Raw genomic sequence first — 40,719 nt, 5'->3', positions numbered from 1 at the left:
GGCTGGATGTGTAAGCATAGCGATATGTTGAGCTGACCAGTACTAATAAATCAATAGGTTTAAAAGTAATGTGTATTTTATACATTTCAATGAGTTTTAAATTACTATTCAGTTTTCAGAGAATAATGCTCCGGATGGAGTTTTTTTATTTATTTTTAGAACAAAAATAAATAAAAAGGTAATAAAAATAACCTGTTGAATTTAATTATTTAAATTCAACTAAAATTAACTAATTATGTGATAATGTGGAAAATTTGGAAACAATTTCATAACCTCTAATTTGATATTTCTAAAACAATATATATGATGAATCATACTCAACTAAAAACATAAATATACCAAAAACCACTAAAAATGCTGTTTTTTGCGTAAAATATAGTCTTTTTATAAAAATATACGTGTAGTCTACACTATATATTTTTAAATGTTTGTTCCCAAAATACCTATATATATTGGTTTTTGGTGTTCTATCTACAAGTACTAAAATTAAAAAAAATAAAAAAATATTTAATAGAGAATATAAATTTGATATATTAATATTAATATTGTGTGAAAACGCAATATTATAAAAAATCACTTTATAGGAGAACAAAATATATGAAAATGAAAGCATTAGTTTATCATGGAGATCACAAGATTTCTTTAGATCTAGTTGATAAACCAGTTATTCAAAAACCTACAGATGCAATTGTTAAAGTCACGAAAACAACAATCTGTGGTACTGACTTAGGTATTTACAAAGGCAAAAACCCTGAAGTAGCTTCAGGAAGAATTCTAGGACACGAAGGAATTGGTGTTGTAGAACAAGTTGGTGAAGGTGTTACAAACGTTAAAGTAGGAGATAAAGTTCTTATTTCTTGTGTTACACCTTGTGGCAAATGCGACAACTGTAGAAAACAACTTTACTCACACTGTCGTGAAGACGAAGGTGGATGAAAATTTGGATACATGATTAATGGTACCCAAGCAGAATATGTACGTGTTCCATTCGCGGATAACAGTTTATATAAATATCCAGAAACAATTTCTGATAATATAGCAGTTATGTTGTCTGACGCGCTTCCTACAGGACACGAAATTGGTGTTAAATATGGTAATGTTAAACCTGGAGATTCTATTGCCATTGTAGGTGCTGGTCCGGTTGGTATGGGTGTATTATTAACTTCACAACTATACTCACCTGCCAACATCATCGTTATTGACCTTGACCCAAACAGATTGGAAATGGCTAAAAAATTAGGTGCAACTCACACAATTGTTCCATCAGCAAATCTTTTAGCAGATGTTCAAAAAATTGTTGGTGCAGATGGTGTTGATGTTGCTATCGAAGCTGTTGGTGTTCCACAAACATGACAAACATGTCAAGAAATCGTTAAAGCCGGAGGACACATTGCTGTTGTTGGTGTTCACGGTAAAAAAGTTGATTTTGATGTTCAAAATCTATGAATTAAAAACTTGACAATTACAACCGGTTTAGTTAATACAAATACGACTCCATTATTAATTAATGGTGTGTCAACAGGTAAATTGCCAGTCGAAAAACTAATTACTCACGAATTCAATTTAAGTGATATGATGAAAGCATATGAAACTTTCCTAAATGCTGCTGATACTAAAGCAATGAAATTGTTAATTGACGCAACAAAATAAAAATCTTAAACAAGGGCATTATCCTTGTTTTTTTATTTTAAGCTACTGCTAAATAAGATTATTTAAAGGATAATCAAAAAGTTTTGGCAAAAGACCTTTTCTAACGTTGACTTAAGGCGTTTAGACGTCTAAAATTCTTTTGTGAAGGTTAATGATTTATTTTTTGTAGATAAGATGTGAAAAAATAAAATCACCAACGCATAATTTGGTGATTTTATTTATTGATTCAATGTATTACTTTAAGTTTATTGCACGTTGCTGCACCGACATCTTTGACTATAACCAATTTTGCCAAATTAATATTAGTATGTGTAGCAATTGTAAAAATATGATGTGACATGCGTCCTAATTCAACAATTGATAATTCATCACACTAGCATTATTTTCTTCGGTAGCTTTTTTGTCGTTGATTTTTGATATTAATAACTTCGCCAACTTAGGTGATTTATTCAGTTAATTTGACAAAAATTATAAAAGAAAAATTAGAATTTTTAAATCAATCTTATTAATGTTGTTTTAATAGCTTTATAGTTCTTTAAAATCTAAGTTTTCCTTCTTACCCTGCTTTTATTTATTATATTTGTTTAATATTTGATCATCTAATGAAAAAAATATTTTTTTGTTTTTTTCATTTTGTTTTTTTATTATAATAATTAAGAAATTATGCGGATGTAGTTCAATGGTAGAACTCCAGCCTTCCAAGCTGATTATGCGGGTTCGATTCCCGTCATCCGCTCCATTTGTTTAAATAACACCGAAAGCAGTTATCTGCTTTTTTTAATATAAATTAATAATAAGGTAAAATAGATAATATGATAAATGACACAATAGCAGCAATTTCTTCAGGTGGAAAAATAAATCAAGCCATCTCAATAATTAGAGTTAGTGGTAGTGAAAGTACTCAAATAGTCTCGAAAATTTTCTCTGGAAAAATAGGAAAAAATCACACGATAACTTACGGTAATATTATTGATAACTTAAATGGAAACAAAATAATTGATGAAGTATTAGTTATGTGGTTTATAGGTGAAAAAACATTCACCGGTGAGGATACAGTTGAAATAAATTGTCACGGTGGTGTTGTAATAACTAACCGTATTTTAGAATTGCTTTTAGCTAACGGGGCTCGATTAGCCACACCGGGTGAATTTACTCGCAGAAGCTTCTTGAATGGCAAAATGGATTTAATCAAAGCGGAAGCAATAAATGATTTAATACATGCTCAATCAATGATTCAAACTGAATTAGCTGTTCAAAAATTTGATGGACGTACGAGTAAATTAATTGAAGATTTGAAATCAAAATTAATGTATTTAATTGGAAAAATAGAAGTTAATATCGACTATCCTGAATATGATGATGTAGAGAAAATTCTTGACAACGGATTACTTAAAGAGTTATCCGATTTAAATACTAAAATAAGTAATTTAGTTATACAAAGTGAGAATTCCAGACTGCTTTTCGAAGGAATTAAAGTCGCAATAATTGGAAAGCCCAATGTTGGAAAAAGTTCATTATTAAATTGTTTGCTTGGTGAGGAAAAAGCTATCGTTACCGATGAAGCTGGTACTACTAGAGATTTAGTCGAAGCTTCTTGACAGTATAAAGGTATTCTATTTAAACTTATTGATACCGCCGGAATCAGACATGCAAATGCTAAGGCTGAACAAATAGGAATCGAAAAGTCTTTTGAGCAAATAAAAAATGCCGATGTTGTTATTCATGTCTGTGATACACAACAACAAAATGACGAATTCGACACGAGAGTAATTGAGTTAGGTAAAAAATATAACAAAGAATTAATTACAGTTTGAAATAAAAAAGACCTAGCTAAGGCACCTAAAGGATTCATTTCTATAAGTGCTCAAAACAATGATATTGATAGCTTATTAGAAACATTAGTTAGTAAATTTAAAACAATGAGTATTAATGATGCTGATTTTGTAACGAATGCTCGTCAACTAGCTTTAATTAAAAAAGCTAAGAATAATATTGAATCTGCTATCAATTCATTAAATATGGGTCTATATTCTGACTTGGTAATTATTGATATTACAGAGGCTTGAAAAAATTTAACCGATATAACAGGTAGAGCAGACAATGAAGAATTATTGGATGATATGTTTAAGAACTTTTGTCTAGGGAAGTAGAGGAAAATATGGCAATAAAATTTGTTGATGCGCATACGCATCCACTGAAAGAATATTATAAAAATCCTGATGAAACAATAATGAATGCTTTTAATGAGGGTGTTGAAATTATGATGGTTACCGGTTGCAGTCTTGAAGAAAATAATGAGGTAATCGACACCTGTAAAAAATACGATTTTACATATCCTGTAATTGGTATTCATCCAAATCATGCCACAGGCGAGATAGATGGGTTAAACCTTGAAAAACAAATAACCGGTGATGTTAAAGCTATTGGTGAAATTGGTTTAGATTTCTTTTGAGATTCGGTCCCTAGAGAAATCCAAATTTCATCTTTGCACTCACAAATAAAAGTTGCTCAAAAATACAACTTACCCGTTGTTATTCATATGCGTGATTCATATGAAGAATTGTATGAAATATTGAAACAGTATCAAGATGTTAAATTTATGATACACACATTTAGCGGAGACCTTTACTGAGCCAAAAAATTTTCTGAATTCAATACATATTTCAGTATAAGCGGTGTTTCTACTTATAAAAATGCACAAAAAACTATTGGAGTTGTTGATTGGCTTCCAATTGACAGAATATTAACCGAAACAGATGCTCCTTATCTTTCGCCCGCTAATAAGAGAGGAACTGAAAATGTTTCTGAAAATGTAATCTATACAACTATGTTTTTAGCCGGAATTAAAAAAATGGCTCCTGAAAAATTTGCCAAACAAGTTGTTAAAAATGCGAAGGAGTTTTTTAATTTAAATGTCAAAAGGTAAAAGTATAGTAGCGAAAAAGAAATTTGGGCAGAATTTTTTGAATGATAAAAACATAATTAAAAAAACTATTGAAGTAATAAGTCCACTAGGTAAGAAAATTATTGAAATTGGTCCGGGTTTAGGAGCATTAACCGAAGAACTAAACAAGAAGGCAAATAAATTAATTGCCTTCGAAATTGATGAAGATATGATTAATCACTTGCTTAAAAATAATATTTTGTCCGAAAATCAAATTATTAAGGGTGATTTTCTTGATGCGGACTTAAGTGATTTTAATGGTTTTGAAATTGTAGGCAATATTCCATATTACATCACTAGTGAAATAATTTTTAAAATAATTGAAAACCGTAATAACTTCAAAAGAGCTACATTAATGGTTCAAAATGAAGTTGCAGACAGATTAGTAGCAAAAATAAATACACCAGATTATTCAAAATTATCAATAACTGTCCAGTACGTTGCTGATGTAAAAAAAGAATTATTTGTTAAAAAAACATTATTTTCACCAAGTCCTAAGGTTGATTCAGCAATTGTTACATTAGAATTTAAGGACGAAAATAATTCAAAATTCAATAAGCTTAAGGATTTCTTTAAATTATGTTTTCTTTCTAGACGAAAAAAATTGTCATGAAGTTTAAAAACAAAATATAGTGACGAAAAAATAAAACAGGCGTACAAAAATCTTAATTTAGGTGAATTTACTAGAATTCAAGAATTAGACCTATTTAAAATTGAAAAATTATACGACCAATTGGAGAGTGAATAAATGAATATTTGTGAATTTGATTATAAAAATGATTTAGAAACCTTTCAAACTAATCCTGAAATTATCGAGTCCAGACTTAAAAGCTACTCTAAAATGACTGAATTCTTATTTTTAATATCTATAGTAATACACATTGGCACTGCTGTACTATTCTTCTTCTTAGGTTGAATTGAAACATGGCATAAAGTCTTATTAAGCTTCTCGGTTATTATCACTGTAGTCCTATACATTTTCAGTTTTATTAAACTTATAGGACTATTCAGTTTCAAAAAAACATTCAGGTTAGCAGCGCAAGATTCAGAAAGCAAAAAAGCTTACAAAAACTATAAGATATATAAATTTTGTAAATTTGATTGAACTTGCTATAAGAAAATAAATTAAATTTGATAAAATTTATAGTTAAAGAAAGACATGGTGATATTATGCAAAAAATAACATTTATAGGTTCTGGGGCCTGAGCTTCTGGTTTAGCTACAGTTCTATCGAAAAACAATAAAAAAGTAACATTATGAGGTATTGATCAACAAGAAATTAGTGATATAAATAATGGACTAAATACAAAATATTTTGGAGAAACTAAATTTAATAATCCACAAAATGTTCAAGCTACAGCGGATTTAACTAAAGCCCTTGAAGATTTTGATTTATTAGTACTTGCTGTTCCTACAACAGTTATCGTTTCGGTTTTAAATAATATTAAAAAAATAATCGGCGATAAAAAAATTAATGTCATAAATGTTGCTAAAGGTATTGACGGTGTGTCTAAAAAATTTTTTTCTGAGGTAATTTCTGATGTATTAGATCAAAATTTATTAAACATTTGTTCATTAATCGGGCCTTCATTTGCAACTGAGGTATTTCAGAATAATTTGACTATTATCAATGCCGTGGGAAAGAACGAAACGTTTTTATCAGAAATAGCAAATTTATTTAATAACGAGACTTTTAAAATAGTAATAAATTTAGACGAAAAAGGAAGCGAAGTATATTCAGCTTTAAAAAATGTATTAGCTATCGGTATCGGTATTTCATCTGGTTTGTATTCTGCTAAAAATTTAGCTCCTGCATTGATATCTATAGGTTTAAAAGAGGTATCGGTTATTGCAAAAAAATTATATCCCGATTCTAACCCATTATCGGGCTATGAATTAGCAGCAATTGGGGATATAGTTCTAACTTGTTTGAACATGACAAGTCGTAATTTTAGTTTTGGAATTGAGATTGCTAAAAATGGTTTACTTTCAGCCTTGAATAGTAACACAAAAACAGTTGAAGGGTATAACACAGCTAAAATTTTAAATAAGATTTTAGATGAAAATAATGATATATATGTTCCTTTTATTCAAAGTATTGTTGATGTTTTAACCGGTAAAGAAGATCACCACGACTTACTAAAATTTATTGATAAATTATAATTTTTTATTAAAAATAAGTGCATTTCAATCTTTATCATTTTATAAATATGAAAACGATTCCATATTTATAAAATAATTTCGAATTTACTCATTTTATAATCGCTTACGTAAAAAAATGTTTTTAAAATACTATTTAAAAAACGTAATTTTATGTTCATTTTTTTTATTTGACTTTTTTGGTCATTTTTTTAAACCTTTTCCAGTATATAATAAGTGAATAATTAAAGAAAGGAGATTTATGACCCCGAAACAACTTTTATCAACTAACTGAAGTTCCACAGGATTCTTATACGAATTTCTAGCTACATTTACTCTAGTGTTCTTCACTATGATTTGAATGTTTATTGCAAAATTAACTAAAAAAGATAAAAATAAAATATATATGACTTTTGGCCTGACTTTTGTCACGTTTTTAATGTTTGTTATTCCTTGATCATGAAGTCATTTCTTGTCTTCAAAAGCATCAATGCCGTTAGCAAACCCATTAATAGTTATATTGCAAGCAATGCTACAAGGAATTGATATTAAAAATCATAGCATTTCTCCGATATTTTCGGGGGTATCCTATTTGATAGGTGCTCAAATTTTGGGAGGTGTTTGTGCGTTTATTTTATTTACTCCACTACACTTCTTGATGAGAAATTATTTTATAAAGCATCATAGTGAATATGATGCAAAGAATATTTCATTGCTAAGAATATTTCAAAACAACGAAGATTGTAATTCTAATGTTTTTAAATTCACAATCAAAGAATTTATTTTCATTTCGTTGTTTGTTACTACTGTTCCATTATTAAGTTATATAAGCCAAGTAAATTTTGGGACAAATGGTTATGATAAAATGATTATAACTATATTGGTAATTTGATTTACACTGTATTTATCGGCATTTTTTGGATTTTATGGATTTCATTTATATTTTTCGTTTATGAATTTAGTTACTTCCGTAATTTTAATTATTATAGTAGCACTAAAAAAACTTAATGACCAAAAAAGAGAATCAATGTTTTTATTGAAACGAAGTTCAATCAATTTCTCTATTATATTAATATTTACATTCGCTATACCGATTATTTTTGCCCTAATTATTTTTGGTATAACAAATATATCTAGTTCAACATTAAATTTTTAAAGGAAAGAAAGTATGAAAAAAAATAAAATACTAAAATTATTGCCAGTGTTTTCAGCGCCGGTTTTAATGGCTGCATCTTGCACATTGCAAAATTCAAATAACAAAAATAAAAACAGTATTACAGCAGATAATGAGCTTAATACTATAAAAATTAATAATTATCTGAAGTATAATGATATTTCACATAGAGTTTTAAAGTTTAAAAACCAGAATACAAAGTTATCTGATATAGAATTCATTGATATTTCTAGAAACAACTATATTCCAAATAAATTGTATTTTGATTTCGACGAATTCAAACAAATTCTTATTGACGAAGTAAAATTGGATAAGTATTTTACTGACAGTCTTAAATGAAAATATGATTTTCATAACATTCAACCCGATCCGGCAAATATTAATGATTTATTAATGCCAATAAAACTTATTACACCGATTGATAAATCAGTAGCATTTCAAGGATTATTTGTTGAAAACACATTAAATTTAAAACTTAAAGGATTGAAGTTAAGATCTAGCGATAAAAAATCAGTAGAACCAATTAATTCCATTATTGAAAAACTGCAGGCCGAAACCGCTCTTTTCACAGTTGAAATTAATAGTTCGAATTTAACTAAAAAAATGCAATTATTAAATAAGTGGGAAATATCAAATTTATCTACTAAACAACTAAATGATATATTTAATGTTAAGCTTTCCAAAGAGATTGATTTTGTAGATAACACTCATAAATTAGATTATTTTGTTAAAAATATAGATTTTACCCGCTTTGATGATTTGCATAAAATTAATGTAACCATTAGAGTTGTTGTAAGTGAATTAAACAAATCTAAACCAAACAATATAGGCTTTGACATAGAAAAGTTTATAGACCTAAATCAAAGTGTTAATGACAAAAAAATACAAGATGTGTTGATTAACCAATCGCTTTTAGCAAATTTACATTATTCAATTTTTGATTCAAATATTTACAATTCAGATTTTAATAAACTTACCAAAAATGATTTTGTCATCTCTTCGTTGAATAGTAATATCAAATATGAAATCATTGATTATATGCCTGTTAACTTCAGAAACGGTTTGTTGCATTTAAAAGCAAAAATTTTCGAACATGAATACGAACTAACTAAAAAGGTTGGTGTTGGTGAATTTACTAATCCATTCAAAAATGAGTTTGTTAAGGAAAATTTGAACGCGTTTAACTTTATTATAGATAATTTAACCAAAGAAGACTTACCTAAGGTTAATTCTTCAATTTATAATATATATTCGACAAAATTATTGTCGGGGGGATATGATTCAACAAGATCAGTGTATGGTTCAAGAATAGATACCCCAATATTCTTACATGTTGGTGAAGATTATTTAGCACCAGAATATACACCAATTGTTGCCCCTTTTGACGCAGAAATTGTAGGGGTTTTTGCTAGATCATTAAAAGATGGTCAAAAAGAAATTGCAAATGCCTCGGGGACATCATTGATGCTAAGAGTTGAAAAGAATAAATTACGTAATTACTCTCCTAGAGAACTAGAAATTAATTTTGGTATCCAAGACGAATCTGAATTAGAAAGCGGTTATATTTACATTGGTTTTATACATTTGGATGCGGGCTTGACTATGAATAATTCAGATTTAGGTTGAACAAGTTCTAAAGTTTCTTTAACAAAAGATGGCAAAAATGATTTTGATATTGTTGAAGGGGTATACCCTGACACACCAAAAAAAGTTTCTAAAGGTGAAATTATAGGTTTTTTAGGAACACCCGATACTAACGGAGGTTGAATGCCTCACGTACACATTACTGTTTACAATGATCAAGACAAATATTACAATGAAAACCGAATTGTATCAAAAATGACGCAAAGAAGTGATCGCGTGAAGAAATATAAAGTTAATTCAAATCCATTTTCATCGATAAGAGTAGACGGAGTCACTGCTAAACCAGCCGGAGCTGTTTACGAAACAGACGACCTAACAGCGAAGCAGGATAAAACAAAAAAACTTGATGAACCCCCAATTTGAATTTCAAATCCTATGCAACAACAAGAGCAACGAAACGGATTTGTAAATCCAAATGTGTTATTTAAAATAAGAGGTAATGAAAGTTTTTCGTTTGATTTAGAGGATTATTTTAAATTGAATAAATAGCAACTTAATTGTTGCTTTTTTTATTATTTTACACAACAGTTCAAAATACTATATAAAAAGGTTAATGATATTTATTTTTATTTTTTTTCTAAATATGTATAATATTTTCAGCACTAATTAATAAGTTTGTTGTATAATGTTTTCACATATGGCACCATAGCCAAATGGCCAAGGCATGAGTCTGCAAAACTTTGATTACCGGTTCGAATCCGGTTGGTGCCTCCATATTATGCGCCCGTAGCTCAACTGGACAGAGTGCTTGGTTACGGCCCAAGAGGTTGTGGGTTCAACTCCTGCCGGGCGCGCCATTTGTCGTTAGACACCTTATCCGCGATGCGGATTTTTTTATAAAATTGCAGTTTTAGTCAGATATATAACATGTAAAGGGATCGAAAATAATTTTTTTAATTTTTTATTTTGTTTTTTGTATAAATATATTATTATTTTATTGCAATTGCAAACGTAATTTAATGGCAAAATTCTAGCTTGCCATGCTAGTAATGGGGGTTCGATTCCCCTCGTTTGCTCCATTTGCGAAAGCACCTAAGAAATAAAATTAATAATTTATTTTGATAAAGTCGAAAATATGTGAAAAAAATTAAAAAAATATTTTGTAAAAATTATTTTTAGTTATAATAATTAAGCATATTTTCAGTGCCGATTTAGCTCAGCGGTAGAGCAGCTGGCTGTTAACCAGTTGGTCGCAGGTTCGATCCCCGCAATCGGCGCCATTATGGTCTGTTGGTGAAGCGGTTAACACACATGGTTTTCATCCATGCATACACGGGTTCGATCCCCGTACAGACTGCCATTTGGAGAATTAGCTCAGTTGGGAGAGCGGCGCCCTTACAAGGCGTAGGTCATGGGTTCGAGCCCCTTATTCTCTACCATTTGTTTAAATACACCAAACTAGATTAGCTAGTTTTTTTATTTACAATTTATAGTTCTTGTGTAAAAATAAGTTTAGGAGAAAAAAGAAATATGACAAAAAGAGTAATTATTACAAAAAATGATCCGAAATTATTAGAAGGTTTAAATGATGTTTCTGAATATTTGAAAACTAAAGGATTAGACTTGATTTTAGTTGAATTAATTAAAATTAGAACATCACAAATCAATAAATGTGCTTACTGTATTGAAATTCACACCAAAATAGCCTTAGACGCAGGTGAAACACCAAGAAGATTATATGCACTACCAGCATGACAAGAATCACCACTATTTAGCGATAAAGAAAAAGCAGTTTTATTAATGACTGAAGAAATAGCCCATATTTCAAATCAAGGTGTTACAGATGAAACATACTCAAAACTATGAGAATATTTTACTGAAGACGAAATCGCTAGATTAATTATGGTGGCAATTTCTATGAATGCTTGAAATAGAGTTGCATTAAGCGCAAAATTAGAACACAAAAAATAATTTTTTAGTCAACAAATAATGTTGACTTTTTTTATTTAAACACTAAAAATGATATATATTTAACACAATTAAAATAAATACTTTTTTTATTTGCAAAAACAAAAAAATGTATATAATGTATTTACAAATATACGCCGGCTTAGCTCAGTTGGTAGAGCAACTGACTTGTAATCAGTAGGTCGTAGGTTCGAGTCCTATAGCCGGCACCATTTTTGCGCGAGTGGTGAAATTGGCAGACACGCTAGATTTAGGCTCTAGTGCTTCACGGCGTGAGGGTTCAAGTCCCTCCTCGCGCACCATATGTATTAGCACCAAATATCGCATTCGCGATATTTTTTATTATCTATTTTAAATTTATCCACGCAATTTGATTGTAATATCATTATTCCCTAAATTGCTAATTTTAAGTTAAATATGGCGATTGTGCAGCAATTTATCCACATTATATAAATGGAAAAAGTTGATAAAAATTAGTTATTAAAGCATTGTAATATGTAATTGTAAGAAAAAAGAAAGGAAAAAATGGATAAAAAAATGGAATCTTTTTTGTTACAGTTAAGAATTTATGTCTTAACAAAATGATTTACTTATTATAAAAAAGATAAGTGAATCAACACTTAATTAAATAAGGAGAAAAATGATTTTATATAGAATTGGGGAAGTAATCTATAAAAATAACTCAAATATTATTTTTGAATCTGGGGGAGTTGGTTACAGTTTAATATTGCCTCAACACGAAAGAATTGAACCAAAACAAAAAATTAAATTATATTTGTTTGAAATTAAAAATGATTACTATAATGCAACATACGCTTTTAAAGAATTTAAAGAAAGGTTATTATTTATTGACTTAATTTCACTCAGTGGAGTAGGGCCCCGAGTAGCTTTTAATATGTTGAATGTTGGGTGAGAAAAGATCGCAAGTATGCTTTCGCTCGGTGATCTTGATGGATTAGTAAAAACACCTTACCTAAATCCTAAGGTTGCTAGATTAGCCGTTGCAGAATTGAGTGATAAGTGATCTAAAATGATTAATAATAAAAAAGCTCGAGAAATTTCTAAAACTTCTAACGTGCTAGATGAAGCAAAAACAACACTAAAAACCCTCGGGTTTCAGCAAAAACAAATTGATCAAGCGCTTAATAATGTGCCTTTATCTAATGATGTTGAAGTTATTATTCAACAAGCAATGTATGAATTAACAGGAAAACAACTTGAAAATGAAACCCCAACATTTACGACCCAGTAATTTTGTCGAATTCATAGGACAAACAAAATTAATTACTACCTTGAAAACTATGATTCAAGGTTCAAAACACAGAAATGAGCCTCTGGACCATATTCTTTTTTATGGTCCTCCAGGAACTGGTAAAACTACCTTGGCAACGATTATAGGTAATGAATTAAATTCGAAAGTTCATTATCTTCAAGGCTCATTATTGGAAAAAAAATCAGATATATTAAGTATTTTTGCCCATGTTAATTCTGGAGATATAGTTTTTATTGATGAAATTCACAGTATCAATAAAAACGTTGAAGAATTATTGTATTCTGCTATGGAAGATTTTAAAATAGACATCATTATTGGACCAGAAGGCGATTCAAAAGTAATGCGAATGAACCTAAAACCATTCACTTTGATTGGAGCAACGACGAAAATTAATTTACTAAGTCAGCCACTAAAAGATAGATTTGGATTTAAGGGCAGTCTCAATCCTTATAAAGACGAAGATATTTTACGAATACTACTGAATATCAGCAATAATTTTGACATTCAAAGCGATGAAAAATTATTATTGGTTATAGCTCAACATTCAAAAGCAACGCCAAGAGTTGCACTGAATTTATTAAAAAGAATTTATGATTTTGCAATAAAAAATAAGGAGAAAATTTTAACAGCCAAAACTGTACGACAAACTTTCAAATATTTAGAATTATTTGAATTTGGTTTGGGGAGAGAACATTTGGAATACCTGAGAGTTTTAAATGACGTATTTCCAGATTCATCAGCTTCGCTTGATTCGTTGGTTGGAATACTTAATTTTCAAAAAGAAAATATACTTTACGAAATTGAACCTTTATTACTGTATTTCAAATTAATTGAAAAAAGTCCCAGGGGTAGAAAATTAACACGAAAGGGTACACAATACGTTTTAAAAAATTATAGACAAGAATAATAGAGTGTTAGTTACTCTATTTTTCTTCTTTATTTATCGTGAAAGTTAAAAATCATTATCAATATAGGTAATCATAAATCTATAAAAAGACTTAAATATTAATATATAAATTAATACTTATTATATAATATAAAATTATGAAAAAAATAGTTGAATTCTTTAAAGGTATATTTAAATCCTCTGCGTGAAAGAAATTTTTTACCCTATCAGGTTGAAAAAGGTGATTTCTTTCGTTTTTCATTGTTACCGCTGCTGTTACAACAGTAGTAACCGGGTCAGTTTTATATACATCTAAAAATGTAAATAAATCAATCGAATATGGAGGCGGTCAAGAATTTTTGGTTCAAATTGAAAATAACGATTCAAACACGCCTGCAAAATCAATTGCAAAATCTTTGCAAAATAGAATTGGAGGTGGAGTTGAATTTGGGGCTACCGTAACAGAAGAGGGAAGGGACAAAATCAAATTATCAAAAAATGGTGATTTGAGTGCTAATGATCGCAAGACGTTAGAAAATGTAATTACAACTAAATCAACTATGATTTTTACTGATATTGATGGTCAACCTTTATTCAGAAATAATGTTTTTGTGGAACCAAACGTAAATAATAAAATCGATTGAAATAAAGAATTTGATAATGATGATTTATTAAAAACTTTTGTGCCCCCTATTAAATCTGCAAAATCAACCTTTACAGGACAAAATAATTATTTCGGCGTTGAAGTACAACTAGCTTCTAAAGCTGCTGAAATAGAATGGACTAAAGCCACCGAGTATTTAGCTAAAAAAGGTCAAGGTAAAAACTACCTATTAACATGATTAAACATTGGCGACCTAATAAGAAAAGCAAAAAAAGATTATTCAGCTGAATGAGATAAAGCTATGAGCAATCCTTACAATTTTGTTTATGTTGGGGAAAATCCTGAAGGTAGCATACTCAAATTAAATTCAATCAATGCTGAAAGCTATCTAATAAATAAAATCGGAGTTAATAGATCGCTTAACGGAGATAGTTTTGTAATCCCTTCTAATGCATCGGGACAACCACTACAACAATCATCAGCCCAAAAATTAGCTGAAGAAATAAACTTCGGTACAGCTAAATATGAATTAAAAGTAATTTCAAGCAACTATATTAATTTAAACAACGGTTCTGACCATAATATTTTTAACTCGGGTTATGAAATATCTTTAATTGCAATTGGTGTATGTTTCACTCTAATTGCAATTATGCTAATGATTAATTATGGACTTTTAGGAGCTTTAAGTACTATTTCAATGGCATTGTATATTTTTATCACAATGACTCTATTTTCGGTACTTCGTGGAGAATACTCTCCTATAGCGCTTGGTTCTATAATTGTCGGAATGGGAATATGTTTTGACATGAGTGTCATAACTTATTCGAGATTAAAACAGGAAGTTTATAAAGGTGAAAAAATGAGGAAAGCTGTAGGCACCACTCGACGAGCAACTCTTCAACCTATTTCCGATTCATTGATATTAACTTTATTAATTTCATTTATGGCGTTTTATTTTGGTTCTCAAACCGTAAGAACCTTTGGAATTTCATTGGTGTTTTCAATAATTGGAGTATTAATTGCGACATTATTAATCACCAGACTAGCTGCTTTATTATTGGTAAATTCAAAAGTGTTTATTAATAAACCTCAACTTTTAGGCATTAGACCTAATAAGATGTCAATTAAAAAAGAAAATAAGTTAGCTAATTTCGATTACTTAAAAAATGCCAAGTGATTTATTATTGCCGCTTTCGCTTTTATCCTTATTTCGATGGTTGTGTATGCAACTTTTGCGGGAATAAACAAAGATGTTGCCGCGGGATTTTCTAGATCATTTGATTTCCATGGTGGTACTAACATCACTATTCAAGCTGCCCCTGATTCTTCAATTAATAAAGCAATCGCCGACCAAATTTCATCTCATTTACAAACGAATGCTACTCAGTTTGGTATCGAAAATATTAATGATGTATTGAAAATTAATTCACTAAATTCTGACAATGCATCATTTAAATTGGTTATTCAAACAACTCAGTTTTTTGATAATATTCAATTAAAAAACATCTCAGATAGTTTACATAAAACTTTTACTGGTATTGATGTAATGAGTTACGGCGTCAACGCAAATCAGTCTCTATCATTAATAGCGACAACTTCATATGCATTACTTGCGGCTTGAATTATAATTTCAGTTTACGTTTTAATTAGATATAAATGAACATATGCAATTGCTATTTCGGTTTCGATTATATTTGAGATTCTGCTGACTCTATCTTTTGTTGCATTAGCACGAATTCAATTAAATGTATTGACAATTACAGCTTTTATTGCGATTATAGTCATTAGTGTTAAAGACAAATTGCTATTAGCTGCTAAAGCAAAAGAATTACACGAGTTAAATTATCACACCGATTTTATTGAAAAAGAGGATGTTGAAAACATTGCTAAGGTAGCAATAAACGCAAATATGAAACGTAGTATGTATAGCACGTTTACGATAATGACTATATGTATTATTATGTTAATTTTCTTTAATTCAATTAATCCATCATTTACCTTGATTTTATTGTTTGGTTCTGTCACATCAATATATGCTTCGATATTTATTTCAATGAAAATATGAAGCAAATTGGAAATCAAACGTCAAACAGGAATCAAAAAACGCTACAAAAATAAATATTGAGTTTTACCTGGGCATGATGAACAAATTTTCCCCGGTATTAATGATTTTATAGCATAGTAATATCGCCGGAGGCGATATTTCTTTTAAGGAGTCAAATATGTTTTATTTAATTTATAAGCCTAAAGGTATTTCATCGTTTAGTTGCATAAGAGATTTTGCCCGTCAACACAAGATAAAAAAAATAGGACATACCGGTACATTAGACCCGCTAGCTAGTGGTTTATTGTTAGTTGCTACAGATGAAGAAACAAAACTAATTTCATATGTAGCCAACAAAAACAAAACATATATAACCACAATTCAATTCGGGAAAGCTACTTCAACCTATGATTCAGAAGGCGATATTACTGATACTTCAACAGTAAAAATTAAATCGAATCAAGTTCATGATTTATTAAATTGATTAAGTAATCAAACGACGCAAATCCCACCAATCTTTAGTGCTAAAAAAGTAGATGGTGTCAGAAGCTATGATTTGGCCCGCAAAAACAAAGCATTTCAATTAAAGTCTCAAAAAATATCAGTAAATAACGTCAAACTGATTGATTTTGATGAGAAAAAACAACAATTGACAGTTGAATTATCAGTCAGCAACGGCACATATATTCGTTCACTTGCAAATGATCTAGGTCTAGCGTTTGGCACGGTGTCTTTTATGCTAGAACTGGAACGAATTGAAATTTCAGGATTACATAAAAATCTACTTTCGAAAAAAAATTATATTGCTATAATAAATGTCCTACCCCTTGTGGAGTTGGGAAATATTATAGTAAATAATACCCAATTAGAACTTCTGTCAAAAGGACAAATAATAGATATCAATGCAGATGACGGAACTTATTTACTCACTTCTCAAAACACACAAGATATGGTTTTAGGGATTATAGTAATCAACCAAAATAAAGCTAAAGTGAAAAAATTATTTGGCAACCGGTTGTTTAAAAAGGAGTAAATATGACAAAATCAGCACTTAGAGAAAATATTAAATTAGCAGCATTTGACATTGACGGTACTTTATTGCCGTATGAACAGCCAGAATTTAGTGACACTGTTTCCTTAATGTTTACTAAATTAAAAGAAAGCAACATTTATTCTACGTTGGCCACAGCGAGAGAATTTGTTACTATTGGAAGCTTAATGGATAAAACTGAAGATTTAGACTTTTTTATTGGTGCTAATGGTATGTTTGTTTATCACCTTAAGTCTAATAAAATAATTTACGAAAAAACAATAGCTTTTGAAGATTTAAAAACTTTATATGAAGAATTATCTTCAATTCCTGAATACAAAGGTTTAACAGTTACAGATTTAGACTATTGTTACCACACTCCAGGAATGAATTTAGACACATGATTTTTAAGACCTCATAACAAAAAAATGAAACCAATGAACTGAGACATCATGGATAAAAATCACCTTCATATCATTACTATTCAAACTGAAAATCAAGAGGGAACTGATGCGGTTATTGAAGCAATTAATGAAATTATCGAAAAACACGATATGCCGCTTGAAATTAATTCATCATGACATAAAGGTGTGTTTGTGTGTCCAAAAGGCGTTACTAAATCTCATACCATTCAGTGATTAGCTAATTATCTGGATCTAAATAACCACAATAATGTTATAGCTTTTGGTGATAGCTCAAACGATTATGAAATGCTAAAAGATGCAGCTTATGGTGTAGCAATGGAAGATGCCGATGAATATCTAAAACTTGTTGCGAGAGATGTTGCTAAAAGTGTTAATGTTGATGGCGCATATTGAAAATTAAAAGAATTAAATTTAATAAAATAACATATAATAAAATCATGTCATTACATGTATATAATTTAAATAATTTACCTACTTTGAATAAGCCAATCTTTATGATTGGCTCTTTTGAATCATTTCACGCTGGGCACAATATGCTTTTTGAAAAAGCAAAAGAATTGAGTAAGGGGATAAGAGATATTGTAATCGTTTATTTCGTCGATGTTGAAAACTTACCTAAAAATAATACAGGTGTTTTTACTGACCATTTATTTAGACTGCAAGCTTTTGCCGGAATTGGCTTCAATATCGCACTTCAATTAAAATACAGTGAAATTCGTCAATTATCACCCGAAGAATTTATTGACAAAATTGTAAAAAACCAAACTGATTACGACATTGTAACTGGTGCTGATTTTAGATTTGGACTTAATGCTAGCGGTAATATTAAAACTCTAGATCGTCTATTGAATAATAACTTTCATGCGGTTGAATTAATGAAGTTGAATGGCGAGCATAAAATTTCTACATCTTTTATAAAAGAATGTGTTTTATCCGGAGATTTAGACTTAGTTAATTTTCTTAATCTTTTTAAATTTGGATTCAATTCGAAGATTACTAAAATTAATAATGAGTTATTGCTAGACTTTGATTCTAAACTTATTAAAATGAGACCTGGTGTTTATTGCGCGAATATCGAAGTGGATAATATGTATTATTATTGTTTATTGTTGGTCAAGAATAATGGTTCAAGAACCATCGAGATGATTGATTTTGATTGAAAATCATTATCTACATTTAATTGTAAAATAACTGTCAATATGCTACTGAGACCTTTTTTACCTAATTCTCTTGAAGAATCAATTGCCGAAGATTTTGAGCACAGTAAAGAATATTTTATATTCCAATCGCAAAATTATAAATAATTTCAAAATTTAAATATTGTGGTAAGATATTACAGTAAAAATTAAATAAATTTTGTTCTAGGTAAAATCATGGAATTTTCACTTGGACAAAACATAATAAAGGAGATTATTATGATTACAAAAAACCAAAAGGCAGAATTAGTTGCTAAATACGGAAAAAATGCTAAAGATACTGGTAGTTCATTTGTGCAAATTGCTATCTTGACAGCTGAAATTGAAGATTTAAAACAACACTTTGCAAACAACCCTAAAGATAACCATTCACGTCGTGGTTTCTTGGCTAAAATTTCAAAACGTCGTGTTTTATTAGCAAAACTTAAAAAAGACGACTTCGATTTATACAGCAAAGCATTAACAGAACTAAACTTAAGAAAATAGTTCAAAAAAAGACTCGCTTCTGCGAGTTTTTTATTAAAATTTATAAATATAGAAAGTATAATGAAAACTATGACTAAAACACAAATTAAAGATTTATTATTAACAGAATTGAGCAAAGTTGCAAAAGAATTAAAAATTAGCCGTGAAGTAGTTCTAATTGAACCTAAAGACCATGGCGATTTGACAACTAATATGGCGATGGGTAACAAAGGAATTAAACCTTTAGATTTAGCGCAAAAAATAGTTGAAAAAATAAATGACCACAAAAACGAACTGGGTATATCAAATATTGAAATAGCAGGTCCAGGATTTATTAATTTTTTCATTAAAAAATCTAGTTTTGTTGATGGGGTAAATCAAATTCTCGAACTTGGTCAGGATTATGGAAGAGGAAATAGAGACGGCAATATCAATATTGAGTGAGTTTCTGCAAACCCAACTGGTTTTATGCATGTTGGACATGCGAGAAATGCTGCAATAGGTTCTACTATTGCCAATATTTGTGAATTCAGCGGTCTAAATGTAACTAGAGAATATTATATTAATGATGCTGGTAATCAAATTAATTTATTAGCACAAAGTGTTTTCGCACGTTACCAACAAATATTTAATCCTGATTTTCAGATGCCTGAAGATGCATATTTTGGGGAAGATATTATATGAGCCGCAAATGAATTCAAGAACCAGTTTGGTAATAAATATAAGAACACTAAATTGGAAAATGAAGTTTTAGATATTTTTAAACAAGAGAGTGTTACGTTATTTTTAAGTCAAATTAGACATGATTTAGCTAGATTTAATGTATATTTTGACAAATACTTCAGTGAAAAATCACTTTATACAAATAATAGTCAATTAATTAAACACACATTAAATAAATTGAAAAACACCTATACCAAGGATGGCGCCTTGTGGTTAAAAACAACCTTAGATGGTGATGATAAAGATAGAGTATTAATTAAAAGTGATGGGTCATACACTTACTTTTTACCAGATATTGCTTACCATAATATTAAATTTAATTCTAACGGAAAAGATCCTGTCATATTAAATGTTTGGGGAGCTGATCACTCAGGTTATGTCAAAAGAATGGAATCAGCTATGAAAAATTTAGGTCACGATTCAGACAAATTGATTGTTTTATGTATGCAACTCGTCCGTTTAATCAAAAATGGTGAAGAATTTAAGATGTCAAAACGTAAAGGAACCAGTTTTTGATTGCGTGAATTTATAGATTTGGTTGGCAGTGACTCAGCAAGATTTATCTTGTTAGATCGTACAACAAATACCAAACTTGATTTCGATATTGACTTGGCGACAACCAAAACAAATGATAACCCTTCATTTTTAGTACAATATTCAAATGCTCGAGCATTTGCGTTGCTTGAAAAAGCTAATGCCAGTGAGCTAAATTTAGTTGCTCAAGGATATGATGAGGAAGCAGACATTAAATTGATTTCAACATTGTTAGAATTTCCCGAAATTATCGAAAAATCTGCTGATAAATTAGTTACGAACCTGCTAACTCAGTATGCAATCAAATTAGCAAAAGAATTTAACTCATGATATTCAAATACCGAAAAAATAATTGATAAAAAAGACCAAACAAGTGCTCTAGCACTAGTGAAGTCAGTTAACATTGTATTGGAAAATTCAATGAAATTATTGGGAATTTCAATTCCACACAAAATATAATAATTTTCAAAATAAAAATCAACATCTTGTTGCTAGAGATGTTGATTTTTATTCAATTTAAAAACAACCTTATTTATCTTATCATACATAAATCTAAGTGTGGCAGTAAAAAATCATAGCATGATAGCACCAATTGAAATTCCCATTCAAATCCAAAATGGATTTAGAAATCAAGGGTTGGAATTTCATTTTAATAATTGGTTCATTATTTCTATTCCAAATAATGGTGATTCATATGGAGATGAAACAAACATATTTCAGGTATGTCTAATTAAGTTTTTTTGTTCAAGCATATGTTGAAATATATTTAAGTAGGTAGCTAATATTATTCACCCCATTCATATACCACAACTAATTAAAATATTTATGACATTTAATTTTACTGCTTTGCGCAAAATTAATCAAAAACCAATAATTCCCATTAACGAATGGTACACTATACTGTGTCAAAAGGTAAAAATGTTGTTTGTCACAATTGAATCGATACCGATTATCATTGACCACCCAAAAAGAGAATAAAACGGTGCAATAAATTTGATAATAAAATTGTGAAATTCCTTTGTTCAAATAACAGTGTAAATAACACCTAAGAATAGTAAGATTGAACATATGTAAAATGGAAAATAATTTAGATGGGAGTATCATTTTAAAGACCCATTTTCAACATATGCTTGTTTGCAAACTCATTTTAAAATTTCTGTAATAATAAAAAGCCAAGACACTGTTGTAATTACTATTCTTTGGTTTTTGAGATTTGCATCAATAAATAAAGCAAAGGCTATTGCAATAGTAAAACCAGTAATTATGATTATTATGTGAGTTAGGGACCACTGAGTTATTGTTCTTTCAAAATTTGCATTTAAAAGATAAATTATTATGTAATTCACATTAATATTATAGTTTAATGTGGATTAGTAGTAATATAACTTTTTGAATTTTTGTTGCTCGAGTTTTGTTGCTTAGATAAACATCAAAAGAGGGGATAAAATAACGAAATATCCAGAAGTGTAATTTGCATCTCTTTTAAAAAATAACTAGGCCTTGAGTTTATCAAAAGGTTATACTTAAAAAATATATAGACTTATAAAGTTTCTCTTAAATTCGGTCGGTATTTCAAAATTTGCTTGAACACAGTCGTATAGATTAATATGAGGATAAGTGCATTGATAACTTTGGATGAATGACGTAATTTAATAAAAAATATTGATATATAAAAAAAGATAATATATGATCTTAGACAAGATTGTAATGCACCTTTTTACTAATCATTATTAAAAAAATATTATTTTTATATATAGATGAAATGTTAATTTTTTTATTTTTAAAAATCAAAATTAATTTAAGTAAATTCTAATGAGAATAAAGCACTTCATCAATAATGGAATGATACGGTTTTCATATTTTTCCACAGTTATAAATAAGAATATATTTTCTATACCATTTTTTTGCTTTTTTATGTTTTCAATTTCTAACGTTTTATATAATTTAAGTATAAATATTTATATTTATGAAAGGAAAATTATGAAAATTATTATTGTTGGAGCTAACCATGCCGGAACATCTTTTATTAGAACATTAAAAACAGTTAATAAAGATGCAGAAATTACTGCTTATGACAGAAACACAAACACATCATTTTTAGGATGTGGGATTGCAGTATGAGTGGCAGGCGAATTTAATGAACCTGGTGGTTTATTCTATTCATCGCCTGAAATTTTGAAAAACGACTATGGGGTTAATTTAAAGACTAACCATGAAGTTATCGGAATTGATAAGGCAAATAAAACTGTTACCGTTGTTAATTTAGCTGATGGAAAGACATTTACAGATAAATACGACAAATTAGTATTTGCTGGTGGTACTTGACCTGTCGAACCAAAAATTAAAGGTATTGATTACAATAACATTGTTTTATCAAAACTTTATCAACACGCACAAAAGCTTATTGAATATGCAAATGATTCAAAAGTTAAGGATGTAATTATTGTTGGGGCTGGCTACATCGGTGTTGAACTAGTTGAAGCATTCCATATTAAAGGAAAAAAAGTTACATTAATTGACATTAATTCAAGAGTCGCATGTAATTACTTCGGTCAAGAATTTACATCGGTAATGGAACAAAATATGGCTAAAGATGGCGTTAAACTAGCTTTAGGCGAAAAGGTAGTAGAATTTAAGTCTAAAAATGGTAAAGACGTTTCATCTGTAGTTACTGATAAAGGCGAATATAAAGCAGATCTAGTAGTAATGTGCATTGGTTTCAAACCTAGAACAGAAGTGTTAGATGTTGAAAAGATTGCTAATGGAGCGATTGTTGTTGATGAATTCCAAAGATCAGTTTCAGATGAAAACATTTATGCATTAGGTGATTCATGTGCCCTAAAACACGTTGTAACAGGGGACAATAGACACGTTGCCTTGGCTACAAACGCTGTTAAATCAGGTATAGTTGCAGCTTTACACATGGCGGGTGTTAATGTTCCATTCCCGGGTGTTGCTGGTACTAACGCTATTAATGTATTTGGTTGCCACTATGCCGGAACCGGTTTCACTGAAGAAATGGCTAAAGCTAACGGCTTTGAAAACGCTGCTTCAGTTCACTGATCAGACATGGACAAACCTGAATTTATGCACGATGCTGAAAAAGTTGCATGTACTATTGTTTATGACAAAGAAACAATGAAATTATTAGGTGTTCAATTAGGTTCATGAGGAAACACAGTACACGCAGAAACTGTTTATATGTTTGCGCTAGCAATTCAAAAAGGTTTAACATTACCTGAAATTGCTTTAACAGACGTGTTCTTCTTACCACACTTTAACAAACCATTTAACTTTTTCTTAATGCCTATGCTACAAGCATTAGGATTAAACTACAAAAAATAAAAATAAATAAAATAAAATTCAGGCAGTGTCTGAATTTTATTTTTTTAACAATTGTTTATTTTTAAAATAAGCAACAAGTAATTTTTGCTTGATATCTTCAATATTGAAGACTGAATCTGTGGCTTCATAAGTTTCTTTCAATGCATTTTTCGCTGTTTTTCAACCAACTCCATCAGTAATTCAAACGAATCTGAATTTTTCTTCATTCGCTGTTTCAATAGCAATATTTTTATAACTTCTTGCGGTTTCATTTAATTTTGAGCCACCTGAGCTGTAAAAATTACACTCTATGCCATAGTAAATTCCATTGTCGAAAACAATGAAATCAAATTTTTTCTTATTTTGTATATTTTTGTTATTAATTTCTACACCAAGATTTGACAAAGTTGTTTGTTTAAATAAATTTTCATTAATAGCATAGCCAAAATTTATTAATGAATTTTCAACAAGCTCTTCCATTAATTTTCCAACTCGATTTTTTCGAGCGTTACTGTCCAAACCCACTTCAAGACCAAAAACATAATCTTTAATATTTGTAATTTCTTTACGTTCTAAAATTTTAAAAAATCCTGTTTTATTCATCAAATCTACGTAATTTTGAAGATTTTCACTTTCAAATTTATTAAAATATATTTTTCTTCCATTTGACACTTCTATGCATTCATTATGTTTTATTCTTTTTGCTAATAATATCGGTAAAATTTCAACTAATCTTGGATTATTTAGAATTATTTTCCTAAAATCTTCCTCGATGTTTTTGGAACCTATTAAGGAATTCATTTTACTTAATTCATTATTTATCTTATTTACATTGCTGCGAACTTTAGGAAAATCAACAAAATAGTCATATGAGAACAATACAGATTTAAATGTTTTTAGTCAATCTTCAAATTTAAGTTTCATTTTACTCCTTATTTGTTCAAAAATTATTAAGCGTATTTAAAATATAAGCGCGGAAAAAACTTTTTTATCATAAATTAATAGTTAGTTATTAAAACTTCTTCTACATCTTTGCGAGTATTAACGTTTGAACCTATTAATCTCTTCACGTAAATGGTTTCTATAATGTAATCCTTGAATAATTCCTTAATAAAATCTGAACCATGGTTGCTAATCATGACTTTTACATCTTTTTTTGTCAATGAATCAACAATGTTTTTCAGTCTAATTTGGTCCTTGATATAAAAGTTGTCTTTAGTATATGAAGTAAAAGATTTACGTTCATTTAAATTTGCATATGGTGGGTCTAAATAGACAAAATCTCCAGTTTGAGCTAGTTTCAGCACTTTTTCAAAATCGGTGTTATAAATATATTTATTTTTTCCGTTTAGCAATCTATATATTGAATCGAAATTTTCGTTGTCAAAAAGCTTAACAATATTCTTTTTGCCTGAAGGCACATTGAAAAAACCATTTTTATTTACACGATATAAACCATTAAAACAAGATTTATTAAGGTAGATGAGTCTGGCCGCTCTTTCTGGTCTTGTGAGTAATGAAAAATTAGAATCTCTATCAAGATTTCTTATTTCATAGAAATATTCATCATTATGGTTTTGCGCGTGATTTTCTAAAATTTTAATAAGTCCATTGTAATCTCTTTTATTTGTGAAGCATTTGTATGTATCAATTAATTCACTATTTATGTCATTTATAATAAAGTCTTTCGGTTGAATATGAAAAAAAAGAGCTCCGCCCCCGACGAATGGTTCTATATATTTATTATATTTAGTTGGCATTTTGGACTTTATTTTAGGTATTAATTTAGCCTTGCCCCCAGCTCATTTAACAAATGGTTTCATATTCACCTCTTTTTAATAATTACATTATATAAAAAAAACAAAATATTTCTATTTATACATATAGTGAGTTGAAAATTTTATTTTTAAATAAATTTGACGAAATTAACTGTTAATAAACTAATACTAGTAAATTTTGTTGTTATAACTAACAATGCCTTCTGGCTATATATTTGTTCGATTTAAAAATAAAACAGCATCATAAAGACGATGCTATTTCTAGAAATTATTTTTTATTTGGGTCAAAAACCCCAACAAAAGGTGCTCCTCTGAATTTCTCTTCGTAATCAAGTCCATATCCTACCAAAAACTTATCAGGAACAACAAATGCTGCCTTATCTGGTTTTAAATTAACTTTACGATTGTGGGGTTTGTCTAATAAAGTGATTATACGGTAACTCTTAGGGTGTCTATTTTTTAACATTGTACTTATTTTTTGTAGTGTAATACCAGAATCTATAATATCTTCAACGATTAATACATCTCTACCTTCAATGTCAGTTTCTAAATCCATTACGATTTTAACATTACCAGTTGAAGCGCTTCCCCCTTCATAACTAGATGCTATCATAAAAGCAACTTCGTTCTCCACGGTTATATCTTTAATTAATTGTGCTAAAAAAGGTACCGCCCCTTTCAATAAACCGACTAGAATTAAATTGGTCGAATCTTTATAAGTTTCATTGACTCAATTGGCCATTTCTTTGATTTTAGATTCAATTTCATCTCTAGTTAGTAGTATTTTAGTAAATCTTTGATCCATTTTTGCTCGCTATCTTATTAGTAATTATAACGTTTAGATTTACTAAAATTGAATTTTTCAATGATTTCAATTGCTTCGCCCAAAATTTGTATGTCGTTTTTGCCGTTGGAATCTATTACAGCAAAGGGAATATTAAATGACTTCATCAAGTTTACGAATAAATCCTTGTATAAGGCATGTAATTCTTTAAAATATTCTTCGTTCTGTTCATAGTTATCAATTTCTGATTTACGGCCTCTTTTTGTTATTCTTTCTTTAAAAGTGTCAAAATTTATATCAATATAAATCGCTAAATCAGGATTTTCATTTGGATCGATTAAGTTTCTAAACATTGCGTCGAAACCTTTTAAATATTTAGGTTTTTTTGTCTTTAGAGTCATAACTGCAAAAATATAATGCTCTAAATTAAATCTATCTAAAAATATATGATCAGTTTTTCAGTTTAATTTATTTTCATTGAATTTATTGACGCATTTTTGAAATGAATCAGACAAACTTTCAATAATGAAAGATTGAAAACCTATATCTATATTTTGTTTTTGTTCATAAAATCATCTCAGAAATGTGTTGAAAACAGGATCGTTTTCCTCAAATTCCTCCAATAATATTGAATTTTTGTAGTGGTTGTTTAATCCTTTTGCTAAAGTACTTTTGCCGCTACCTATCATTCCACTAATACCTATAACCATTATTTATTAAAACGTTCCTTCTTGCTGAAATCAAATTCTTCTATGATTTTAATAGTTGCTTCAAAAACTTCTTGTTCTGACATATTATTCGTATCAAGAATTATGTAATCCATATTAAATTTTTTAGCTTGACGTTCAAAGGTTTCGCGATATACGCTATGTAATTCTCTAAAATATGCTTCGTTTGCTGCGTAATTATCTGTTTCGACGTTTCTGCCACGCGAGAATAAGCGTTTTTTGAATGTTTCAAAGGTCATATCTAAATAAATAGCTAAATCAGGTGTTTCATCTTTGGTAATTAAATGTGTAAATAATGAATCATAACCCTTCATGTATTTAGGTCCTTTCGATGAAAGATTAACACTAGCAAATATATAGTGTTCAATACTGAAACGATCTAAAAATATATGATCTTTGTTATGTTTTTTGCCCAATTTATTGAATTCATCAAACAAATCGGCTAATTTTGATGTGTGGTTTTCAACAACATAAGATTGAAAACCTATTGTTAGGTTTGGTGTTTTATTGTACAATCATTCTAAAAATTGATTGAATACTTCATCATCCTCTTCAAATTCTTTTAATAACATTGATGATTTGTAGTGATTCATCAATTTTTTTGTTAGGACACTTTTACCGCTCCCAATCATTCCGCTTATTCCTATTAACATATTTTCTCCCTATTTTTTTTCTAAAATTTAATGAAAAAAAGTAACCTAAATTACTTATATTCCACATCTATTATTTTTATATTGTATTTAGTTATTGCGTCAACTTCAACTATTTGACCAACTTTACCATCGGCCAACGCCAATGCTAGTGCTGATTCATTTGAAATTTTTCCATTTAAAGGGTCACTATCGTGAATACCCATAATTGTTACTGTTTTTATTTCTTTGGTGTCTACTTTTTCGTATGTAACAGTTGCACCAACTCCAATTTTTGAAGAACTTCTGCTTTCGTCATTAGTAATAACAACAGCTCTTTCAATAATTGCTTCTAATTCACGGATTCTTGCCTCAACAATACCCTGCATTTCTCTAGCTGCATCGTATTCGGCATTTTCTGAAAGGTCACCTTGCGCACGAGCTTCTTTAAGAGCCGCCTGCACTTCTGGTCTTTTAACATTTACAAGTTCGTGATACTCCGATTTATATTTATCAAGCGTTTCCTGAGCTAAATAAATCTCTTCTTCTTTTTTATTTGTCATATTTTTGCTCCTTTAAATTAGTTATTTTATTTTATCAAGTTGTTCAACTATTTATTCAATTTAATTATTTTTTTTAACTATATAGATGAATTTCGAATTTACAGTCGTTAGTTCAAAAGGTATTAACGATTGTTTTAAATTCTTCAAAAGACTTTTAAAACTTTTATCTTTTTTATTGTCAAGTCTAATAATTAACATTCCGTTTTTATCTAACATATTGAAATATGTATTGAATAGGTCAAATGACTCTATTAAACTATTATTTGCTAAAACTAAATTCATCGAAAGGCTGCGAAGTTCAGCTTCTGTTTTAATTTCGCATTTCCGGTTAAAATATTGTGGAAAATTTAAGACTGCTTTGTTCCATAAATTAATATTAATATTGTTTTGAATTTCAAATATATTAGCCTTCGTTTTCAACATTAATACAGCTAATTCGTATTCTGTGTTTTTATTTACTATCAGTACATTTTTGTAATCATTTAAAAAAATGGTGTTAATTCAGCTTTCTAAATCTCAATCTTGAGCACGTGAACCAAAAAAATCTTTTAAATCGTATGGTAAGGTTCCAAGATCGTCGCCACGTTTTTGCAAAATCTCTAATTTACGTTGTTTTTCTTCCTCGTTAGATTGTTGGGCTTGAATTTTTTTGACTTTTCATCTAGACCAAAATCATGTTCCCACACCGGCTATAGCAACAATAATCATAGAAGAAAATAGTAATCATGTTGCTCAATCAGGCAACATTATTTTCTTTCCTGTCATTACAACCTCTTTCCTCCGTAATCCAAAAAATCCTGCAAAATAATTACTGCTGATAATGTATCTTTGATTTCTTTTCGTTTTTTAATGCTTATTTTTGCAGATTTCAATGTTTTTTCGGCTTTGATTGTTGTTCCATATTCATTTACTAAAAAGATATTTTGGTCAAAAATGGATTTTAGTGATAGGGCGAATTCTTCAACCATAATTGTTCGCTCACTTTTAGCGCCATTACTTCTTAATGGATAACCAACAATTATAGAATCAGTATCTTCGTATTTTAAGAGAAATTCCTTTATTTTCTCAATGACAATATTGAAATTATTTTCGTCAAACCTAATAGTCTCTAAACTGGTTGCGATAATTGCTGAAGAGTCGGTTATGGCAAATCCACAAGTTTTAGTACCTAGGTCTAAAGCGATTTTACGCATTAAATTCCTCTAAAATTATGTCTTTTAATTTATTTGAATTATTAATTTTACCCATGGCTAAAATTGCCGATCCACCACCGCGACCATTAAGTCTATTTGCTACATTTTTAAATATTTTATTTGAATCTTTTGTTTTTGACGCGATAGCTAACAGTGTTTGTTCGGTTCCAATAGAGGCAAGAATTATGTGGTTTTGCGGATATTTTTCACGCAATGTTGACGCAATTATTTTAATTTGGCTAGAATCTATATTTTCATTGAAGTAAATATTTGAACCATTAACGTTTTCAAATTCAATTGAGTCAAAATCGAATTCGATATTAGATTTCGATTTTGAAATTTGCTTATAGTCTTCTCTTGCTTGTTCGATACATATTTTCAGTTGTTTTAGATTATCCTCAAGATTGTTTGAGTTTGGTATCGATAATTCATATGTTTGGTCAAGATTTTTAATTTTAGCAATAATATTGTTTAATTCTTCAGTTGTTGCTGAGATTTGCTCATTTAATCATTCGTTAACCAATTTATTAGAAGTAACTACTCTAAAACGATAAACTCCGGCTTGTTTTTTGTCACAATTTGTAATCTTGAAGTTTTCTAATATAGAAGAATGCGACAAGTGCGTTCCACCACATAAATCGCTTGTAACGTCGCCTCATTTAACAATTCTGACACACTTAGGATCCATGTATTGATCCTCTTCGATGGTCATAACTGCATGTAAATTTTTAGCTTGTTCAATTGTTGAAATAATATATTCTCTTTTAATATCTTTGTCAATGATTGCCTTCATTTGATTTTCAATTTCCGAGATTTGTTCATCGGTTGGTTTATTATCGCCCGGGAAGTCAAATGTAAATCTTTGTTCAGTAATATCAGAACCTAATTGTTTAATTTGAGGACCCAATACTTTTCTAAGTACTGAAAACATTAGGTGCGTTGCCGAGTGATTGCGGGCACAGTTTAATCTTACATATTCATCTACGAAACACTCTAGCGGTTGATTAATATTTATTTTCCCTTTAACAACGTGGATGTGGTTGCCAAATTTATCCTTGAATACATCGATAATTTTAATTTTATTACCGTCTTGTAGCATGTATCCTTCATCGTGCTTTTGTCCACCGCTAGTGGCATAAAATGGTGTTTTATCTAAAACAACATATGAAACACCATCGGCTGATGATATGCGATTTTCAGTATCTAATAATTCGACAATAGCAGACTTGTATTGAGTAAAATCGTAACCTACGAATTCAGATATTTTTTGTTTGATTAGAGAAAGGGAATTTATAGCTTTTTCCATACCGTTTAATTTATTTCCACGACTCGCCTCAGCGTGTTTTTCTTTTGCTTTAGCAAAAGCATCCATATCAACGGTTATCCCTTTATTCGCCAGTATTTCTACGGTTAATTCAATTGGAAAACCGTATGTTTCTAATAAATTAAAAGCGATACCACCATCAAAAGTTTTTATACCTTTTTCTATGTAATTTTCCAACAATGACTTCCCATTTTCAATAGTTTTAGCAAAAATTTCTTCTTCATCTTTAATTGCTTTCATTACTGGATTTACATCATAAACAAAAGGCAGTGATTCTCGTACAACGGGTACTAATTTATTTAAAAATATTCCTTTAATGCCTAATTGCATTCCTTTATATATAGATCTTCTAATCAATCTTCTGATAATATAACCTCTTCCAACGTTAGAAACACCTTCTCCATCAGCTAATGCGTTTGCAACTGTTCTAATGTGGTCTGCAATTATTTTGAAACAAGTATTAATTTCGCGTTGTTCTTGTTCTTTTGTGAAATAGTTGTTTATATCATAACGGTATTTTGTATATTTTTCTATTTCGTGAATAATATTTAAAAATAAATCAGAATCATAGTTTGTAGGGGCATCTTGCATAATTGAAACTATACGCTCAAAACCGGCACCAGTATCAATATTTTTCTGTGCTAATTCAGTATATTTATTATCGCCCTCGTTATTGAATTGACTAAAAACAACATTTCAAATTTCTATATATCTGTCATTTTCAATGTCTTGTTGAAGCAATTCAATGCCTCTTTGATCATATTTTGGTCCGCGGTCATAAAAAATTTCGGTACAAGGCCCACAAGGCCCAGATCCAACATCTCAAAAGTTAGTATCTCTTGTCCCTTTGATTAGGTGTGACGGTTTAATACCAAGAGAAAGCCATTTATCTCTAGTTTCTAAATCTTCTTCAAAATATGTAAAATATAGATTTTCTAAAGATAATTTAAGTTCTTTTGTTAAAAATTCATAAGCATATTCAATTGCTTCTTTTTTGAAATAATCTCCAATACTGAAGTTACCTAACATTTCAAAAAATGTATGATGTCTAGATGTTACGCCAACATTCTCGATGTCATTTGTTCTGATTGCTTTTTGAGAGTTTGTTAAACGTTTTTTTGGTGGTATTTTTTTACCACTGAAATAATCTTTAAGCGTAGCTACTCCTGAGTTAATTCATAAAAGAGACGGGTCGTTGACAGGAATTAAACTTTTACTTTCAACAATTAAATGATCCTTTGATTCAAAGAATTTTAGTCATTTTTGTCTTATTTCTTTTGAGTTCATGATTTCTCCTATACGTAGTTTTTTTCAATATTATTTAAATAAATTTTTTCAATTGTTGCTCCACCCAAACATTTATCGCCATCATAAATAACAACTTGTTGACCAGGGGTGACTGCTTGAGATTTGGAAGGGTAAAAAACTTTTATTTCTTTATTGGGTAATAATTCAATAGATACCGGAATATCTTGTTGTCTATATCTGAATTTGGCAGTTAAATTTAATGGATTATATTCTTCATTGTTAAGTGTAAGTCCGCTTGCTAATAGTGAATCTGATTCTAAATATGAGATGTCACTGGCTGGAGCCACATACAAAATATTTTCTTTAACATTATGACCACATACATAGTGTGGTTCGGTCATTCCACCAAGATTTAGTCCTTTACGTTGACCTAGTGTGTAATAATAACATCCATCATGTCTGCCCACCACTTTATTAGTTTTGATTTCAACTATATTTCCAGGCTGTGCCGGTATATAGTTTTGAAGGAACATGGTGAAATTTCGTTCCCCAATAAAACATATTCCTGTCGAATCTTTTTTATTAGCGGTTGCTAAACCAAGTTCGGTTGCTATTTCACGAATTTGTAATTTCTCGAAGTCGGCTAGTGGCATCAACACTTTTGATAGTTGTTGATTAGTAAGTTGAGCCAAAAAATATGTTTGGTCTTTATTTTTGTCTTTGGCCCTAAATAAATGTCCATTTTCAACCTTTGCATAATGCCCCATCGCAATAAAATCGGCTTTTAGTACATTGAATGCATAGTCCGCAAAAGCTTTAAATTTAATAAATTTGTTACATAAAATATCTGGATTTGGTGTACGCCCTTTTTTGTATTCTTCGATAAAATTTTCGAACACATTGTCTCAATATTCGCGAACAAAATCAACTCTATGCAGTTTTATACCTAGTTTATCAGCAACTTTTAATGCATCTTGAAAATCTTGTTCCTGAGGACATATATCTTTCGAAATATTTTCATTTCCCAAAAAATCATTGTTTACAAAAGAATCTCAATTCCTCATAAATAAACCTTCAACAGCGTAACCTTGATCAAGTAATAACTTTGCCGCAACCGAAGAATCAACACCACCAGACATTCCCAATATAACTTTGTTTCTTTTTTTCATAATCCCCCTAAAAATAAAGCCAACCACATTGAGTGGTTGGTTGTAATTAGTAATTACCTGTAAAACACACTCTTAGATTTTGTGGTTTTATATCTATTAAACTTTCAAAACGAGTTTGAAATTCCTTTGAAAATTGTTCAATAATCTCGCCTAAATTTTTGTTTCTTTTAATCTTAATGTCAATAATAAAAGAAGCATTAGAGAAGTCTTTATTGAATATAATTCTTGGAGACCCGTCTAATTTCAAAAAATTTATATCGTCAGCACATTGTTGAATTAGTTGTTGCAATGTTTCTTCTGATACAGAGTAACTTTGCCCTAATCCTAAAGAAACGGTTATAAAATTCATTATTTATTTCCTTTGCCTAGGTATTTACCAGTTTCTGTTGAGATAGAAATAAAATCGCCTTGTTTAATAAACATTGGAGTGTCTAATTCAAAACCTGTTTCAACCTTAACTCTTTTTTGTGGGTTTGTCGTTGTATTTCCTTTTACAGCGTCTGGTGCCTCAATTACTTCTAAGGTAACTGATGATTCTAGTTCGATGTCAAGGATTTCTTCCTCAAATTTTCTAATTTTTACTGAAGACCCTTCTTTTAAAAAGTTGATTTCTCACTCAACGTGACTCAATGGAATTTCTACTTGTTCATATGTTTCGTTATCCATTAAAATTAAGTTTTCCCCGTCTGAATATAGGTAATTCATTGGACGTTTGTCAATATGGGCTTTTTTAATCATTGTTCCACCAGTGTAAGATTTGATGGTAATTGCTCCAGTTCTTAAGTTTTTGACTTTTGCTTTAACGTTTGCTTGACCACGTCCTTGTTTTGAATGCTGTGCTTCTACAACGACAAAGATTTCACCTTCGTCTTCAAATGTAATTCCACCTTTAAATGTATTTACGTTAATCATTGTTATCTCCTAATTAATTACTATTAAATATATGTATCTATTTTAATATAAAAACAGTTTTTGCTTATAAAAATAAAAATCAACACTAAAAAAAATGTTTAAAGTGTTGATTATTTTTTTAATTGAAGTTGTGATTCAGTGCCACTAATAAGTCTTTTTATATTACTTCTGTGAAGATAAATAATTAAGATGGAAGCGATTAGGAAATATACGGCTGATACAAATCAATAAGGTTGTAAACATTGAGGGGAAATGCAATTTGATAAATTAATAAAATTCAATCAATAACCAGTTATTCCCTGACTGAATCATGGAATAAAAACCAATGGAGCAATAATACCGGCAGTCAATAATGAACCTAATGAAACTTTTCTAGAAATGATAACAGTTGCAAAAAATACAACGAAGGCAATCAATCATAAAACTGGGTTAATACTTAAGATGAAAGCAGAAGAGCAAGCGACACCTTTGCCACCTTTGAATTTAAAGAAAATTGGGAAGCAGTGACCCAAAATTACTCCTAAGCCAATTGACTGCGGACTCATTCAATGTGTTGCAGAAAAATCACGAAAAAGATGGTTTTGTAGGGTCGCGAAAATTAAGCTTGGGATTAAAACTTTCATAAAGTCGATAATAAAAACAATTAATGCAAATTTTTTGCCATAAGTTCTTAATGAATTGGTTGCCCCGGCATTTTGCGAAAAGTGATTTCTAACATCATCGTTTCTTAATTTTTTGCTTAAGATAATTGCTGTATTAAACGAACCAATTATGTAACCAAATATCAATAGGGCGAGATTTAAGGCGATTATACTAAGCCACACAATCAGCGCTTTAGGATAATTAATCATTAATTTTGTCCTTTGAATTTAATTAATTTATTATTATTTCTATATCCGCGACCTTCTTTAGCTTCTCTGTGATTGTTTAACATAGTTGCATCAGCTGAGAATGAAGCATATGGTCTAAAAATGCTTTGACCAACACCGTAAGCATCTACTGGTGCATTTTCTGCTTCGAACTTAGTGATTTTTTCAGCGTTGAAACCACTTGATACAACAATTTTAACGTGTTTAGCACCAGCTTGGTCTAGAGCTATTCTCAATCTCTTAATTTGTTCAGGGTTGACTCCATAAAATTCTGGATTGTCAGGTTCGTTGTCAAACATATGGTCCTTCATGTTTTTTGAAGTATCTATTCTTACGCCTCACAGGTGTTTTCCTATTGTTTTATATGAATCAAGTGCTTCGCGTATAACATTGTTGTGATAATCAACCAAAGAAATAATTTTATCTTCTGGAAACATTTCAGAATATGCTTTCATAGCAGCACTGGTATCGCCAGCAAAATTTTGAATTAAGCAATGAGGAACCGAACCGAATACATTTTGAGAGTCCACAACATTTTGAGCTTCTGTTGACATAGACGTGCAGCCGGCTAGATACGCAGCCTTGCCATCAATTTCTTGCATCATTCAGTGGTCTGCGCGATCCCCCATAAATATTACGTCTTTACCTTTTGCAGCCAATACGCAATTACGCATGTTTGTTGCAAGTGTCGAAGAACGAGTTAAAATTCCATCTATCATCCCTTCATATTTACCGAAAAGTTGATAATTTCCAACTAGTTCAAGTACAATCTCAAGATTATTCACTATTGATCCTTCTGGGAGATATTTAATTGTGTATTTTGACGTATCTGTGTTATTTTTCAGTAGTTCTAGCACTTCGTCCATACCACCTAAAAGAACATTATCTCTACGTTGGAAAAATTGCATACGAATAATGTTATTCGGATTGTATTTTTCGATTATTTTTTCTGTTTTATGAAAATAATTCGAAATATATTTATCGTATTTATTGCTCATATTATTCTCCTATCTATATTAATATTAAGTTGCTAAATTTTACCACGACAAATAGTAAAGTTTTATTTTTAATTTAAATAATTAAGAAGACATAAATTAATGTTTTTGTTGTTAGTTTTATTATAGGATTGTAATTTTTTTCATAAATACACATATTACAGTATTTTAGGAAAAATAAATAGACTTAGTAAACTAGTTATAAATCATTATTAAAATATGGTTTATAATAATTAAATGAAAATAAACAAAGATATTAATCCATGCGCCTATTTTTTAGATTTAGATGGTACTTTTTTTGATCAACCTGATGCGAATTATCCGGCCTCTGATTTTAATATCTCTGTCGCTAAAAAAATAAACAATTATAAACCCGTTATTGTTTCAACCGGCAGAAAAAATAATAAATTTTTGAGAGAATTAATGAAGAAAATTAATGCTCCTTTTACTATATGTTCAGTTGGAGCTCAAATTATCGATAATAAAGGTAAAACTGTTTGAAAAGCAACAATTGGCGCCGACGACAAACAAAAGATAATGAGTGAGTTTCAAAAACTGGGTTTATTCATTTTTGTTAACGATACTGAATATTTATATTGTTCAAGTAACAACAACCCATTGTTCATCCGTTCATGAGCGTCGCAAATTCCCAGATTAAACTATGACAAAATTCCATACGAAGAGGAAGTGTTTAAGTATTTAGTATTTGGACTTGAAAGAGATGTGATGGCTTTACAACTCGAAAAATGAAGAAATAAGTACCCTTCATTAAGTTTTCATCTTGTTTCAAAAGGATACTCTATTGAGATTACCCATAAATCAGCAACCAAAGGGAAGGCGGCACAGTATATTTGTAAATTATTGGGGCTAGACATTAAAACTGCCATGCACATTGGCGATTCAGGAAATGACGTAACAGCTAAACCCGAAATAGGATATTTAATGGCTGTTGCTAATTCGATGGATGAAATTAAAAGAATTGCAGATTTTGTATCAAATCATGATTACAAAAATGGTGGAGTTGGTAAAATTATGTCAGAAATAGAGCATTTGGAAAATCAATAAAAAAATGAGCAAAATTTAAATTGCTCATTTTTGTTTGCTTAAATTAAGCGAAGAAGTCTTTTCTAGCATCCGCTTTAGTTTGAGCACTAGCAATAAAAGGAATTCTCGTTGTGTAGTTATTTCTCGATGCAACAATCATTTTAGCAGGCCATTCATTTACTGATCTATTTCATTGATATACTGAGTCATTGTAGATTTCTCTGGCAGCAGTAATTTCCTTTTGTAAGTACGAGTTTTGTTGCAACGCATCTCTTAAAGCTCCGTGTGCTTGTAATTCAGGGTAATTTTCAAGTTGAACGTTAATTGCTCCAATTGTTTGGTCAATTGAACTTGCAAAGTTTGATCTATTTTCTTCAGTTGGTTTCATACCTGAACGATATAAAGCTACTGACTTCATAACATCTTTATCTAGGTCGATTGATTTAGAAACTATTGAAGCAATGTTAGTCATAATGACAACTCTTTGTTCTAAATAGTTATCAATTTGCGAAGCATTATGTTGAATTTTTTGTTCAACTTGTGCTAAATAATTTTTAGCTTTAATTTTTACAAACAAGAATATAAGCCCTGGGATGATTCCTAAAACTCACAGAATAATTTCAAATATTACTGAACCTGCTCCTGTTTTTATAGGTAATTTTTTGTTAATTACGTTAACATCGTGACCTTGTTCAAGAATAGGTCCTTCCATTTCGTCTAATTGATTTGACATATGTCCTCCTTCTAGTGGTTAAATTATATATTAATTTAATATTTTGATAATAGAACCGAATGATAGAAAAACATCTTTGTCTTCGATATTTGTATCAAAACCTAACGAACCATTATTTACTGATTCATAAATTTCTTTTTTGTATTCATCAATATCTATTGGATAGTTTTGTATTTTTTTAATTAGAATATCTGTTTCTTTAGAAATTGGTATATATTCATCTCAAGGTACGGGAACCATGTGATGGCGTCCATCACCACCTCTAACAGATACATAATCAACTCTTTGTTTAATTTTAAAACTACTAGATTCTACTTTAACTTGTTCTGTATCATTTCCGTTATCTGAAACATAACTTGTTTTCAAAATTGATTGAGTCTGTGTACTTGGGTGATCAAAAACAGCTCTTGGTAAATATGATATTTGATGTTCGTATTCGTATTCGTTTAAATTGTAATCAATTTTATCATTATATATATATTCGACAGCTTTTGTTTGCTGAAAAATTGGTATTGAAAAATAAGGAGCAAAACTAAAGTAAAGTGTTTTGAAGTATTCATGGTTAACTTTAATAAATAATTCTTTAATGTTATCATAATCAAACATGCGGAATAATGATACATCTTCATTTAGAATTTCACCTGTTAAGTGGTCAAACTGAAATAGGTTTAACTTTCCGTATTTTCCATAATACATATCATCGCCATAACCATGTTTTTTGTCGGTTAATAACTTAACAATGTTTTGCTGAGCAAGAGGAGTGAATAATAATCTAAATTGCTGCTCATGGTTTCGATCTGTGGAACCAAAACAAGCTTCAAATTTTGTGTTAGCCAAGGCAGTAAATTTAGGATTGTCATTCATAATTTTTTTCAATACATTATCATATTTTTTGACGTATTTAGCTATTTGCGAATCTGATTCGTTATTAATGTTATTTGCATTTCTGGTGAAATGTAGGTCTGGGGCAGCTTGTGAACCTATATAAATATAAGTTTTGTGCCAATATTCAGGGAAAGGTTTGATAACTCTTGCAACAAGTGTTTCGCTGCGGTGTACAGCAACACGCTTCCCGTTAGAATCGTAAGAATACTCAGTTCATGAAATAAGCAAAGTTCCTGTGTATGTTTTAGTACCCATTTCATGTAATAACCTTGACGAAATAACGAAAGGGTTGCCATAAATTGTTCCCGATTGAATTCTTTCATGCATTTGGTTGTGATTTGTATCGCCTTTAAAATCATAGTTTTGAGCTAATGAACGCAATCTACCAAGATTTAAATGGCGATCCATTTGTAAAATTGGCATAGTTTTTTTAAATAATTTAATTTTATAACCCGGTCTGATTAGGTTTAATAGAGGATTTATTTGACTAAAGGCCTCATTTATAAGTTCTTCTCTCTCTGATTCTAATTTATGTTTTGTTAATTCGGCTGAATTAATATGTTTCTTTATTACTAATGCTTGTATAACGCTTAAACCGGTGATTAATAATACAGAAATTAATATTAGGGCTGTGCAAATTAGTATATTTTCAGTGGAAATTTCATTATCATTCATACCTTTATAAATTAGGGTGAATATGGTTCCTACCAATACCACACAGGCCAAAGTAATAAATATTATATTAAATACTTTAGCGATTCATAGTTTGCTTAGTTTATTTTTTCATTTATTTATTAATTCTTCTTTTTTGTAAATCTTATCTGCTGTTGCACGGTTCGCGTTGACATCTATGTTTGATTTTTCTGTTAATTCCTTAAAGAAATTTTCAACATTTTCCGTATGTTTATTTTTATATGATTCATATTCATCAAGTGGTTGATCAATCGATATTGTTGGTATCATTTTACTCCTTATTTTAGTAACTTAAATTATATCTTAATTATTATATATTGATTAAGGAACTCCAATAAAAAACGGAGCGTAACCACTCCATTAATTGTCGATATTTGTTTTCAATATTTTAAGAAACGCTTCTTGCGGAACTTCAACAGAACCCAGCATTTTCATACGTTTCTTACCCTCTTTTTGTTTCTTTAGTAGTTTTTGACGACGAGTGACGTCTCCACCATAAAGTTTAGCTGTAACATCCTTACGATAAGCTTTAATAGTTTCTCTAGCAATAATTTTTCCTCCAATAGCTGCTTGAACAGGTACTTCAAAGTTTTGTCTTGGAATAGCATCCTTAAGTTTTTGACAAAGATCTCTAGCTCTTGAATATGCGTTGTCACGGTGTGTGATAATTGTGAAGGCATCAATCTTGTCACCGTTTAATAAAACATCAACTTTTACTAAGTCTGTTTCTTTATAACCAAATAAATCATATTCGAATGAGGCGTAACCTTTTGTTGAACTTTTTAATCGGTCAAAAAAGTCAACAACAATTTCAGCTAATGGCATTTCATAAGTAATTTTGCTTCTGTTACCATCTAGTGATTCCATATCGCGATAGATTCCTCTTTTGCCTTGACATAGTTCCATAACATTCCCGATATAGCTATCAGGTACGATAATTGTTGAATAAATATATGGTTCCTCAATTCTATCTATAAATGTTCTATCAGGTAGAAATGCAGGATTAGAAACCATTTCTAATGTTCCATCAGTACGATAAACTTTATATTCAACAGATGGAGATGTAGCAATAACACCAATATTGTATTCACGATTTAAACGTTCTTGAAGTATTTCCATATGCAGCATACCGAGAAATCCAACTCTAAATCCAAAACCTAATGCCCGAGATGTTTCTTGTTCTCATGAAATAGAACTATCGCTCAATGC

At 29.9% G+C, this 40,719-nt stretch carries 37 protein-coding genes and 9 tRNA genes (1 of these 46 cut by a window edge); 27 read left to right on the top strand and 19 right to left on the bottom strand.

The features are described from left to right. Positions 1 to 597 precede the first annotated feature (597 nt). Positions 598 to 1,650, top strand: coding sequence for a zinc-dependent alcohol dehydrogenase family protein (locus tag NW238_RS02815; protein ID WP_258451777.1), 1,053 nt, complete (start codon positions 598 to 600; stop codon positions 1,648 to 1,650). A 214-nt stretch (positions 1,651 to 1,864) separates the two neighbouring features. Here NW238_RS02815 and NW238_RS02810 read toward each other — a convergent pair whose 3' ends face one another. After that, on the bottom strand, positions 1,865 to 1,990 hold the full coding sequence (locus NW238_RS02810; RefSeq protein ID WP_258451776.1) for a hypothetical protein: 126 nt from the start codon (positions 1,988 to 1,990) through the stop codon (positions 1,865 to 1,867). 325 nt (positions 1,991 to 2,315) lie between these two features. On the opposite strand from NW238_RS02810, the gene NW238_RS02805 reads away from it, so the two are divergent. The 24 genes from NW238_RS02805 to argS all read left to right on the top strand — a co-directional run bounded on the left by NW238_RS02805 (position 2,316) and on the right by argS (position 21,098). After that, positions 2,316 to 2,389: transfer RNA gene (locus tag NW238_RS02805), tRNA-Gly, on the top strand. Between the two features lie 73 nt (positions 2,390 to 2,462). Beyond that, complete coding sequence (gene mnmE / locus NW238_RS02800; RefSeq protein WP_216567840.1) at positions 2,463 to 3,800, top strand: tRNA uridine-5-carboxymethylaminomethyl(34) synthesis GTPase MnmE; 1,338 nt, start codon at positions 2,463 to 2,465, stop codon at positions 3,798 to 3,800. An 8-nt stretch (positions 3,801 to 3,808) separates the two neighbouring features. Next, positions 3,809 to 4,576: a TatD family hydrolase gene (locus NW238_RS02795; protein WP_216505567.1), complete on the top strand. Its 768-nt coding sequence runs from the start codon at positions 3,809 to 3,811 to the stop codon at positions 4,574 to 4,576. Beyond that, entirely contained in the window at positions 4,563 to 5,342 is a 780-nt protein-coding gene (rsmA, locus tag NW238_RS02790; protein WP_216505566.1) for a 16S rRNA (adenine(1518)-N(6)/adenine(1519)-N(6))-dimethyltransferase RsmA, read from the top strand. The genes NW238_RS02795 and rsmA overlap by 14 nt, the downstream gene beginning before the upstream one ends. 422 nt (positions 5,343 to 5,764) lie before the next feature. Further along, positions 5,765 to 6,757 (top strand): NAD(P)H-dependent glycerol-3-phosphate dehydrogenase, encoded by a 993-nt coding sequence (locus tag NW238_RS02785; protein WP_216505565.1) that lies wholly within the window; start codon positions 5,765 to 5,767, stop codon positions 6,755 to 6,757. Between the two features lie 238 nt (positions 6,758 to 6,995). After that, positions 6,996 to 7,889 (top strand): MAG4940 family membrane protein, encoded by an 894-nt coding sequence (locus NW238_RS02780; protein WP_216505564.1) that lies wholly within the window; start codon positions 6,996 to 6,998, stop codon positions 7,887 to 7,889. Positions 7,890 to 7,901: 12 nt separating this feature from the next. Further along, a complete protein-coding gene (locus NW238_RS02775; RefSeq protein WP_216505563.1) occupies positions 7,902 to 10,040 on the top strand; it encodes an MSC_0775 family lipoprotein in 2,139 nt (712 codons plus the stop codon). A gap of 150 nt (positions 10,041 to 10,190) precedes the next feature. Next, a tRNA-Cys gene (locus NW238_RS02770) sits at positions 10,191 to 10,265 on the top strand. 6 nt (positions 10,266 to 10,271) lie between these two features. After that, positions 10,272 to 10,348 (top strand) — tRNA-Arg (locus tag NW238_RS02765). A gap of 148 nt (positions 10,349 to 10,496) precedes the next feature. Beyond that, positions 10,497 to 10,570 (top strand) — tRNA-Gly (locus NW238_RS02760). A 126-nt stretch (positions 10,571 to 10,696) separates the two neighbouring features. Beyond that, positions 10,697 to 10,771: transfer RNA gene (locus NW238_RS02755), tRNA-Asn, on the top strand. A gap of 4 nt (positions 10,772 to 10,775) precedes the next feature. Continuing rightward, positions 10,776 to 10,851: transfer RNA gene (locus tag NW238_RS02750), tRNA-Glu, on the top strand. Between the two features lie 3 nt (positions 10,852 to 10,854). Next, a tRNA-Val gene (locus tag NW238_RS02745) sits at positions 10,855 to 10,930 on the top strand. A 91-nt stretch (positions 10,931 to 11,021) separates the two neighbouring features. Further along, entirely contained in the window at positions 11,022 to 11,462 is a 441-nt protein-coding gene (locus NW238_RS02740) for a carboxymuconolactone decarboxylase family protein (RefSeq protein WP_258451775.1), read from the top strand. Positions 11,463 to 11,595: 133 nt separating this feature from the next. Continuing rightward, a tRNA-Thr gene (locus tag NW238_RS02735) sits at positions 11,596 to 11,671 on the top strand. A gap of 5 nt (positions 11,672 to 11,676) precedes the next feature. Continuing rightward, positions 11,677 to 11,761: transfer RNA gene (locus tag NW238_RS02730), tRNA-Leu, on the top strand. Between the two features lie 338 nt (positions 11,762 to 12,099). Further along, the gene (ruvA, locus tag NW238_RS02725; RefSeq protein WP_216505561.1) at positions 12,100 to 12,711 is read left to right on the top strand and encodes a Holliday junction branch migration protein RuvA; all 612 of its coding nucleotides are present in this window, start codon (positions 12,100 to 12,102) and stop codon (positions 12,709 to 12,711) included. Continuing rightward, positions 12,683 to 13,639 (top strand): Holliday junction branch migration DNA helicase RuvB, encoded by a 957-nt coding sequence (gene ruvB / locus NW238_RS02720; protein ID WP_216505560.1) that lies wholly within the window; start codon positions 12,683 to 12,685, stop codon positions 13,637 to 13,639. Before ruvA ends, ruvB begins: the two co-directional genes overlap by 29 nt. A 137-nt stretch (positions 13,640 to 13,776) precedes the next feature. Further along, a complete protein-coding gene (gene secDF, locus NW238_RS02715; RefSeq protein ID WP_216505559.1) occupies positions 13,777 to 16,404 on the top strand; it encodes a protein translocase subunit SecDF in 2,628 nt (875 codons plus the stop codon). 40 nt (positions 16,405 to 16,444) lie between these two features. Beyond that, positions 16,445 to 17,299 carry a tRNA pseudouridine(55) synthase TruB gene (gene truB / locus NW238_RS02710; protein ID WP_216505558.1) on the top strand — a complete coding sequence of 285 codons (855 nt, stop codon included), beginning with the start codon at positions 16,445 to 16,447 and terminating at the stop codon, positions 17,297 to 17,299. Positions 17,300 to 17,301: 2 nt separating this feature from the next. Continuing rightward, positions 17,302 to 18,144, top strand: coding sequence for a YcsE-related riboflavin metabolism phosphatase (locus tag NW238_RS02705; RefSeq protein WP_216505557.1), 843 nt, complete (start codon positions 17,302 to 17,304; stop codon positions 18,142 to 18,144). 14 nt (positions 18,145 to 18,158) lie between these two features. Next, a complete protein-coding gene (locus NW238_RS02700) occupies positions 18,159 to 19,025 on the top strand; it encodes an FAD synthase (RefSeq protein WP_216505556.1) in 867 nt (288 codons plus the stop codon). Positions 19,026 to 19,136: 111 nt separating this feature from the next. Beyond that, positions 19,137 to 19,403, top strand: coding sequence for a 30S ribosomal protein S15 (gene rpsO / locus NW238_RS02695; protein WP_171110956.1), 267 nt, complete (start codon positions 19,137 to 19,139; stop codon positions 19,401 to 19,403). 69 nt (positions 19,404 to 19,472) lie between these two features. Next, positions 19,473 to 21,098 (top strand): arginine--tRNA ligase, encoded by a 1,626-nt coding sequence (gene argS / locus NW238_RS02690; protein WP_216567836.1) that lies wholly within the window; start codon positions 19,473 to 19,475, stop codon positions 21,096 to 21,098. Positions 21,099 to 21,130: 32 nt separating this feature from the next. Here the strand turns inward: argS and NW238_RS02685 are convergent, their stop codons facing one another. Then, positions 21,131 to 21,436, bottom strand: a complete 306-nt coding sequence (locus NW238_RS02685) for a hypothetical protein (protein WP_216505554.1) — start codon at positions 21,434 to 21,436, stop codon at positions 21,131 to 21,133. A 1,183-nt stretch (positions 21,437 to 22,619) separates the two neighbouring features. Between NW238_RS02685 and NW238_RS02680 the strand changes: the two genes are divergently transcribed. Beyond that, positions 22,620 to 23,984, top strand: a complete 1,365-nt coding sequence (locus NW238_RS02680; RefSeq protein ID WP_216505553.1) for an FAD-dependent oxidoreductase — start codon at positions 22,620 to 22,622, stop codon at positions 23,982 to 23,984. Between the two features lie 36 nt (positions 23,985 to 24,020). On the opposite strand, the gene NW238_RS02675 is transcribed toward NW238_RS02680, so the two are convergent. The 14 genes from NW238_RS02675 to NW238_RS02610 form a co-directional block, all read right to left on the bottom strand. Next, positions 24,021 to 24,887: a type II restriction endonuclease gene (locus tag NW238_RS02675; RefSeq protein WP_216505552.1), complete on the bottom strand. Its 867-nt coding sequence runs from the start codon at positions 24,885 to 24,887 to the stop codon at positions 24,021 to 24,023. Positions 24,888 to 24,961: 74 nt separating this feature from the next. After that, positions 24,962 to 25,786, bottom strand: coding sequence for a DNA adenine methylase (locus tag NW238_RS02670; RefSeq protein ID WP_216505551.1), 825 nt, complete (start codon positions 25,784 to 25,786; stop codon positions 24,962 to 24,964). A gap of 223 nt (positions 25,787 to 26,009) precedes the next feature. After that, positions 26,010 to 26,546: a hypoxanthine phosphoribosyltransferase gene (hpt, locus tag NW238_RS02665; protein ID WP_216505550.1), complete on the bottom strand. Its 537-nt coding sequence runs from the start codon at positions 26,544 to 26,546 to the stop codon at positions 26,010 to 26,012. A 17-nt stretch (positions 26,547 to 26,563) separates the two neighbouring features. Then, positions 26,564 to 27,235 (bottom strand): deoxynucleoside kinase, encoded by a 672-nt coding sequence (locus NW238_RS02660; protein ID WP_216505549.1) that lies wholly within the window; start codon positions 27,233 to 27,235, stop codon positions 26,564 to 26,566. Further along, complete coding sequence (locus NW238_RS02655) at positions 27,235 to 27,906, bottom strand: deoxynucleoside kinase (RefSeq protein WP_258451774.1); 672 nt, start codon at positions 27,904 to 27,906, stop codon at positions 27,235 to 27,237. Before NW238_RS02655 ends, NW238_RS02660 begins: the two co-directional genes overlap by 1 nt. Before the next feature lie 50 nt (positions 27,907 to 27,956). Then, the gene (gene greA / locus NW238_RS02650) at positions 27,957 to 28,445 is read right to left on the bottom strand and encodes a transcription elongation factor GreA (RefSeq protein ID WP_171110936.1); all 489 of its coding nucleotides are present in this window, start codon (positions 28,443 to 28,445) and stop codon (positions 27,957 to 27,959) included. Between the two features lie 60 nt (positions 28,446 to 28,505). Further along, positions 28,506 to 29,210 carry a BC85_0335 family putative methyltransferase gene (locus NW238_RS02645; protein WP_258451773.1) on the bottom strand — a complete coding sequence of 235 codons (705 nt, stop codon included), beginning with the start codon at positions 29,208 to 29,210 and terminating at the stop codon, positions 28,506 to 28,508. Continuing rightward, on the bottom strand, positions 29,210 to 29,638 hold the full coding sequence (gene ruvX, locus NW238_RS02640; RefSeq protein WP_258451772.1) for a Holliday junction resolvase RuvX: 429 nt from the start codon (positions 29,636 to 29,638) through the stop codon (positions 29,210 to 29,212). Before ruvX ends, NW238_RS02645 begins: the two co-directional genes overlap by 1 nt. Further along, positions 29,631 to 32,249, bottom strand: a complete 2,619-nt coding sequence (alaS, locus tag NW238_RS02635; RefSeq protein WP_258451771.1) for an alanine--tRNA ligase — start codon at positions 32,247 to 32,249, stop codon at positions 29,631 to 29,633. The genes ruvX and alaS overlap by 8 nt, the downstream gene beginning before the upstream one ends. An 8-nt stretch (positions 32,250 to 32,257) precedes the next feature. Continuing rightward, on the bottom strand, positions 32,258 to 33,379 hold the full coding sequence (gene mnmA / locus NW238_RS02630; RefSeq protein ID WP_216505543.1) for a tRNA 2-thiouridine(34) synthase MnmA: 1,122 nt from the start codon (positions 33,377 to 33,379) through the stop codon (positions 32,258 to 32,260). A 46-nt stretch (positions 33,380 to 33,425) separates the two neighbouring features. Further along, positions 33,426 to 33,728, bottom strand: coding sequence for an MMB_0454 family protein (locus NW238_RS02625; protein WP_216505542.1), 303 nt, complete (start codon positions 33,726 to 33,728; stop codon positions 33,426 to 33,428). Next, the gene (gene efp / locus NW238_RS02620; RefSeq protein WP_258451770.1) at positions 33,728 to 34,291 is read right to left on the bottom strand and encodes an elongation factor P; all 564 of its coding nucleotides are present in this window, start codon (positions 34,289 to 34,291) and stop codon (positions 33,728 to 33,730) included. Before efp ends, NW238_RS02625 begins: the two co-directional genes overlap by 1 nt. Positions 34,292 to 34,401: 110 nt before the next feature. Continuing rightward, entirely contained in the window at positions 34,402 to 35,142 is a 741-nt protein-coding gene (gene plsY / locus NW238_RS02615; RefSeq protein WP_216505540.1) for a glycerol-3-phosphate 1-O-acyltransferase PlsY, read from the bottom strand. Continuing rightward, positions 35,142 to 36,158 carry a nicotinate phosphoribosyltransferase gene (locus NW238_RS02610; protein ID WP_258451769.1) on the bottom strand — a complete coding sequence of 339 codons (1,017 nt, stop codon included), beginning with the start codon at positions 36,156 to 36,158 and terminating at the stop codon, positions 35,142 to 35,144. The genes plsY and NW238_RS02610 overlap by 1 nt, the downstream gene beginning before the upstream one ends. Before the next feature lie 234 nt (positions 36,159 to 36,392). Here NW238_RS02610 and NW238_RS02605 point away from each other — a divergent pair, with 234 nt between their 5' ends. Continuing rightward, on the top strand, positions 36,393 to 37,220 hold the full coding sequence (locus tag NW238_RS02605) for an HAD hydrolase family protein (RefSeq protein ID WP_216505538.1): 828 nt from the start codon (positions 36,393 to 36,395) through the stop codon (positions 37,218 to 37,220). A 43-nt stretch (positions 37,221 to 37,263) separates the two neighbouring features. Here NW238_RS02605 and NW238_RS02600 read toward each other — a convergent pair whose 3' ends face one another. The 3 genes from NW238_RS02600 to lepA all read right to left on the bottom strand — a co-directional run. Then, a complete protein-coding gene (locus NW238_RS02600) occupies positions 37,264 to 37,932 on the bottom strand; it encodes a LemA family protein (protein WP_216505537.1) in 669 nt (222 codons plus the stop codon). 30 nt (positions 37,933 to 37,962) lie between these two features. Continuing rightward, positions 37,963 to 39,780 carry an MAG1210 family protein gene (locus NW238_RS02595; protein ID WP_258451768.1) on the bottom strand — a complete coding sequence of 606 codons (1,818 nt, stop codon included), beginning with the start codon at positions 39,778 to 39,780 and terminating at the stop codon, positions 37,963 to 37,965. A gap of 90 nt (positions 39,781 to 39,870) precedes the next feature. Continuing rightward, positions 39,871 to 40,719: the 3' end of a translation elongation factor 4 gene (gene lepA, locus NW238_RS02590; protein WP_216505535.1), read on the bottom strand. Its footprint extends 945 nt past the window's final position; 849 of the gene's 1,794 nt are visible here — the last part of the coding sequence; the start codon falls outside the window, past its right edge; it ends in the stop codon at positions 39,871 to 39,873.

Source organism: Mycoplasma zalophidermidis (assembly GCF_024742155.1).
GTDB lineage: Bacteria > Bacillota_I > Bacilli_A > Mycoplasmatales > Metamycoplasmataceae > Mycoplasmopsis > Mycoplasmopsis zalophidermidis.
The sequence above is the reverse complement of the archived record's forward strand: the minus strand, read 5'-3'. Positions and strand labels throughout refer to the sequence as shown.